Origin of the sequence: Bartonella sp. MM73XJBT (assembly GCF_028618465.1) — a bacterium.
Taxonomy (GTDB): domain Bacteria; phylum Pseudomonadota; class Alphaproteobacteria; order Rhizobiales; family Rhizobiaceae; genus Bartonella.
The window spans coordinates 1-47,119 of sequence record NZ_JAQISY010000014.1; the positions used below are offsets into that span (position 1 = coordinate 1).

The following is a 47,119-nucleotide window of genomic DNA, read 5'->3' on the forward strand; positions in this document are numbered from 1 at the left end:
GTGATAATGTTGCGATGGATGTTTCATTGATTGTTCCTATTGCTATGGAAGAGAAACTTCGCTTTGCTATTCGTGAAGGTGGTCGTACTGTTGGTGCCGGTATCGTTTCTAAGATCATTGAGTAAGTAATGGTTATTGAAAAACGCCTTTATTGTTAAAGGCGTTTTACGTGACAGGGAAATAAAAGAGCATGAACAGTCAAAATATCCGCATTCGCTTGAAAGCATTTGATCACAGAATTCTTGATGCATCGACACGTGAAATTGTGTCGACTGCTAAGCGTACTGGTGCGCATGTCCGTGGTCCTATTCCGCTTCCAACGCGGATTGAGAAGTTTACGGTCAATCGTGGGCCGCACATCGATAAGAAGAGCCGTGAGCAATTTGAAATGCGTACACATAAGCGTCTTCTTGATATTGTTGATCCAACGCCGCAAACAGTAGATGCTCTTATGAAGCTCGATCTTTCTGCTGGTGTGGATGTAGAGATTAAGCTCTGAGGTTTGAGGACAGAAGGAACAGACCCGATGCGTTCAGGTGTAATAGCACAGAAGCTGGGCATGACCCGTATTTATAATGAAGCTGGTGAACATGTGCCGGTAACAGTGCTTCGTTTGGAAAATTGTCAAGTTGTAGCTCAGCGTACAATTGAGAAGAATGGTTATACTGCTGTTCAATTAGGTGTAGGCTTTGCTAAGGTGAAAAATACTTCGCGGGCTCTTCGTGGGCATTTTGCTAAGGCTTCTGTTGAGCCAAAAGCTAAAATAGCGGAATTTCGTGTGAGCCCCGATAATCTTCTTGAGGTCGGTACTGAGATTACCGTGGAGCATTTTGTTCCAGGGCAAAGAGTTGATGTGACAGGTACGAGTATTGGTAAAGGCTTTGCTGGTGTTATGAAGCGTCATAATTTTGGTGGGCATCGTGCTTCGCATGGTAACTCAATTACGCATCGTGCACATGGTTCAACAGGACAGTGTCAGGATCCTGGTAAAGTGTTTAAAGGTAAAAAAATGGCTGGCCACATGGGTCAGGTCCGTGTAACAACGCAGAATATAGAAGTTGTTTCTACAGATATTGAGCGTGGTTTGATTTTAGTGCGTGGCGCTGTTTCTGGCTGTAAAGGTGCTTGGATTTTGGTTCGAGATGCTGTAAAGAGATCTCTTCCTGATAATGTACCAAAGCCTGCTGGTATTCGTCGTCTTGCGAAGGAGAAAACGGAAATGGTTACTCCGGTGGTGGAAACCTCTAAAGTTGAGGGAGCCGAATAATGGATCTTGTAATTAAAACCCTTGATGGGGATGAAGCTGGTAAGTTAAAAGTTTCTGATGCTATTTTTGGTCTTGTTCCACGCGAAGATATTTTACAGCGTGTTGTTCGTTGGCAACTTGCGCGTCGCCAACAGGGGACTCATCAAGCCCAGGGGCGCTCTGATGTGTCACGAACAGGGGCAAAGATGTTTAAACAAAAAGGAACTGGACGTGCTCGGCACTCTTCGGCTCGTGCGCCGCAGTTTCGTGGTGGTGGTAAAGCGCATGGTCCGGTGGTTCGTAGTCATGCGCATGATCTTCCTAAAAAAATTCGTGCGCTCGGATTGCGGCTTGCTCTTTCAGCAAAATTAAAAGCAAAAGATTTAATCGTTGTTGATGAGATGAGTGTTAAAGATGCTAAAACCAAGATGCTTGTTTCTCGTTTTTCCAAGCTTGGGTTTGATAATGCCCTTTTAATTGGCGGTAAAGAGATTGATATTCAGTTTTCTCGGGCAGCATCTAATATTCCTAATATTGATATTTTACCAATTCAGGGGATTAATGTTTACGATATTTTGCGTCGCAGCAAACTTGTTTTATCAAAAGCAGCCGTCGAGGCTCTTGAGGAGCGTTTTAAATGACAGATCTTCGTCATTATGATATAATTGTTAGTCCAGTTATTACTGAAAAGTCGACTATGATTTCTGAATATAATCAAGTTGCTTTTAATGTCGCGCCGAAAGCGACAAAGCCTGAGATTAAAGCTGCTGTTGAAGCACTTTTTAACGTAAAAGTGAAAGCAGTTAACACGATGGTCCGTAAGGGTAAAGTGAAGCGTTTTAAAGGCATTGTTGGTCGGCAGAGTGATGTCAAGAAAGCGATCGTGACACTGGCGAGTGGTCAGTCTATCGACGTTTCGACAGGTCTTTAAAGAGGCTCGGAGATAAAGATAATGGCACTTAAGCAGTTTAATCCAACTACGCCCGGGCAGCGTCAACTTGTTATTGTAGATCGTTCTTGTCTTTATAAGGGTAAGTCTGTAAAAACGCTAACTGAAGGTTTATCTTCAAAAGGTGGTCGTAATAATCGTGGTCGTGTTACGGCTCGTTTTCAGGGTGGTGGACATAAGCGTAGCTATCGGTTTGTTGATTTTAAGCGTCTTAAACGCGATATTTCTGCTAAAGTTGAGCGTTTAGAGTATGATCCAAATCGCACAGCTTTTATTGCGCTTATTCGCTATGAAGATGGGCAGTTAAGTTATATCCTTGCGCCACAGCGTCTTGGTGTTGGTGATTCTATTATTGCTGGTTCAAATGTTGATGTTAAGCCGGGTAATGCTATGCCGCTTGGTAATATGCCAGTGGGGACAATTATTCATAATGTTGAGATGAAACCGGGGAAAGGTGGTCAGATCGCACGTTCAGCAGGAACCTATGCGCAGCTTGTTGGGCGAGATCAAGGAATGGCTATTCTTCGTCTTAATTCTGGAGAGCAGCGTTTGGTATCTAGCAGTTGCTTTGCAACCGTTGGTGCTGTTTCTAATCCTGATCATGGGAATATTAATGATGGCAAGGCAGGTCGGTCACGTTGGCGTGGTAAACGTCCTCATGTTCGTGGTGTTGCTATGAACCCCGTTGATCATCCACATGGTGGTGGTGAAGGACGTACATCAGGGGGGCGTCATCCGGTGTCTCCTTGGGGTAAGCCTACAAAGGGTAAGCGTACGCGCTCCAATAAGTCCACCGATAAGTTTATTATGCGTACGCGTCATCAGCGTAAGAAATGAGAAAGGTAGTCTGAAGTGGTTCGTTCAGTTTGGAAAGGTCCGTTTGTTGACGGCTATCTTCTTGGAAAAGCAGAAAAGGTTCGTGCGAGTGGACGTAATGAAGTTATTAAAATATGGAGTCGTCGCTCTACTATTTTACCACAATTTGTTGGTTTAACTTTTGGTGTTTACAACGGCAATAAGCATATTCCTGTTTCTGTTTCTGAAGAGATGGTTGGGCATAAGTTTGGTGAATTCGCTCCCACCCGGACTTATTATGGGCATGGTGCAGATAAGAAAGCGAAGAGGAAATAGGTGATGGGAAAAGTTAAGGTTCCACGCCAGCTTAAAGAAAATGAAGCAAAAGCTGTTACTCGGACAATTCGTGTTAGTCCGCAAAAGCTTAATTTGGTTGCTGCGATGATTCGTGGTAAAAGAGTTAATGTAGCACTGGCTGATTTGACATTTTCACGTAAACGTATTGCTGGAACTGTGAAAAAAACTCTTGAATCAGCGATTGCAAATGCAGAAAATAACCATGATCTTGATATTGATTCGCTCATTGTTGCGGAAGCTTATGTCGGTAAGTCGATAGTGATGAAGCGTTTTCATGTTCGCGGTCGGGGGCGTGCTAGTCGGATTGAACGTCCGTTTTCGCATCTTACTATTATTGTTCGTGAAGTTACCGAGAAAGTGGAGGCCGCATAATGGGTCAGAAGATCAATCCAATAGGACTTCGTCTTGGAGTTAATCGGACTTGGGATTCCCGTTGGTATGCTGATAGTGGTGAATATGGTCGTCTTCTCCATGAGGATTTGAAGATCCGTTTATATGTGTTGGAAGAGTTGAAGCAAGCCGCTATTTCTAAGGTTGTTATTGAGCGTCCCCATAAGAAGTGTCGTGTAACGATTCATTCGGCTCGTCCTGGGCTCATTATTGGTAAAAAAGGTGCTGATATCGAGAAGCTTCGTCGTAAGCTTTCAGAGATGACAAATGCTGAGACTTCATTAAATATTGTGGAGATTCGTAAACCGGAAACTGATGCTACAATTATTGCGCAATCTATTGCTCAGCAGTTAGAACGCCGTGTTGCTTTTCGGCGCGCAATGAAACGTGCGGTTCAATCAGCTATGCGTCTTGGAGCAGAAGGGATTCGTATCAATTGTTCGGGTCGCCTTGGTGGTGCTGAAATTGCTCGTATGGAATGGTATCGTGAAGGGCGTGTTCCACTTCACACCTTGCGTTCTGATGTTGATTACGGTACAGCAGAAGCTAAGACTGCTTATGGTATTTGTGGTGTTAAAGTTTGGGTCTTTAAAGGTGAAATTCTTGAGCATGATCCAATGGCTTCGGAGCGTCGTGCTGCGGAAGCTGATCACTCTGGTTCTTCATCGAATCGTCGCCGCGAGAATGCTTAGTTTTTGTGATTGAACTAGAATTTGGAGTAGAGAACAATGTTGCAGCCAAAGCGCACAAAGTTCCGTAAACAGTTCAAAGGCCGTATTCACGGTGTTTCGAAGGGTGGTACGGATTTGAATTTCGGTGCTTACGGTCTGAAGGCGGTTGAGCCAGAGCGGATTACTGCGCGCCAAATTGAAGCGGCGCGTCGTGCGATTACACGTTATATGAAGCGTTCTGGTCGTGTGTGGATTCGTATTTTTCCGGATCTTCCAGTTACGTCTAAGCCTACAGAAGTTCGTATGGGTAAGGGTAAGGGAAGTGTAGATTATTGGGCTGTGCGTGTTGCGCCTGGGCGTGTCATGTTTGAGCTTGATGGGATTCCTGAAGATGTGGCACGTGAAGCACTAAGACTTGGTGCTGCAAAGTTGCCTATTAAAACGCGTTTCATCCAGCGTATTGCTGAATAAAGAGGTTAAGCGATGAGAGCCACAGAACTACGGGCGCAAACGCTCGACCAAATGAAAGACGAATTGGCTAAGTTAAAGAAAGAGCAGTTTAATTTGCGCTTTCAAAAAGCAACAGGTCAATTGGAAAAGACTGCACGCGTTAGACAGGTTCGCCGTAATATTGCGCGTGTTAAGACTTTTCTTCGTCAGAAGATAAACGAAAGTAAGGTTTAAGGAAATCAGAGATGCCTAAACGCATTTTGCAGGGTGTTGTCGTTAGTGACAAAAGTGATAAGACTGTGGTTGTGAAAGTGGAGCGTCGTTATTCTCATCCACTTCTCAAAAAGACCGTTCGGCAGTCTAAAAAATATAAGGCGCATGACGAGGACAACCAGTTTAAGATTGGGGATCAAATTTCTATTCAGGAATCTAGACCAATTTCGAAAGATAAACGTTGGATTGTTGTTAAAGGGAATGTAGCGTAGTGAGTTGAGTTCATTGTTTTAAAGTTTAACAGTGGTTTGGTTTCCATTGGTGGATTTAAGGCAATAACTTTATCGTTATTTGGCAGGCAAATCCGGATGTGTTAAAACACGACCGGATATAAATGTTAAGAGAAGGTGGCCAGTCATGATTCAGATGCAAACAAACCTCGACGTTGCCGATAATTCCGGTGCTCGTCGTGTCATGTGCATCAAGGTGTTAGGCGGTTCAAAGCGGAAATATGCTTCGGTCGGTGACATTATTGTTGTTTCGGTCAAGGATGCTATTCCTCGTGGCCGTGTTAAAAAAGGTGATGTGATGAAAGCTGTGGTGGTTCGCACTGCTAAGGATATTCGTCGCGCAGACGGTAGCGTCATTCGTTTTGACAGTAATGCTGCTGTTTTAGTGGATAATAAAAAAGAGCCGATCGGTACACGTATCTTTGGACCAGTTCCCCGCGAACTTCGTGGTAGGAATCATATGAAGATCATCTCGCTCGCTCCTGAAGTGTTATAAGGAGTGAATATTATGCAGAAGATTCGAAAAGGTGATAAAGTTGTTGTTTTATCCGGTAAGGATAAAGGATGTAGTGGTGAAGTCATTAAGGTGAATCCTAAGGAGAATAAAGCTTTTGTTCGTGGTGTTAATATGATTAAACGTCACCAACGACAGACACAAAAGCAAGAGGCAGGAATTATTTCTAAAGAAGCTCCGATTCATCTATCTAATTTGGCAATTGCTGATCCTAAGGATGGTAAGCCTACACGTGTAGGTTTTCGTATGAATGCAGATGGTAATAAGGTTCGTTTTGCCAAGCGTTCGGGAGAGTTGATTAATGGCTGAAGAAAAACAAACACCGCGCATGAAGGCTCATTATTTTGAAGTGGTTCGTAAAGCGCTTCAAGAGAAGTTTCATTACAAAAATGCGATGCAAATTCCGCGGGTTGATAAAATTGTAATTAATATGGGGATTGGTGAGGCTACTGCTGATTCCAAGAAACCATCTCTTGCTGCTGAGGATTTAGGGCTCATAACGGGTCAAAAGGCTGTTGTTACTCGTGCGCGTAATTCTATTGCGACCTTTAAGGTTCGTGAAGGTATGCCACTTGGGGCTAAAGTTACATTGCGTAAAGATCGTATGTTTGAGTTTTTAGATCGTCTTGTTACGATTGCGCTTCCGCGAGTTCGTGACTTTCGTGGTTTAAATCCAAAAAGCTTTGATGGACGTGGTAATTTTGCTATGGGTATTAAAGAGCACATTGTGTTTCCAGAAATCAACTATGATAAAGTTGATCAAATTTGGGGTATGGATATTATCGTTTGTACGACAGCGAAAACGGACGATGAGGCGCGTGAATTGCTGCGTGCTTTTAATTTTCCTTTTCGTTCGTAACGGCAAATGTAGCGAGGTAAGATTATGGCCAAAGTAAGTGCCGTTGAGAAAAATAAACGTCGTGAGGTGATGGTAAAGCGTTATGCTGCACGTCGTGCGCGTTTGAAAGCAATTGTTATGGATCAGAAGATTTCTCTTGAAGAGCGTTTTAAGGCTTCTGTTCAATTGGCAGGATTGCCACGTAATTCTGCAAAAGTTCGTGTTCGTAATCGCTGTGAGGTTTCAGGGCGTCCGCGAGCTTATTATCGTAAATTAAAAATGTCGCGGATTGCATTGCGAGAACTTGGTTCTATCGGGCAGATTCCTGGCATTGTTAAATCTAGTTGGTGAGAGGAGATTATTGAATGTCTATGTCGGATCCTCTTGGTGATATGTTAACGCGCATTCGTAATGCACTTGGTCGTAAAAAGGGCAAAGTTGTTACGCCTGCTTCCAAGCTTCGTGCACGTGTTCTCGATGTTCTTCAGTCGGAAGGCTATATTCGCGGATATAATCAGATCGACTCAAGTGATGGAAAATCTGAAATTGAGATCGAATTGAAATATTTTGAAGGCTTAGCGGCCATTCGTGAGATTTCACGTGTTTCAAAACCTGGTCGTCGTGTATATGTTTCTGCTAAGTCGCTTCCTCAAGTGGCAAATGGTCTTGGTATTTCTATTTTATCAACTCCTAAGGGGGTGATGGCTGATCATGAGGCACGTGAACAGAATGTCGGTGGAGAGCTCCTTTGTCGTGTTTTCTAAGTTATGTCCAAGAAAACAGAAAAAAAGTAGGTTAGAACAATGTCTCGTATTGGAAAAAAGCCCATTTCAGTTCCTTCTGGAGTTACCGCAACTGTTGAAGGTCAGCTAGTTAAAGCAAAAGGTCCGAAAGGTGAACTGAGTTACGTCGTGAATGATGAAGTCTTAGTGAAACTTGAGGATAATGTTATATCGGTTTCCCCACGGGATCAGTCAAAGGATGCGCGTTCTAAATGGGGGATGTCGCGTTCAATGATCGAGAATATTTTTTGTGGTGTGAAAGACGGTTTTGAAAAGAGATTGGAAATCAATGGTGTTGGTTATCGTGCTGCTTTGCAGGGTAAGGATGTTCAATTATCATTAGGCTTTTCACATGATGTGGTTTATAAAGTACCGTCGGGTGTTACTGTAACGGTTCCTAAGCCTACAGAAATTGTTATTTCTGGAATTGATAAACAGCAAGTTGGGCAAGTTGCAGCGGAAATTCGTGAGTATCGTAGACCTGAGCCTTATAAAGGTAAAGGTGTTAAGCATGCAGATGAGCGTATATTCCGTAAAGAAGGTAAAAAGAAGTAAGGATTTTGTATTATGGCGTCATCTAAGGATATTATCCAGCGTCGTGCGCAGCGTGTTCGTCGTAGAATAAAAATGGTTTCTAGCGATCGTCCACGGCTTAGTGTTTACCGTTCAAATCAGAATATCTATGTTCAAATTATCGACGATTTGCGTGGGTGCACACTTGTTTCGGCTTCTACCCTTGATAATGATTTAAAGAAATCATTGAAAAGTGGTGCTGATAAAGAAGCAGCTTTTGCTGTTGGTAAGTTAATTGCTGAACGAGCAAAGAAAGCTGGTGTTCATGAGGTGGTTTTTGATCGTGGGTCCTATGTTTACCATGGTAGAGTAAAAGCTTTGGCTGAGGCAGCACGTGAGGGTGGTTTGAGCTTTTGAGGTGTTTTGTTTGAAGGTTATGGTGAGAAAGTTTTAGGGTGTTTCGTGTGAGTTCCTCTCGTTTTGTGATGGAACTTTGTTAACGTGCTTCCGGAAAAGAAAAAGGAATGAGGAATGGCACAGAAAGAACGTGGTGAGCGCGATGAACGTGAGAATGAATTTGTCGATAGACTTGTTCATATCAATCGTGTCGCTAAAGTTGTAAAGGGTGGTCGGCGTTTTGGTTTTGCTGCTCTTGTTGTTGTTGGAGATCAGAAAGGGCGTGTAGGCTTTGGTCATGGTAAGGCACGTGAAGTGCCAGAAGCCGTTCGTAAAGCTACAGAAGCTGCAAAGCGGGGAATGATTTATGTCCCGCTTCGCTCTGGGCGTACATTGCATCATGATCTTGAAGGTCGTCATGGGGCTGGTCGTGTTTTATTACGTTCTGCTTCTGCTGGTACCGGTATTATTGCTGGTGGGCCGATGCGTGCGATTTTTGAAACTCTTGGTATGCAGGATGTTGTGGCAAAGTCACTGGGTTCATCTAATCCTTATAACATGGTTCGTGCAACGTTTGATGCGTTAAAACGTCAGATGCATCCTAGGGATATTGCAGCTCAACGTGGTATAAAATATTCAACTTTGCAAGCGCGTCGTCGGCATTTAGTTGATGCAGAAGGATAGTTTTCTGAGATTGTCAGAAGAGGAATTAGGAAATGGTTCAGAAAAAATCTCAGAGTGGTAAAACTGTGACGGTAGAACAAATTGGAAGTCCAATTCGGAATTCACAGATTCAGCGTGCAACCTTGAAAGGGCTTGGATTAAATAAAATGCGGCGTCGTCGTGTTTTAGAAGATACGCTTTGTGTACGGGGTATGATCGCTAAGGTTCGCCATCTTGTTCGTATTGTAGATGAAGGTTAATGGTTGCGGGAGTATGAAATATGAAACTCAATGAACTACGTGATCGTGAAGGCGCAACAAGAAATCATAAACGTGTTGGGCGTGGTATTGGTTCTGGTATTGGTAAAACTGGTGGTCGTGGTGTGAAAGGACAAAGATCACGTTCTGGTGTTTCGCTTAATGGTTTTGAAGGTGGGCAAATGCCTATTTATCGCCGTTTACCAAAGCGTGGATTTAGGAATTTTTTTTCCAAAACTTATAATGAAGTTTCGCTGGGGCGTATTCAGTTAGCGGTTGATGCGGGTAAGTTGAATACTGAAAAGCCTATTGATATTATTGCTCTGAGAGAGGCTGGTATTATTCGTCGTGTGAAGGATGGAGTGCGTCTTCTTTCTGGTGGTGAGTTAAAAGCTAAGATTGTCGTTCACGTTTCTGGTGCTTCTAAAGCGGCTTGTGTTAAAGTTGAAAAAGTAGGTGGTCAGGTTGTTTTTCCTGAGCCTGTCCGTTAATTTGGGGATATAAATGATAATTCTAAGGGGGGGATTCATTTAAGGATATCTTCGGTGGAGGGTTATTTAAGTTTTGCATTTATTTGTGCATAACGATATGAGTTTTTAGAGTTATGCTTCTGTGATTTTAAGAACTGGAGTGTGGATGGGAGACTTTTTATGGCATCAGCAGCAGAGCAATTTGCTTCCAATATGAACTTTGGTACTTTTTCACGTGCAACAGAATTGAAAAAACGCATTTGGTTTACTCTATCTGCGCTTCTTATCTATCGCTTTGGTACTTATATCTCTCTTCCTGGTATTAATATTGATGCTTTACGCCAGACATTTGAACATCATGCCTCTGGTGTTTTGGGGTTATTTAATATGTTTGCTGGGGGTGCTGTTGGGCGTATGGCAATTTTTGCCTTAGGAATTATGCCTTATATATCGGCGTCAATTATTGTGCAATTGCTTACCTCAGTTATTCCTTCTTTGGAGACTCTTAAAAAAGAGGGTGAAGTAGGTCGTAAGGTTATTAATCAATATACTCGATACGTAACAGTTATATTGGCGATTCTACAAGCGTTTGGTATCGCAGTTGCACTTGAAACTGGCATAGGGACAGGGTTGCAGATTGTTGTAGAGCCTGGGCTTATGTTCCGTATTTCTTCCGTTATTACCCTTGTTGGTGGGACGATGTTTCTCATGTGGCTTGGTGAGCAAATTACATCACGTGGTGTGGGTAATGGGGTCTCTCTCATTATTTTTACAGGTATTGTGGCTAATCTCCCTTCCACTTTCGCTCAACTTTTAACTGCGCATAGTCAAGCTGACTTATCAACTTTTTTGTTAATAGGAATCGTACTTATTGCGGTTTCCGTGATAGCTGTTATTGTTTTTATAGAGCGTGCGCAGCGGAGAATTCTTATTCAATATCCAAAACGTCAAGTTGGTAATCAGATTTTTCAAGGAGATATGTCACATCTTCCTTTAAAGTTGAATACTTCTGGTGTTATTCCACCAATTTTCGCTTCGTCTTTGTTGTTATTGCCTGCAACGATCAATAACTTTTCTGACAAAATGCCGCAATGGATGCAGACTATTTCTTATTCTCTTAGTCATGGACAGCCACTTTATATGATTGTTTATGCACTTTTGATGGCGTTTTTTTGCTTTTTTTATACGGCTATTGTGTTTAATCCAAGTGATACGGCAGATCAGTTGAAAAAACATTCTGGTTTTATTCCAGGAATTCGTCCTGGAGAACGTACGGCTGAATACATTGATTATGTTTTAACACGTATTACTGTTGTGGGGGCAATTTATATTATTTTGGTTTGTTTGCTCCCTGAATTTATGATATCCACTCTACAGGTTCCTTTCTATCTTGGGGGAACTTCTTTATTGATTGTTGTTACTGTTACGCTTGATACAGTTGCTCAAATTCAGGGACATCTTATTGCGCATCAATATGAAGGGTTGATTAAAAAGTCAAAACTTCGTGGAGGGAAAAAGAATCGATGAGAGTTATTCTTTTAGGTCCTCCTGGAGCTGGCAAAGGTACACAAGCTAAAATGCTGACTGAAATGTATAGTATCCCTCAGTTATCGACGGGTGATATGTTGCGTGAGGTTATTTCTAAAGAGACAGAAATTGGTAAAAAAGCTAAAGCTATCATGAGCTCTGGTGCTTTGGTTTCTGATGACATTGTTAATCAAATTGTCTCAGAGCGAATTGATGAAAGTGATTGTGTAAACGGTTTTGTTTTGGATGGGTACCCACGTACTGTGGGACAGGCAGAAGCGTTGAAACAGATTTTTCAGTCAAAAAATATGCAACTTGATGCTGTTATCGAGCTGCGTGTTGATGAAGATGCGTTGATTGAGCGAATGAAAAGACGCGTTGAAGAAACAATAGCTGCCGGTGGGCTGGTTCGTTCAGATGATAATCCTGTTGCTTTTGCGAAGCGATTAGTAGAGTATCGTGAAAAAACAATTCCTCTCTCGAAATTTTATTTAGAAAAGGGATTGTTGAGAGTGGTTGATGGAATGACGGATATTGCCGAGGTATCACGTATAATTAGAGGTTTTCTGCAATAAGGAGTTTTTTATGAGAAATAAATGAAAAGTGTTGACTTTTTTAGTGAAATCTATCAAAAACAGTTTTAATTTATTTCAAATAAAATAATGGGATTCGGGGTATATTTATGCCGGATCGTTTTTCTATAAGGTACTTCGAGTATTTTATGGTTAATTGTCAACATAATCAAGGAGAGTAGGCGTGGCTCGTATTGCTGGCGTCAATATCCCGACAAATAAGCGTGTCATTGTTGCGCTTCAGTATATCCACGGGATTGGACCAAAAATTGCTCAAGAAATTACTAAAAGGGTTGGTATTCCTGTTGGACGCCGTGTGCATGAGCTTTCGGATGCAGAAGTGTTGCAAATTCGTGAGGCGATAGATCAGGGGTATCAGGTTGAAGGTGATCTTCGTCGTGAGGTCGCCATGAATGTTAAACGTTTGATGGACCTTGCTTGTTACCGTGGTTTGCGTCATCGTCGTTCTTTGCCTGTTCGTGGGCAACGTACACATACAAATGCGCGTACGCGTAAGGGGCCGGCTAAGGCAATTGCTGGTAAGAAAAAGTAAAATTCTTTTTTTTAAGAGTTTAATTTTTTATATTCTGTTTTTTGTTAAGTTTTTTTAACAAGAGCAAGGTGGGTGGAGCTGCTGGTGTTACGGCAGTGAAGAGATCATTGAAAGGAAGACTATGGCCAAGGAAGCCACGCGTGTTCGCCGCCGCGAACGCAAAAATATTTCATCAGGTGTTGTGCATATCAATTCAACATTTAACAATACAATGATTACCATTACGGATGCTCAAGGAAATACAATTGCTTGGTCATCTGCTGGGGCTCAGGGGTTTAAGGGGTCACGAAAATCTACGCCTTTTGCTGCTCAGGTTGCCGCAGAAGATTGTGCTAGAAAAGCTCAAGAGCATGGTATGCGTTCGTTAGAAGTTGAGGTTTGTGGTCCTGGATCAGGTCGTGAATCCGCTTTGCGTGCGTTGCAGTCGGTTGGTTTTGTTATTACTTCCATTCGTGATGTAACACCAATTCCTCATAATGGATGTCGTCCGCGAAAGAGACGGCGTGTTTAATTGGGTGTTGTTTTTTTGTTGTCAGAGGCTTCTCTGATGTTCACATTGGCCGCTACGATTGAATGGTAGCGGAAGTAGAGAACGGGAATGAAAATATGATCCAGAAAAACTGGCAGGAACTGATTAAACCCAATAAGGTTGAGTTTTGTGCGCATGATACTCCGAATGTTTGGAGTTTGGTTGCGGAACCTCTTGAGCGTGGTTTTGGCTTAACGTTGGGGAATGCGCTTCGTCGCGTATTATTATCATCGCTTCGTGGTGCCGCAATTACTGCTGTACAGATCGACGGTGTGTTACACGAATTTTCATCAATTCCAGGTGTTCGTGAAGATGTTACAGATATTATTCTTAACATTAAAGAAATTGCGCTTCGTATGGAGGATGAAGGACCTAAAAGGGTTGTCATTTGTAAAGAGGGTCCTGGTATCGTAAGGGCTGGAGATATTAGCACAATTGGGGATATGGAAATTCTTAATCCGGAGCATGTTATTTGCACTCTTGATGAGGATGCTGAAATTCGTATGGAATTTATCGTCAATACAGGGAAGGGCTATGTTCCATCTGATCGCAATTGTGCTGATGATGGACGAATAGGTCTTATTCCAGTTGACAGTCTTTATTCACCAATTCGTAAAGTCTCTTATAAGGTAGAGAATACACGTGAGGGGCAAGTTCTGGATTATGATAAATTAACACTTACAATTGAAACAAATGGTGCTGTTAATGGGGAGGATGCTGTTGCTTTTGCAGCGCGTATTCTTCAGGATCAATTATCATTGTTTGTTAATTTTGAAGAGCCGCAAAAGGAAACTGTTGAAGAGTCTGATTCAGAGCTTGCTTTTAATCCCGCCCTTCTCAAAAAGGTGGATGAGTTAGAGCTTTCAGTTCGTTCGGCAAATTGTCTTAAGAATGATAATATTGTCTATATTGGTGATCTTATCCAGAAGACGGAAGCTGAAATGCTTCGGACACCGAACTTTGGACGCAAGTCGTTAAATGAAATTAAAGAAGTTTTGGCATGTATGGGGTTGCATCTTGGTATGGAAGTTTCTGCATGGCCGCCTGAAAACATTGATGATCTTGCAAAACGCTATGAAGATCAATATTAGAATTTAAGGAGAAGGTTCATGCGCCATAGTAAGTCAGGCCGTAAGTTGAATCGGACGGCTAGTCACCGTAAAGCGATGTTTGCTAATATGGCGGTTTCGCTGATCGAGCATGAGCAAATTGTGACAACGCTTCCAAAGGCTAAAGAAATTCGTCCTATCGTTGAGAAATTAGTGACGCTTGGTAAGCGTGGAGGTTTGCACGCACGTAGACAAGCAATTTCTGCACTTCGTGATGCGGGGAAAGTTGCGAAGTTGTTTGATACGCTTGCACCACGTTATGCAGCACGTAACGGTGGATATTTGCGCATTATGAAAGCGGGTTTTCGTACCGGCGATAATGCTCCCATGGCTGTTATAGAGTTTGTTGATCGTGATATTGATGCCAAGGGGGCTGTAGATCGTATGCGTACAGAGGATACTGTAAATCAAAAAGAAACTTCTTCATAAAGATAGAGTATTTTGTTTTTGTTGAATTTTGGAAAGACCGCCCTTCTAGGCGGTTTTTTTATGAGCATTTGGACGTTAACTTCGTTTAATAGATAAATATGAGAGAAAGTTACAACATATTGAATTGGTTGTTTTTTATAATATTTATGACTTAAATAGTTGTTTTTCTTTTTCATTATAAATATTAATAAAGAAATCTCGAGTTTAGAAAGGATGAGAAAGTGTCTTATCCTCTTAATATTTAAAGAGTGAATTATTTTTTAGGAGTGAATAATGAGATATTCTCTTTTAGCGTGGCTTTTTTTTGCTATTATAACACAATTATCATTTCATTGTGCTTATGCTCAAATTCCACAAACACAAAAAGAAATTACACTTTCATTTGCTCCTTTAGTGAAAAGAACTATTCCATCTGTTGTCAATATTTATGCAGCTCGACAAATCAGAGCACGTTCACCTTTTGCGGGTGATCCATTTTTTGAGCAGTTTTTTAGTCGTTTTCAAAATAATCTGCCTGTGCGCAAGCAATCTTCGTTAGGGTCTGGAGTGATTGTTGATGCACGTGGTTTGATCGTTACGAATTACCATGTCATTAAGGATGCAAGCGAAATTAAAGTTGCTCTTTCTGATGGACGGGAATTTGAAAGTAAGGTTATGTTAAAAGATGAAGCAACGGATATTGCGGTGCTTGAAATTAATGCAAAGGATGCACAATTTCCTGTTCTTTCTTTGGGAGATTCTGATGCAGTTGAAGTTGGCGATCTTGTTTTAGCAATTGGTAATCCTTTTGGTGTTGGTCAGACGGTTACAAGTGGTATTGTTTCAGCGCAAGCACGTACGCGTGTTGGTATTTCTGATTTTGACTTTTTTATTCAAACGGATGCTGCCATTAATCCAGGGAATTCTGGTGGAGCGTTGATTGATATGAAAGGACAGTTAATTGGAATTAATACAGCTATTTATTCGCGTTCAGGTGGTTCTGTGGGGATTGGTTTTGCTATTCCAGCAAATCTTGTAAAAGTGATGCTTGAAACTGTTAAACGTGGCGGAAAGTATTTTGTTCCTCCTTATATTGGTGCATCTTTTCAAAATGTTACAGCTGATATTGCTGGTGGTTTAGGTTTAGAACGTCCCTATGGTGCTCTTGTTATCGAAGTTTTCAAAGATAGTCCTGCTGCAAAAGCTGGTTTGAAAGTCGGTGATGTTATTTTGAATGTGCAAGGGATGCGCGTTGAAAGTCCAGATGCTCTTGGATATCGTTTGATGACATCTGGTATTGGGCATAGCCTTGGTTTAGAATATTTGCGAAGTGGAAAAGTCTTAAAGACACAAATAACTGTTTCATCAATACCGGAAACGGCATTTTCAAAATCTGAAAAAATTACAGGAGATAGTCCTCTTTCGGGTGCTGAAGTCTTAGATTTAACACCGCAAAATAGTCGACATTTTCGTGTTCCTCTCTCTGCAAAAGGTGTTGTGATTACCAATCTTGATGAGGCGAGTAATGCTGCTGGAATTTTTCGTCCAGGAGATATCTTACGTACTGTTAATGGCTATAAAATTCAAACGGTTAGTCAGTTGAAAAAGATTCTTATGCAAAGTCACGCCAATATGTGGCAATTGGAATATGAACGTGATGGTATGTATATTCGCCAATTTATTCGCTGAGGTTTTTTTTGAATAAAGATTTTTTTACTTCATCTTCTCATCTCCAGGTTCATAAAAATCGGCCGCTTGCAGAAAAAATGCGTCCTCGTTCTCTTAATGATGTCGTAGGACAAAATCATTTACTTGGAGAGAAGGGAGTACTGTCACGCATGTTGGCAGCCGGTTCCATGAGTTCGATGATTTTTTGGGGACCTCCAGGAACTGGGAAGACAACGGTTGCACGCTTGTTGGCACTTGAAACAAATTTCGTTTTTGAGCAAGTTTCTGCTATTTTTACTGGAGTTTCAGAGCTTAAGAAAATTTTTGAAGTTGCACAGACGCGTTTTATGTCCGGATGTCAAACACTTCTTTTTGTTGATGAGATTCATCGGTTTAATCGTGCGCAGCAGGATAGTTTTCTTCCTGTTATGGAAGATGGTACTGTCATTCTTATAGGGGCAACCACACAGAATCCTTCCTTTGAACTTAATGCTGCTCTTCTTTCCCGTGCTCGTGTTTTGACATTTCTTGCACATGATCATGAAGCTTTGGGCATGCTTTTAAAACGTGCTGAAGAGGTGGAAGGAAAGATTCTTCCTGTGAGCGATGATGCTAGGGATATTTTGATAAGGATGTCTGATGGTGATGCACGATCAGTGTTAACATTGGCAGAGGAGATTTGGTCTGTTGCACGAGAGGGGGAGATATTTGATGCTATCGCTTTGCAAGAAGTTATTCAGCGTCGTGCACCGATTTATGATAAAGGGCAGGAGGGACATTATAATCTCATTTCAGCATTGCATAAATCTGTTCGGGGATCTGATCCTGACGCTGCGCTTTATTATTTAGCACGTATGTTTGATGCCGGTGAAGATCCTCTCTATATTGGGCGCAGATTGGTGCGTATGGCTGTTGAAGATGTTGGTTTGGCAGATCCACAGGCTCTTGTCATTTGTAATGCAGCAAAAGATGCTTATGATTATCTAGGCTCGCCAGAGGGAGAATTAGCTTTAGCGCAAGCATGTCTTTATGTTGCAACTGCACCAAAATCAAATGCAACATACCTCGCCTATAAAGCAGCTATGCAGTGTGCTCGCCAAAATGGTTCTTTGCCTCCTCCTAAACATATCCTAAATGCGCCTACAAAATTTATGAAAGAAGAAGGATATGGGCGTGATTATCGTTATGACCATGATGAACCAGATGCGTTTTCAGGACAGGAATATTTTCCTGAAAAACTTGGGCGGCAGAGCTATTATCAACCCGTTGAGCGTGGTTTTGAGCGTGAGATTGCTAAGCGTCTTGAATGGTGGAAGAAATTGCGCCAAAAACGAGCCGATCAAAAATGAAATTTCCATTGAGATAAGGTCTTTATGACAACAGAGCTTATTTTACATCCGTGATGTGATGGTCATTCTATTAACAGTTTAGGTTATGCTTTAAACAGGTATCATTTTTTCGAAAGAGAGTAAAAAACTTTCTTTTTTTGTATAAAAATTTATATACGCTTAAAACTTAAGTTTAAGAAATATTTTATCTCGCTTTCATTCATGAGCTGCTTTGTATAAGAAGCATGAGAGTGGCTGTGTATAACGCACTGTCTTTAATTTTTTTTCTTTTTTCGCAGAGAAGATATAAATCTACTGAGTTTTGCTCCTTTATGGGAGGTATTTTATTGGAGAGTATTTTGTGTCATAAGATTAAGGAATGGCAAATTCTTTTAGTGTTGGTCATGGGATGTTGTCGACACAATGTGGGGAGTGGAATGAAATAGTCTGTGAACATCTAAACTCAAGACTTTAGTTAAGTTAAAATAACAGTGTACACTTTGTGTTTGGTTATTATGAATCGTCAAGGATATAATCGTGGATAAAACAAAAGCTCTCGATGCTGCTCTCGCTCAAATTGAACGTTCTTTCGGTAAAGGCTCCATTATGCGTCTTGGGCAAAAGGAGCAGGTTGTTGAAATTGAAACAATCCCAACGGGATCTTTGTCCTTGGATATTGCTTTAGGGGTTGGTGGATTACCGAAAGGGCGTATTGTTGAGATTTATGGACCAGAAAGTTCTGGAAAAACAACATTAGCTCTTCATGCAATTGCTGAAGCACAGAAAATTGGTGGAATTTGTGCTTTTATTGATGCGGAGCACGCTCTTGATCCTATTTATGCACGCAAGCTTGGTGTTGATTTAGAAAACTTATTTATTTCTCAGCCAGATACGGGTGAACAGGCGTTGGAAATTACAGAAACATTGGTACGTTCTGGTGCTGTTGATGTGCTTGTTGTTGATTCTGTAGCAGCTTTAACACCACGTGCAGAAATTGATGGTGAAATGGGTGATGCTTTACCTGGATTGCAAGCTCGCTTGATGAGTAAAGCTTTGCGGAAACTTACAGCGTCCATTTTCCGCTCTAACTGTATGGTGATCTTTATTAATCAAATTCGCATGAAAATTGGTGTGATGTTTGGTTCTCCTGAAACAACAACAGGTGGAAATGCCTTAAAGTTTTATGCCTCTGTTCGTTTAGATATTCGCCGTATTGGCTCCATTAAAGATAGAGATATGATTGTTGGCAATCAGACCCGTGTTAAAGTGGTCAAAAATAAATTGGCACCTCCATTCAAACAAGTTGAGTTTGATATTATTTATGGTGAAGGTATTTCTAAATTAGGTGAGTTGATTGATTTGGGAGTTAAAGTTGGTATTGTGGAAAAATCTGGATCTTGGTTCTCTTATAATTCTCAGCGTTTAGGACAGGGGAGAGAAAATGCGAAGCAGTTTTTACGTGAGAACGCGGAAATCGCTGCAGAAATCGAGACAGCTTTGCGTCAAAATGCTGGTTTGATTGCCATTGAATTGCTAGAAAATGCAGGGGCAGATACAACAGAAAGCGATGAAGTCATTTGATGGGACGTTTTTTTAGTGTCATTGCTTCATTTTAAATTTTTCTATTTTTATTTGTTCAAGTTTTTAACTATAAGATCGTTTATTTCTCATTTTTTAAGCAAATATTCCACTCTTTGATTAAATTGACTCCAAGCTTGGCAAAGAGGATATTTAATAAGGGTGGTTTTTGCTTTTAGTATTTTGTGCTGTATTTTGCAGGTGTTGATATGAATAGCGTTAAGAACATACGATCAACTTTCTTAGATTATTTTCGTCTTCATGGGCATGTGGTTCTTTCTTCTAGCCCACTTGTTCCACGGAATGATCCCACACTTATGTTTACAAATGCAGGAATGGTACAGTTTAAGAATGTTTTTACTGGACTTGAACAGCGTTCTTATAAAAAAGCAGCAACGGCGCAAAAATGTGTTCGTGCGGGTGGAAAGCATAATGATCTTGATAATGTTGGCTATACAGCACGCCATCATACATTTTTTGAGATGCTGGGCAATTTTTCTTTTGGTGATTATTTCAAAGAAGAGGCCATTTTTTTATCATGGAATCTTTTAACAAAAGAATTTTGTCTTCCCAAAGATAAATTGTTGGTGACGGTTTATCAGAGTGATGATGTTGCGACACAGTTATGGCGTAAAATCTCCGGTCTTCCAGACAAAAAAATTATCCGTATTGCAACGGCAGATAATTTTTGGTCGATGGGCGAAACTGGTCCCTGTGGTCCTTGTTCAGAGATTTTTTATGATCATGGTGATGAAATTTGGGGAGGTCCTCCTGGAAGTGTAAATGAAGAGGGCGATCGCTTTATTGAAATTTGGAATCTTGTCTTTATGCAATATGAACAGCTTGACAAGGAACAGCGTATTGAATTGCCTCATCCTTCTATTGATACAGGTATGGGATTAGAACGTATCGCTGCTGTTTTACAGGGGGTGCATGATAATTATGATATTGATCTTTTTCGTGCGTTGATTGCTGCATCAGTGGAAATTACAGGAGTTGAGGCAACTGCTGATTTTATGGTGAGCCACCGTGTCATTGCGGATCATCTGCGTTCAACGGCATTTTTGATTGCCGATGGTGTTCTTCCTTCCAATGAGGGAAGGGGATATGTTTTACGGCGTATTATGCGTCGTGCTATGCGTCATGCTCATCTTCTTGGTGCTAAAGAGCCCTTAATGTGGCGTCTTTTGCCTGCTTTAATTCGTGAAATGGGACAAGCTTATCCTGAGTTGGTGCGCGCTGAATCTTTGATTTCGGAAACTTTGAAATTAGAAGAAATGCGCTTTCGCAAGACTCTTGAACGAGGACTTGGGTTGTTAAATGAAGCAAGTACTCATCTTAAAGAAGGGGATGATTTAAATGGTGAAGTTGCTTTCAAACTTTATGATACCTATGGTTTTCCACTAGATTTGACGCAAGATGTTCTTCGGCGTCGTGGAATATCTGTTGATGTTGATACCTTTGATAAAGCGATGGAACGCCAGAAAGAGGAAGCGCGTGCCAATTGGTCTGGTTCTGGTGAAGCTCAAACAGAGGCAATTTGGTTTTCTGTTCGTGATCAGGTAGGAGCGACAGAATTTTTGGGTTATGAAACAGAAAAAGCCAAAGGTATTCTTACGGCTCTTGTGCGTGATGGTAAGATTGTTTATGATATTTCTTCAGGACAGAAGGCTATTCTTGTTGTGAATCAGACACCTTTTTATGGTGAATCTGGTGGGCAGATCGGTGATAGTGGTATCATTGCTGGTGAGAACTTTGTTTTTGAAGTGCATGATACACAGAAAAAGGCTGATGGGGTTGTTATCCATATTGGAGAGGTTCAAACTGGTCAGGCGGTGCTGTCTGATTGTGTAGATTTAACCGTTGATGGTGTTCGGCGTAAGAAAATCCGCGCTAACCATTCTGCTACTCATTTATTGCACGAAGCTTTACGTCAAGTATTGGGATCTCATGTGACCCAGAAGGGCTCTCTTGTCTCGCCGGAGCGGTTGCGTTTTGATTTTTCTCATCCAAAATCTGTTTCTGCAGAAGAATTGAAAAAAATAGAAGATTTAGCAAATGACATTGTTTTGCAAAATAGCGAGGTAACAACCCGCCTCATGCTGATGGATGATGCAATTTCTGAAGGAGCAATGGCTCTGTTTGGTGAGAAATATGGTGATGAAGTGCGTGTTGTTGCTATGGGAAACCAGTTGGAGCAGGGAGAATTAAAAAAGAATTGGTCCATTGAACTTTGTGGAGGGACACATGTGGAGAGAACGGGGGATATTGGTGTAATTCATATTGTTTCTGAGAGTTCTGTAGCTGCTGGAGTGCGTCGTATTGAAGCTTTAACAGGTACAACAGCGCGTCTTTATCTTAGCCACCAAGATGCGCGTCTCCATGAAATAGCGGATCTTTTAAAAACTTCTGCTACGGGTGTGGAAGAGCGGATTCAAATCTTGCTTGAAGATCGACGTAAACTTGAAAAAGAGTTGAATGATGTGCGCAAAAAAATGCTTTTGAATGATGGGAAGATACAAGGTGGTCAAGAAGATATTACCGTCATCAATGGTATTTCTTTTATGGGACGTGTTGTGAATAATATTTCACCACGGGATCTTAAGGCGTTCGTCGATGCTGGTAAAAAACAGATTGGATCAGGGGTTGTTGCTTTTATTGCTGTTTCAGAGGATGGCAAGGGAAGTGCTGTTGTTGGCGTTACGGATGACTTGACGGATAAGTTGAATGCTGTTGATTTGGTGCGTGTTCTTTCAGCTGTTCTTGGTGGTAAAGGTGGTGGTGGACGTCCTGATATGGCGCAAGCTGGCGGTTCTGAGGGAAGCAAGGCTGATGAGGCACTTGCGGCATTAAAAGCTGCGTTGGAAGCATAACTTCTTCTCTGTGTTGTTTTGTGTTGCAATCTCTGAAACGGGTAAACAGCCTAGTTTTGGCAGAATGTGTAGTTTTAAAGGTGAAAACCAGTTCCCATCTTTACCATCATTTTTTAATACAGCTTTACGGCTTTCAAAAGCATCTAGTGCAATATCATTTTAATAATGAGGATTACGCATTGCTTCATGCTTTTGTTTGTTGCGTTCTTTAATGGGGTCACGCCCTTCACGTAAAACAGAGCGCCACCCAGTTGCCAATTCACGAGCTTGTTTTAAAGAAACATCTCGCAACGCTCTCAAGCCCATTTCACGGCGCTGACCATGAATAGTATAACGATAAAGTCATTGAGCACCACCATTATATTTGCCAGCTCCCAATGTTGCGACAGCCCTTGCATTAAAACGATTCATTAAGAGGCATTTTTAGTCCTTTCTTATATAGTTTTACCCACACGCTAGCCCCGCTTGTGGTGTGCAAGCAGATGATTTTGATTGATGCAACATAAACAGATTTGAAATGAGAGAATCTTATGTTATTCGGGGTTCTCATTCAATATGAATAACGCTAAATTATCATTATAAATCAATATGTTGTAATCTGTTAGAAGGATTTTGTGTTTTCGATACTCTTCTTCTTTAAAGTTGGAGAGGTTATTTTATGATGCCATAGCTTCGGGCAAGGGAAAAGGGTTTTCATTCTTTTCTTCTGTTTCTGGTTGATTGATTGACAAACCACTGGCTTTTAAGAGTTTATAGAAGCGGCCGCCTTTATCAATCAATTCTTGAAAACTTCCTTTTTCAATTAAATGCCCTTGTTCTAGAAAAAGCACAACATCCGCATTGCGTATTGTTGAAAGACGGTGGGCTATAATAAAAGTGGTGCGATTGTGGCTTATGCAATCAAGAGCATCCTTTACGCGCGCTTCCGTTTCAACATCAAGAGCACTGGTTGCTTCGTCTAGTATGAGAATGGGAGCATTTTTTAAAACAGCGCGTGCAATTGCTAAACGTTGTTTTTCGCCACCTGATAATTGAGAACCTTGCTCACCAACCATTGTGTTGTAACAATCCGCTTTTTTGAGAATAAAATCATGGGCAGCTGCTATTTTTGCTGCTTCATACAGTTCCTCATCTGTTGCAGTTTCTTTTCCTATCGAGATATTGTCGTGAATAGTACGGTTGAAAAGACCGGCATCTTGAAATACTGTTGCTAGAGATTTTCGTAAGGATTCACGATTAACAGAGCGTATATTTATTCCATCAATGGAGATATGCCCAAATGTAGGCTCATATATCCGTTGCAAGAGATTCATTAATGTTGTCTTACCAGCACCTGTTGGTCCTACAATCGCAACGGTTTGTCCTTTTTTAATTTTAAAAGAAATATTAAAAACACCTTGAGAAGAGTTGGGGAATTTATAGGTTACCTGATGAAATTGTATCGCACCCTTAACATTTTGCAGAGAGGGGAGATTTTCAGGCTCTTTGCTGTGAAAGGTTGAGTCTTCCATTGCAAAAAAATCCTGTAGTTTTGCTTGTGAGGATACGGTTAAATTAATAAAACCGCTCATTTGATCAAGACGGCTAATCATTAATTGTGCGAATCCGACAAAAGCAACAACTTCACCTACACGTAATTGACCTGTTGTGACAAACAAAGCTCCAAGCAAAAGGACACAAACTATTGAAATGGTTGAAGCCATTCGATTTAAGCCACTGGCAAGAGCCCACCAATTGAGAACAGGATTTTGCACTTTAAGCAGATCGCTTGTATGCTGATGCAATATGGAAGTTTCTTCCTTTATTCGGTTATAGCTTTGTACAATGGAAACGTTAGAGATTGAATCCGTGACATGTTGAAAAAGGTTATGATGATAATATTCTACCGCGGCTTGCCCATCTTTTGTTTTTCGCATCACTAAACGTGCAATCAATACATAAATGATAGCAAGCACAACCAAGACTGTTGAAAGACGCCAATTCATGTTAAAAGCTATCGGAATAAGAACGAATAATGCAACAAGAGTTGAGAGATGTTGACGCATAAAATCAAGCCATATGGTTGACATGGAGTCTACAGCACGCAAGAGCGTATGAAGAGCGTTAGAGGTTCCACGCTGTTGATGCCAGATCAAAGGCATAGCGATAATACGTTCGAAAGATTCTGTTAAAACAGCTAAACGGCATCTGTGTGCTAAGCGGTCCGCACTTCGTGCAACAAGCACATAAGCAATAATATGAAAAAGACCAAAGCATACCCAAATTGTAAGGGTAAGAGCAATAGCTGATTTTTCTGTGATAGCGTCAATGACGCGTCCAAATAAAATAGGTTCTGCAATGGTGATAAGAGCCAACATAACATTAGCACTACAGATTAAAAAAGATGAATTTTTTTCTCTGTTTAGATAAGTGAGGACACGCACATAGGTTTTGAATAATGACATAGGTGATGATCTCCACTAGCTATCGCAAGCATAAAGCTTATCAATTTTGTAATCGCTAAATCTTGAGCTAATAAAATTTGCACGTGAAGAAAAGGCAATTTTAGATACTTATTGTAATATGGTGTGATAAAGTAGGTTTTATGGGGGTATCAATTTTTGCGTTTATACAAGGCGAGGCGTAGAACAGGCCAATAAAATTATTGGGCAAAATTATTTGGTAAGGGAACTTTCATGGCAGGCATAGAAATAAAAAAGGTTGAAGCAGATGAAAACGGAATGCGCTTGGATCGTTGGTTTAAGGTGCATTATCCAGGACTTGGATTTGGGCATTTACAAAAATTGTTGCGTTCTGGCCAAATACGCATTGATGGTGGGCGTGTGAAAACCGATACGCGCCTTCTCATGGGACAATCTGTTCGTGTGCCGCCTTTGCCCGTTGATAACAAGGAAAGCCTTTCTGTAACGGATAAAACAATTCGGGGACAGGATGATAGAGCTGTGTTGAAAAAAATGTTGCTTTATGAAGATCCAAAGATTTTTGTTTTTAACAAACCTGCTGGTCTAGCCGTACAGGGTGGTTCTGGTTTGACACGTCATGTGGATAGTATGCTTGAGGTATGGCGCAATAAAAAAGGTGAAAAACCGCGGTTGGTTCATCGTCTTGATCGTGAGACGTCAGGTGTGCTTATCGTTGCACGGTCAAGAGGGGCTGCTCAGGCTTTAACGGCTGCTTTCCGAACACGCGAAACGAAAAAAACTTATTGGGCATTGGTTCGTGGTGTGCCTAAAAAAAAGCAAGATAAAATTTCAACATGGATGGTTAAAGATAGTGCTTCTCAAGGGGATAAAATGCGCGTTTGTGAACATGGGGAACCAGATTCTTATCACGCGGTTTCCTATTATCGCGTTTTAGATACGCGAGGGCGTACTCTTTCATGGCTTGAAATGGAACCTTATACGGGGAGAACACATCAGTTGCGTGTCCATGCTGCTCATATGGATCATCCTATTATCGGTGATGCAAAATATTTTTTTTCCGATAGTAATTGGGAGTTGCCAGGGGGAATACAAAATCGCCTTCATCTTCATGCACGCCGGATTCGCATTCCTCATCCTTCAGGGGGGATATTAGATATCGTAGCACCCTTACCACCTCATATGGTACAAAGTTTTAATCTTTTGGCTTTTAATGAGAATGATGGTGATATAGAATAGGTAAAATGAAGGAAGAGTTTTTGTTGTTTGTTTTTTTGAGTTGTGCAGTTTTTTGCAGATTTGATATGACCTCTCTTACTTATTCTGAAGAAAATTCTTGAGAAGTAATCATTATGAAATAATTGGTTTTTAGTACTGAATTTGTCAATATTATTTACGGATTTTTGCCTACAGTTTTGCTTATGTTATCCTATTGTGCCGTAAAATATCGTCGTTTAGGGCGGTGATATAAGGCAAGGAAAACTTTACGTAAGGGGGATATGAGTTGGATATGTGAGACGAATGGATGAGGGCTGCTGTTAAGCAAGAGGATGAAAAGTAAAACGCACTGCTCTCTATTTGCGACAATGCGCGTTTTTCTGCTTTAAAGCTTTGTGAGAAGCATTTTAAAAAGCTGTAATGTAGATACCATTCTTATAAGTGAATAAATTGCAAGGTGATGAATGCATTTTTACTGGCAAATTCAGCGCGTTTAAGCTTTTAAATCAAGATAAATTCTTTTTGAAAATGGTTCTAACAGTTGCGGCTGAAAGTGATAAGACACCATCGTTATCTTGTTTATAAAAGAGATATGAAATATAGTTTTTAATCAGATTAGTGTTGGTAAGATCTTTCTCCTTCTTTAAAGAGAGGAGGGAGGTAGCCTCAAACCTTCATCAAGGGAATCTTGAAAAACCAGTTGATTTTTTGAAAATATCAGAGGTGAAACAATATGCGCGAAATTTTGAATCATTTTGATAGACCATTGAATGAAAATAATTCTGTTCCGAAAATTCAAAATCTTTTATGCCAATCACTACCAAAACGATTTTATAGGGAAGTAAAGGTTTCTTGTGAGGAAGGAGGGTTTTCTCTGTTGTTGGATGGACGTCCAGTTAAAACACCGGCAAAGCGCCATTTCCTTGTACCAACAGAAGTGTTTGCCACATTTGTGGCGAAGGAGTTTGAAAACCAAAAGCAAGTTATTAATCCAGCTCAAATGCCGATGACGCGTCTTGTGAATACTGTGATTGATGGCATTGCTGATGATATGCAGGTTGTTTTTGAAGATTTCTTACGTTTTGTTGCATGTGATATGATCTTTTATCGTGCACAAACACCAAAGGAACTCGTACAGCGGCAATGTGAACAGTGGGATTCTTTATTAGATTGGGCCGAAGAAAAACTTGGTGCCCGTTTTTATATAACAGAAGGGCTTATGCATGTGGAACAATCACGCGAAGCTGTTCAAGCGGTAAGTAATTATCTGCGTAAAGTTGAATCTCCTTATATGCTTGCTGCACTGCATATGATGACAACTTTAACAGGGTCAGCACTTATTGCTCTTGTTGTTGCGGAGAGGAAAATGGATGCAGATCATGCTTGGAATATCGCCCATTTAGATGAAGATTGGATGATAGAACAATGGGGGACTGATGAAGAAGCAATGATGCGCCGCGCTCATAAAAAAATTGAATTTGATGCTGCTGCTACGGTCATCACAACTTGTTTATAAGGAAAAATTTTAATTATACCTCCTTTATAGTATTTTTGTGATTTTCTGAGGATTGACTTTTATTTTTTCAAGACCAGGAAATGCTTCACTGGTGATGTTTAAGATTGCTTCATCATTCCCACGGATAAAATACCACTTGTCATTATCAAAAATGGCAATAAGCTCGGTTTGAATAGAGCATTTTTTTCCAGTATTTGTTATGGTGACAAATTCTACCGGTATAACAAAATAAGGGATACCATTATCAAGTTTGCCTTCACGTTTTTGTTTTTGGTCAATGTGGATACTCTCAATTTTATAATTTTCCGCCAACCGTTCTATTTGGCTTTTCATGATTTGTTGGAATTGTGATTTACTGAATTTTTTCTTAGCAGTGAAGCTGTCGATAATCTGGGGGGGAATAGCGTTTAAGATAGTATTCGCATCGGCATTTTGAATTGCTTTGCTGTAGGCAAATGCTGCTTGTTCAAGGTCTATAAGTTTTTGATTTGTAATTGTAAAAGATTGAGTTGTCGATATCGTAAAGGCAATGCATAAAAGAATGAGAAATAAAGAACGAATTCGTAGCATTAGAAACCTTATTAATTGATTTGAATGGATTCCATTAAATTATAAAGGAAAAGCATATTGGCAAAAAGCCACTTGTGCTTTGTAATGAGAAGAATATCCACAAAAATGGAGATTTTAATCTCCATTTTAAAATTAAAAGGAATGACTGATTATGCTTTAAACAGAATAGTACATATCAAACTCAACAGGATGGGGCGTTGTTTCATAACGTAAAATTTCTTGCATTTTTATTTGAATAAAAGAATTAATTTGATCATCATCAAAAACGTCTCCAGCTTTAAGAAAGTTACGATCTTTATCAAGTGCTTCAAGTGCTTCGCGCAGACTTGCTGAGACTGTAGGGATTTCTTTCAGTTCTTTTAAAGGAAGATCATAAAGATCTTTATCCATGGCTTGCCCAGGATGAATTTTATTTTTTATGCCATCAAGACCAGCCATTAAAAGTGCAGAAAAGGCTAAGTAAGGATTTGCTGCGGGATCTGGGAAACGTATTTCTACGCGTTTTGAATTTGGTGAACGACTCATTGGAATACGGCAAGATGCAGAACGATTGCGTGCGGAATAAGCAAGAAGGACAGGCGCTTCATAACCAGGCACTAGACGCTTATAAGAGTTTGTCGAGGGATTGGTGAAGGCGTTTATTGCTTTTGCGTGCTTAATGATACCACCGATAAAGAACAAGCAAGTTTCTGATAATCCAGCATAATCATTACCAGCAAAGATGGGTTTGCTATCTTTCCAAATGGACATGTGAACATGCATGCCTGAGCCATTGTCACCAAACACTGGTTTTGGCATAAAAGTTGCTGTTTTCCCGTAGCTATTGGCTATTTGGTGCACGACATATTTAAAAATTTGCATCTTGTCAGCTTCGCGAACGAGCGTATCAAAGCGAATACCCAATTCATGCTGTCCGGCTGCTACTTCATGATGATGTTTCTCTACACGGACTCCCATATCTTTGAGTGCCGTGAGCATTTCAGAGCGCATATCTTGGCAGGAATCAATCGGGGGAACGGGAAGATAACCACCCTTCATTCGTGGGCGATGGCCAAGATTGCCCGTTTCATATTCTGTATCATCATTGGATGGTAGTTCACTTGAATCGAGTTGAAACCCTGTATTATAAGGGGTCGTTTTATAGCGTACATCATCAAAGATAAAAAATTCTGCTTCTGGACCTATATTGATTGTATCACCTATGCCTAAATATTTCATATAAGCTTCAGCTCTTTTGGCGATAGAACGAGGATCTCTACGATAAAATTCTTCCGAAACAGGATCGAGTACGTCACAGAATATAGCTAAAGTTGATTGCGCAAAAAAAGGATCAATATGTGCTGTTTCTGGGTCTGGTATCAAAATCATGTCAGATTCATTAATTGTTTTCCACCCAGCGATTGAAGAACCATCAAACATAACGCCATCGCTAAATGCATCTTCATTGATTTCTGAAATATCCATTGTGACATGATGTAATTTTCCTTGCGGATCAGTAAAACGTAAATCGACAAAACGGATCTCGTTGTCTGCAATCTGTTTGATAATATCTGAAGCGGTTGTCATATTGAAATTCCTTATATGAGATTGAGATGGATAAAAGTTTTGTCATTATTTGTCAAAGGGCATCTATACTAGAATCGCTAGTGCCTATATGAACGGCATCATCAATGGAAAAAAACAATATTTTTCCATCTCCTCTATGTTTTGTTGGGGCTGCTTTACGTATTGTATTAACGGTTTGTTTCAGCTTTTCATTGGCAACAACAATTCCAATCTTTATTTTAGGTAGAAAATCAACAACAGATTCAGCATTGTGGTAGAGCTCTGTATGTTCTTTTTTTTTCATGCTGAAATTATCTCCAACTTTATTTGGTTTTTATTAAACTGCTTCACATGTTGCATTGACAACTATCAGATGTCCAACAGATAGCTTGTACATAATTTGTACACAATTTGCACATAAAAAGTTGCAAATTATATTGCTTAAGATGTTTTTTAGAGAGCGTTTTACTTGTAGCATAAAGTTGAAGTGCTCTTATCTTTTCTAAGAAAATATATTTCCAAGGTTTATAAAGAATAAAAATAATACAATGGGAAGATATACCTTTCTTCATTGTGGTACATCTTTATCTTATAATAGATAACCGCTTCAAGGGTTGGCATTCTATAAAGGCCGGCGCAGCAAAATTTCTTTCAGAAATTTTCCCGTATAGGAAGCAGGAACATGAATAATATCTTCAGGATGTCCAACGGCAACGATTTCACCTCCACGATCTCCACCTTCTGGTCCTAGATCTATAATCCAGTCAGCTGTTTTTATAACTTCAAGATTATGTTCAATGACGAGAACTGTATTGCCTTGCTCGACGAGTTCATGTAGCACTTCAAGGAGCTTAGAAATATCATGGAAATGTAGACCTGTTGTTGGTTCATCCAAAATGTAGAGTGTACGTCCTGTTGTTTTGCGTGAAAGTTCTTTAGCAAGTTTTACACGTTGGGCTTCACCACCTGAAAGCGTTGTGGCTTGTTGCCCCACTTTTATATAACCAAGACCTACTTTAATGAGTGTTTTTAGTTTATTATGAATACTAGGAACAGCCTGAAAAAATTCCTCAGCTTTTTCGATTGTCATATCCAAAATATCAGCGATAGACTGCCCTTTAAATTTTACTTCTAGCGTTTCTCGATTATAGCGTTTTCCTTGGCAAACATCGCAAGTAACATAAACATCAGGTAAAAAATGCATTTCAATTTTGATAACACCATCGCCTTGACATGCTTCACAGCGTCCTCCCTTAACATTGAATGAAAAACGCCCTGCTTGATAACCGCGCGCTTTTGATTCTGGAAGTTCGGCAAACCACTCACGAATCGGGGTAAATGCACCCGTATAGGTTGCAGGATTAGAGCGTGGAGTACGCCCAATAGGTGATTGGTTGATATCAATAACCTTATCGAGAAATTCTAAGCCCTCAATTTTGTCATAGATTGCGGGGCTTTGATGAGAGCCCATGATCTGATGCGATGCTGCTTTGAAAAGCGTTTCAATGAGAAATGTTGATTTCCCTCCACCTGAAACACCCGTTATGCATGTGAAGGTGCTAAGAGGGATATCCGTGCTGATATTTTTAAGATTATTTCCACGTGCTCCAATGATTTTAAGTGTTTTTGATTTTGATATTTTGCGTCGTTTGGTAGGGATTCTAACAGCCATTTTCCCTGAAAGATATTGCCCTGTCAGAGAGGATGGATTTTCTATAATTTCTTGTGGTGTACCTTGTGCTATGATTTCCCCACCATGAACACCAGCAGCAGGGCCCATATCAACCACATGGTCTGCTGTGCGAATGGCATCTTCATCATGTTCCACAACAATAACTGTATTGCCAAGATCACGCAGATGGTGCAGCATTGTCAAAAGGCGTTCATTATCGCGTTGGTGTAAACCGATGGATGGTTCGTCTAAAATATAAAGAACCCCTGTAAGACCAGAGCCAATCTGGGAAGCTAACCGAATTCGTTGGCTTTCTCCTCCTGAAAGGGTACCAGAACTTCGAGAGAGGGTGAGATATTCAAGCCCTACATGGTTTAAAAAAGCGAGTCGTTCACGAATTTCTTTTAAAATACGGATTGCAATACTTCGTTGTTTTTCAGTGAGGTATTGGTGGATATTGGAAAACCAATCATCCGCTTTTAGGATCGAAAGTTCTGATATTTGCCCAATATGCATGCCGTGGATTTTGACAGCTAGCGCTTCTGGTTTCAAGCGGTAACCATGACAAGCTGGGCAGGGGGAAGAAGACATATAACGCTCGATTTCTTCACGTGAAAACGCTGAATCGGTTTCTTTCCAGCGCCGCTCCATATTGGGGATGATTCCTTCAAAATATTGAGTCATTTTATGCGAGCTTGAATTATTGCTATAAATAAAGGAGATTTCTTTGCCTTTTGTACCATAAAGGATAGCTTGTTGTGCTTCATCTGAGAGGACACACCATTTGTCGGTAAGTTTAAATCCATAAACTTTTCCTAATGCTTCTAAGGTTTGGTTGTAGTATAGTGAAGATGATTTCGACCAAGGAGCAATTGCTCCATTCTTTAAGGTAAGATTTTTGTTTGGTACAATTTTTTGGGGATCCATGGCCTTTTTAATGCCAAGTCCGTCACAAAGAGGGCAAGCGCCAAAAGGATTATTGAATGAAAAAAGACGTGGCTCAATTTCAGGAATAGAAAATCCAGAGATTGGGCAAGAAAATTTTTCTGAAAAAATAAGTCGTTTGTGTGTTTCATTTTTTGACTTATTTGCCGATTCCTTTGTGGTTTCTTTTTGTGCTAAAGGTTGGTCTGCCATTTCAGCAACGGCAATGCCATTTGCTAGCTTTAAACAGGTTTCAATACTATCTGCTAAGCGAGAGGCAATGTCATTGTTTACAACAATACGATCTACCACCACATCTATGTCATGTTTATACTTTTTATCAAGAGGAGGAATATCAGGAATTTCATAGAATTTTCCGTCAACTTTAGCACGTTGAAAGCCTTTTTTTAAAAGCTCGGCTAGCTCTCTTTTGTATTCTCCTTTTCGTCCTCGTACTAAAGGGGCCATAATAAAAATTCGTGTCCCTTCTGGTAAGTCCATAATTTGATCAATCATTTGGCTTACCGTCTGGCTTTCAATAGGAAGTCCTGTCGCTGGTGAATGAGGAATACCAATGCGTGCAAAGAGAAGTCGCATATAGTCATAGATTTCAGTGACAGTTCCAACCGTTGAACGAGGGTTACGGCTGGTTGTTTTTTGTTCAATAGAGATGGCGGGAGAGAGACCATCTATGCGATCAACATCGGGTTTTTGCATCACTTCGAGAAATTGGCGCGCGTAAGCTGAAAGGCTTTCAACATAACGGCGTTGACCTTCGGCGTAAATTGTATCAAAAGCTAAAGATGATTTGCCTGATCCAGAAAGTCCTGTGATAACGATGAGTTTATCACGAGGAAGGTCGAGATCAATATTTTTAAGATTATGTTCACGTGCGCCGCGAATGGAGATGTATTTTTGGTGAACCATATTCTGTCCTTGGCATATATAACAAAAATCGAGCATCACAACTAGGATAAAACTGTTTTTTAGAATTACAACGCGTTCAATTGCTCTAAAGGGGATAAAGAATGTAACTTCTGTGGAAAGAAAAACCTAGAAAACAGCTTTTTATTCTGTGGTGATCGAATAAAACTATGCGTTGTTATCATCTTTTGTTATAATTACACGATACGATATTTTAGAAAGGGTAACAAAATCCACATTGAAGGTCAATTGCAGATATGCAGATGACAAGGTCAAGATGGTAATGACCGCTCTATAAAAAAGATTATTTGCAAATTAAAATTTTGGAGTTTATGCGATGGCTGGTAGCCTTAATAAAGTTATTTTGATTGGTAATCTTGGTGCAGATCCTGAAATCCGCCGTTTGACCTCTGGTGATCAAGTAGCAAATTTACGGATTGCTACGTCAGAGAGTTGGCGTGATCGTAATACAAATGAACGAAAAGAGCGAACCGAGTGGCATAATATCGTTATTTTTAACGAAAATCTTATCAAAGTTGTAGAGCAATATTTAAAAAAAGGCAGCAAAATTTACATTGAAGGTCAGTTGCAAACACGAAAGTGGCAAGATCAAAATGGGAATGACCGTTATACAACAGAGATCGTTTTGCAAAAATACCGTGGTGAATTGCAAATGCTTGATGGACGTGGGAGCTCTGGTGGGGAGCAAATGCAAGGGGCAAATCAAGCGAGTTACGGCAGTGGTGGTTTTGCTGATAGTAGTTCAAATCAGAAAAATGCTTTTGGTCATCACAACAACCAACCAGAAGAAAGTTTTTCACATAAATTAGACGATGATGTACCTTTTTAATCATTGTTAGAATGCGGTATTATTATTGTTTTTTGTTGTTTGTTTTAAGATTTTTAAAGTCTGGGGAGATTTAAGTCTTGTGTATTTTATCTATGATTTTAAATACAAATAAATAACATGTTGAAAATTATTGTTAAATTTCCTTTCTTTCAAGGGAGAGAAATTAGCATTTTTTTGCATTTTTCGATATAAACTAAAGCGAAATGATTCTTTTTTGAAAGTCTTGAAGCTGTGAGCGATCTTACTCCATACCCAGAACGTGATGTGCTGAATGGTATTGAACCAATCAGTATTATTGATGAAATGCAACGCTCTTATCTCGATTATGCTATGAGTGTGATTGTTTCGCGTGCACTTCCGGATGTACGTGACGGTCTCAAACCTGTTCATCGGCGTATTCTTCATGCCATGAATGAAATGGGACTTTCTTTTAATAAGTCTTATCGTAAGTCTGCAGGGGTTGTTGGTGAGGTTATGGGGAAGTTCCATCCCCATGGTGATGCTTCAATTTATGATGCTTTGGTGCGTATGGCACAGGACTTCTCTTTGAGAAATCCCTTGATTGATGGTCAAGGAAATTTTGGTTCTGTTGATGGTGATCCGCCGGCAGCAATGCGTTATACAGAATGTCGCTTAGAAAAAGTTTCACAAGAGCTATTAGCAGATATTGATAAAGAAACGGTTGATTTTCAGGATAATTATGATGGGCGAGAACGTGAACCGATCGTTTTACCAGCACGTTTCCCTAATCTTTTGGTTAACGGATCAGGTGGTATTGCTGTGGGAATGGCAACCAATATTCCTCCCCATAATCTTGGTGAAGTCGTGGATGGTTGTATTGCTTTGATTGATGATCCCAGTATCACACTTGATAAAATTATTGAAATTATTCCAGGTCCTGATTTCCCTACTGGTGGTATTATTCTTGGCCATTCTGGTGTTCGTGCGGCTTATGAAACAGGACGTGGTTCCATTATTATGCGCGCTAAAGTTGATATCGAAGAAATTCGCAGTGGTCGGCAGGCAATTATTGTGAGTGAAATTCCTTATCAAGTTAATAAAGCAACGATGATTGAGAAAATGGCTGAATTGGTGCGTGATAAACGCATCGAAGGAATTGCTGATTTGCGTGATGAATCTGACCGTGATGGATATCGCGTTGTTATTGAACTCAAAAAAGATGCTGTTGCAGAAATTGTTTTGAATCAATTGTATCGTTATACGCCACTGCAAACTTCTTTTGGTTGTAATATGGTGGCTTTAAACGGGGGAAAACCTGAACAGATGACGTTGCTTGATATGCTTCGTGCATTCGTTTCTTTCCGTGAAGAGGTTGTCAGCCGGCGGACAAAATATCTTTTGCGTAAAGCACGCGAGCGGGCCCATGTTTTGGTTGGTCTTGCTCTTGCTGTTGCCAATATTGATGAAATTATAGCGCTTATTCGTAAAGCTCCTGATCCACAGACAGCGCGTGCGCAATTAATGGAACGACGCTGGCCGGCTGCTGATGTCGCGCCTTTGATTAAACTTATTGACGATCCCCGTCATATTATCCATGGGGACAATACTTATAATCTTTCTGAAGAGCAGTCGCGCGCTATTTTAGAATTACGTTTGCAAAGATTGACAGCACTGGGGCGGGATGAAATTGCTGATGAATTAAATAAGATCGGTGTGGATATTGCTGATTACTTAGGTATTTTGGCATCGCGTTCACGCATCATGGGCATTGTGAAAGATGAATTGAATGCTCTTCGTGAAGAATTCGCTACGCCTCGACGTACTGTGTTTGGTTTTGGTAGCGCTGAGATGGAGAGCGAAGATCTGATCGCGCCAGAGGATATGGTGGTTACTGTGAGCCATAGTGGTTATATTAAGCGCGTTCCTCTCAATACATACCGTGCGCAACGCCGTGGTGGAAAGGGGCGTTCTGGTATGTCTACAAAGGATGAGGATTTTGTTACACGATTATTTGTGGCGAATACACATACACCGGTTCTTTTCTTTTCATCACGTGGGATTGTTTATAAAGAAAAAGTTTGGCGTTTGCCACTTGGTACGCCGCAGTCGCGCGGACGGGCTTTGATTAATCTGCTTCCCTTACAGCAAGGTGAGCGCATCACAACGATTATGCCTTTACCAGGGGATGAGTCGCATTGGAGTGAATTGGATGTTATGTTCGCAACGACGCGTGGAACGGTGCGCCGTAATAAATTATCAGATTTTGTTCAGGTGAATCGTAATGGCAAAATTGCCATGAAACTTGATGAAGAAGGAGATGAAATTCTTTCTGTTGAAACTTGTACGGAACATGATGATGTCGTGCTTATAACGGCTAATGGACAGTGTATTCGTTTTCCTGTCGTTGAGGTTCGTGTTTTTGCAGGGCGTAATTCAGTTGGAGTGCGTGGTATTAATTTAGCTAATGGTGATAAAGTCATTTCGATGACACTCTTAGAACATGTTGAAGCCACATCGGTTGAGCGTTCTGCTTACGTCAAACGTATGATTAATGAGCGCCGTGCTGTGGGGGCTGAAGCCGAGACGGATGATATTGTCACTTTTGATGAAGAAGAGGGAGAGGCAGAAACAGAGTTGACAGAGGAACGCTATGCAGAACTTCATGCACGCGAACAGATGCTTTTAACAGTAAGTGAGTTTGGTTATGGGAAACGATCTTCCTCTTATGAATTCCGTATTTCGGGACGTGGCGGGAAAGGAATTCGTGCAACGGATCCATCTAAAACGGCTGAAATTGGCAAATTAGTGGCGGCTTTTCCGGTGAATGCGCAAGATCAAATTATGTTGGTATCAGATGGAGGGCAGCTTATTCGTGTTCCTGTTGAGGGTATTCGTATAGCGGGGCGTTCGACTAAGGGCGTGACGATTTTCAATACAGCGGAAGGCGAAAAAGTTGTATCAGTTGAGCGTATTTCTGAAGCCGAGGATGATGATAACCAATTAGATGGTGAGGCAGGGGAACCTTCTAATACGGTTGATGTGAGCGAGAAGAAATAATTTTGAAAAGTGTAGAGTGAAATGGAGAAAATTGCTCTTTATGCGGGTTCCTTTGATCCTTTTACAAATGGTCATCTTGATATTTTACAAGGCAGTTTTGCTTTAGCTGATAAGGTCGTTGTGGCTATAGGGGTACAGGCTAAAAAAGAACCACTTTTTAGTTTTGAAGAGCGTGTTGCTTTAATTACTGGGGCAGGAAAAGAGTTGTTAGATATAGGTCCTGAACGGTTGCAGGTTATTTCATTTGATACTCTTTTGATTGATAAGGCGCGTGAAATTGGTGCTTCCTTTCTTATTCGCGGGTTGCGTGATGGCACTGATTTTGATTATGAAATGCAAATGGCGGGGATGAACAATATCATGGCTCCTGAATTGCAAACGGTTTTTTTGCCAGCGAGTGTTTCTGGGCGGGTAATAACTTCCACATTGGTACGTCAGATCGCTTCTATGGGAGGTGATGTAACGCCCTTTGTGCCTGCAAATATTGCGAGAGCTTTGTGCTTAAAATTTCAATTTTCAGGAGAGAATGATTATGTATCTTAGGTTTTTTGCTGTTTTGACATGTCTTTTTTGTTTTTTTTCATTAAGCGCTGTGGCAAATGATTCTAATGCCACTGATAACTCGAATGTGCTTGTTTTATCCCTCAAAAAGGGTGATGTGGTGATACGTCTTCGTCCTGATCTAGCGCCAAAGCATGTTGCACAAATCAAAAAATTAACAAAAGAAGGTGCTTACAACAATGTTGTCTTTCACCGTGTTATTCCAGACTTTATGGCACAGACTGGTGATGTAAAGTTTGGAAAAAAGGACAGTGTAGAATTTGATCTTAGGCGCGTTGGTATGGGAGGCTCACATTATCCTAATATACCGGCGGAGTTTTCAAAGCAGCCATTTAAGCGTGGTACTGTTGGTATGGCACGTTCACAAGATCAAAATTCTGCTAATTCTCAATTCTTCATTTGTTTTGCTGATGCTGCTTTTTTAAATGGTCAATATACGGTTATTGGAGAAGTCATAAAGGGAATGGATGTTGTTGATAAAATTAAAAAAGGGTCCACAAGTAATAATGGATCTGTAACAAATCCTGATGTTATTAATGCTGCTGTTTTGCAAGCTGAGAGATGAATTAAAGGAGACTAGCCCTATGGCCGAAATGAGAGATTTAGAAAATACCTTAATTCTTGAAACAACCAAGGGTAAGGTGACTATTGAACTTTTTGCTGACTTAGCTCCTAGTCATGTTGCACGTATTAAAGAGCTTGCGCGCGAAGGGGCTTATGATAACGTTATTTTTCACCGTGTTATCGATGGTTTTATGGCGCAAACTGGTGATGTGCAATTTGGCAAAAAGGACGGCGAAAAATTTAATTTATCACGTGCGGGTATGGGTGGTTCAGAGAAACCTAATTTAACAGCAGAGTTTTCGAAACTTTCTCATAAGCGTGGTACAGTTTCTATGGCACGCAGCCAGAATCCAAATTCTGCTAATTCACAATTTTTTATTTGCTTTGCCGATGCTCCTTGGCTTGATCGTCAATATTCCATATGGGGACAGGTTATTGAGGGCATGGAGAATATTGATCAAATTAAGCGTGGTGAACCTGTTGTAGATCCTGATGCAATCATTAGAGCTATAATTGCTGCGGATATAGAATAGGATTATCCATTTCAGCTGTAAAAGCACTAAGTGAAGATATTTTCCGTCTGATTGTTATCTTGTGTGTTGTGAAAAATAATTGTCGTGATTTTAATCCATAAAAGGATATGGTGTATCTTTTCACGCATTAAACTTCGTTCCTTTTAGAGCTAATGAGCTTACGGCGTATTGTTTTGCCATTGTTGGCAAATACCGCACTATAAGAGAGAAAGTATAAGATTTAATGTTGACGTGATACCGCTTGCTTGTAATTTTGATAAGATTAATCTGTTTAACAATAAATATTTAGAACTTATTGTTTTTATAGCCACTTTTGTATTTCAGGTGAGTTGGTTGAAACTTATTTTTTATGTAAATGCAATTTGCTAAGCAATTATCGCGTGTAATAGTTTGCATTCGGTGTATTTGTTTGGATAAAATGATGATTTTGCTTTGCTTTTTTGCGCTTTTGGCAATTCTTTTTCTGAAACCAAGTATTCATCATAACTGATATATGGTAATTTGAGTATAGATATGAGATATAATTTTGATATAAGCAATAATGTGCTTTTTCGATGTAATATATTATTTTATTCATATAGTAATCAAGGTGTGGTGAGATATAGAAAGCAAAATATGGAGCTTTTTTATTTGTAAAAAAAGTGACAAGCTATTCTTTACGAATTTGCATTTTATGAGGAGATGAAGGAGAAGCTTTAGGCTGTTTACGTTTATCTATAGACGTCATTTTTTCTATGAAAGTAAAATCTATTTGAAACTCTAGGCAAGATCTTAGAGATTTCTTCTATCAATATAAAATTCTCTAAGTATGATCGCTAGTGAAAGTATGTGAAAATAAGAATATTGTTGTTAAAAAAAATCTCATAACTCTCTAAAATTTATAGTGGGGGAGCATGGATATCTTGGCGTGTAATGTTGTTAGATCCTTCTGAGAAATGGAAATTATTACGTTGATTGTGATCATGGTTTGGTCGTGAAGATTTCTTTATCTCGTTTCATTTTTTATGCTAGTGACATTGTTTAGCAAATCGAGAATCAATCCATAAAGTTTATGATGCTACCTCTGAAGAGAGGTATAGCTTTTCTTTTCTATGGCAGTATGAAACTATGGAAGTAAAAAGACGAGAGTGATGATAAAAACATTTCATTATAGAAAGATTGCTCAAGATGGTTATGCCCGTCGTGGTGAAATTATAACGGGTCGTGGGGCTATTCGTACACCTGCATTCATGCCAGTTGGGACGGCAGGAACTGTTAAAGCTATGTATATGGACCAGATACGTACTCTTGGAGCAGATATCATTTTGGGCAATACTTATCATTTAATGTTGCGTCCAGGAGCCGAGCGTGTTGCGCGTTTAGGAGGCTTACATGAATTTTCACGCTGGTTTGGACCTATTTTAACCGATTCTGGTGGGTTTCAGGTTATGTCATTGGAGGGAATACGCAAAATTACTGAACAAGGTGTGATATTTCGCTCTTATATTAATGGAGCGTATTATGAAATGAGTCCAGAGCGTTCGATTGAAATTCAGGGGCTTCTTGATGCGGATATCCAGATGCAATTGGATCAATGTATTGCATTACCTGCAAGTGAAAAAGAAATAGAAGCTGCTATGGAACTTTCATTGCGGTGGGCACAGCGTTGTAAAACAGCTTTTGGTGAGCAGACAGAAAAAGCATTGTTTGGTATTGTTCAAGGTGGTGATAATATGAAATTGCGTGAACGTTCTGCTCAAGCATTAAAAGAGATGGACTTGAAAGGCTATGCTATTGGAGGGCTAGCTGTTGGTGAACCGCAGAGTGTTATGACTGCTGTATTGGATGTTACTTGTCCGATTTTGCCAGAAGATAAGCCACGTTATCTCATGGGAGTTGGAACACCTGATGATATTTTACAAAGCGTTGCTCGTGGTATTGATATGTTTGATTGTGTGATGCCAACACGTGCGGGGCGCCATGGTTTGGCTTTTACACGTTTTGGAAGAATTAATTTGCGTAATGCGCGTTATGCGGAAGATCCACATCCTCTTGACCCACAGTCTCTTTGTCCTGCGGCAAATGATTATAGTTGTGCTTATTTGCATCATTTGATTAAATCTGGTGAATCTCTTGGTGGTATGTTGTTAACTTGGAATAATCTTTTTTACTATCAACAACTTATGCAAGGAATTCGTGATGCTATTGAGGAGGGGTGTTATGCCGATTTTTGTGCTGAAACCCGTGCTTTATGGGCGCAAGGACGCTAAAGAGTTAATCCTCATGCATTGGTATCTGCTTTTTCATATTGTTCAATTTGTTTTGTATTAAAAGTTTTACTAAAGAAAAAGTGGAAGATGCTTTTTAAAAGCACAAAACTGTCTTGGAATAAAACATGATTGCACAGCTTTATCGAGGTTATTCTTTTTGCAATTGTGATAGTGAACAGAAACTGTTACTCCGGTACGCGCTACCTGATCCGGAGAAAAACAGTTTGTTTCTGTTTCTAATAATTGTTTAGAGCAACAATGTTAATGAGGGGTTAGCGAACCCTTAAAGAAGTATGAAAATTGCGCTTTTATAGACTAATTTTTGTATTTTTTTCATGAGAAAATGAAGTTTTAAAAAAGTTCTCTCATTTAGGGGGTGGCTATGAAGCTGATTTCATTTAAATTGTAAGTGAGAAAATTTTAAATAATGAATATTTTTAAGTTCTTAGCTTATTTTTATAAGAATATTTGCATAATTGAAGTTCTGTATTCATTACGAAATGATTGTAGTTGCTCTATCGTTTAAAAACAAATTCTATTTATAAATACGCATTTTAAAGCTAACGCTGTTGTTTTTTTCGTTGTGGACGATGTTTTAATGATACGTTGAAATTTTTAGATGTAGATGTAAGACAGGCTCTGAGTTTATTTGTGCCACGTTACAGATATTTATAATTGAAATATCACGATACAGAAATGATGACAGTGAAAAATTCTCATAAACAAAACATTCTTGCATCAGGGGTTGATTCTCATACACGGTGTTTGGCAATTTTCGCTCTTGCGGTGGGAAGTTTTGCGATTGGTACGGCAGAGTTTGTGGCAATGGGGCTACAGCCAGAGATGGCGCAAAGCTCATCTGTTGATATTCCGACAGCAGGTCAGTATATTTCTGTTTATGCACTGGGTGTTGTGATTGGAGCTCCTCTTTTAGCTGTTGTAACAGCTCCTTTCTCACGTAAAACTGTTTTGGCAGGATTGATGTTTTTTTATGCGCTGGCAAATATTGTTAGTGCTCTTTTTTCTGATTTTAGCATATTGATAACGTTACGCTTTATCAGTGGACTTCCCCATGGCATTTATTTTGGTCTTGCGACTCTATTTGCAGCTTCAATGGTGGAAATGAATGAGCGTTCCAAAGCTGTTGGCTATGTTATGCTTGGTTTGACAATTGCGACCGTTTTAGGAGCACCAAGTGCAACTTGGATTGGTCAGCTTGTTGGTTGGCAGATTGCTTTTATCCTTGTTGGCGCTCTTGCTTTATTATGTTGTTTACTTATTTGCAAGTTTTTGCCCTCTGATTTGCATCTCTCAAAAACAACCCCTCTACGCGAACTTTCTGCATTAAAGCAAAAACAAGTATGGTTTCTTTTAATGATGGTTTCGATTGGAGCCTCAGGATTATTTTCTGTTTTTACTTATATTAAGTCAACATTAATGCATATTTCTGGTGTTCCGCTTGAGTGGGTACCATTTATTATGCCGTTAGTTGGATTTGGAATGGTGGTAGGAAATCTTTTAGGACCTAAATTTGCAGTTAAAGTTGGTCTTTCACCAATGATATTTTTTTCTATGCTTTGGAGTACATTTGTTTTTTTTCTGTTTTTCTTTTTATCCCATGCTTCGTTAACGGCAGCATTAGGATGTTTTTTTGTTGGTACTTCTTTTGCCGCTATGCCTTCTATACAAACAAAAATCATGGATATTGCTCTTCATGGACAGATTTTGGCAGGAGCATTAATGCAATCTGCTTTTAATATCGCCAATGCTCTTGGTGCAGAATCTGGAGGATTGGTTTTAAAGTTGGGCTATAGTTACGAATATACCGCCCTTGTTGGAAGTGTTTTAACCTTCTGTGGATTAGTGATTTTTTGCATTTCATGGTCTATGGAAAAGCGTGTTTAATATTTTTGATTTATTCAGCTTTTTGATTGTCCTGTTGGATTTTTTAATATGCTATAGGAAACACGTAGAGCAAATGGAATACCAAGAAAAAATAAAAGACTAATCAGTGCCACAAGCAGGGTTTTTGCGGCTGAAATCATCCCTACTACTCCTCCAGGATTAAAGAGACCAGCAAGATTGGTAATTGTTCCTGCAAGTGCTGCGCTTAATGCAGCTGAAAAAAGTTGTACAGAGGTAAGGGATTCACTAGCACGTAAAGCATCTTCATCATTTGCACATTGTAATATTCGTTTTAGCAAATGCGGCCATGCTATGCCAGCACTCATCCCGATAGTAAATAATGAACATAAAATGATAAAAATATATTCAGATGGAGAAGTGTCTGTTGGAACGAGCCATAAAAGAATGCTTATGCCCAAAAGACTTAATAGAGGGGAATATATAATGAGGCTGTGAACTTTTTTTGTGGATATACCAGCGCTTGATAGAGAACCACATGTCCAACCAAAACTCATGAGGGATGCTATATAACCGGCAATAAGTGGAGGCTGACCATGAAGCTCTTGAAGAAAAAGTGGAAAATAAAGCTCTATACTATATACGACTATAGTTATAATAAGTATCAATGCATAGACAGGAAAAAACTCAGAAGAGAAAGAAAAAGAGTTGCGCGGTAACATAGGATGAAGTGTAAACGTTTCGATCTTTGCTAGAACAAAGAGAAGGCTCAATCCGATTACTAACCCACAGATTTTTGCAACTGTAGCATTCATAGCTCCCCCAATAGAAATGATAAAAATCAACAAAGTGAGTGTGAGGAGTTGTGCGAGAGGGAGTGGGGATTTTGGAATATCATTTTTATTTTCTTTTGGTAAAACCTTAAAGGCTATGATCCAGAAGATTATTGCTAATGCCCCAATGATCCAAAAGGATGCCCTCCATACACCATAATGTATGCAAATGCCACCGATAGCTGGTCCTAATAGGATTGATACTCCCCACATTCCGGAGATAACACTTAATGCATGTGACCATACAGATGGATTGCAGACAATACGTATCATAGAATAGGATAGAGATAGTAAAGAGCCGCTTCCAAATCCTTGAATAAAGCGCCCTATCAAAAATAAGAGCATAGTAGACGCAAGACTACATATAAAGGTTCCTACGATAAAGATCAATCCAGAGATAATATAAGCTTTGCGAGGGCCGATTTCCCCTAATATTTTTGTTGCAAGTGAAGTCCCAAGAAGTGATGCTATAATAAAAACAGTTGCTACCCAAGAATAATAAAGATCACCGTTCATCTCACTCATAAGAGAGGGTAAAATGGTGACAACAATATAGATATTGGTGGCGTGTAACATAACACCACCTGTAAACGTCAAAAAGCGAATACCATTCTTCCCCCATAAGAGTACAGACCAGCCTTGTTTTTTCACTGTTATTACTATTAGTAAAAAGTTAACTTCCCTTACTTTATAAGACAGCTCTTTGAATTTGCCAAGAGAGATTCAAAGCTCTTCTTGCGCAGAGCTTTGAAATTTAAATGAGATTATAATTTAATACTCCATTACGTTTTTAAGATTTTCATTAATTTTATCAAGGAATCCTGTTGTAGAGAGCCATTTTTGTTTAGGTCCAACCAAAAGGGCAAGATCTTTAGTCATAAAACCTTCTTCAACGGTTTTAATACAAACTTTTTCCAATGCTGTGGCAAAGTTTTTTAATTTTTCATTTTTATCCAATTTGGCACGATGCGCTAGCCCACGTGTCCATGCGAAAATAGATGCAATAGAATTTGTTGATGTTTCTTCATTTCTTTGATACTGGCGGTAATGGCGTGTTACTGTACCATGTGCAGCTTCTGCTTCAACAATTTTACCATCTGGCGTCATGAGAACAGAAGTCATGAGTCCAAGCGAGCCAAAGCCTTGAGCAACGATATCTGATTGCACATCACCATCATAGTTTTTACATGCCCAGACATATCCACCTGACCATTTAAGTGCAGAAGCAACCATGTCATCAATGAGGCGATGTTCGTAATATAACTTACGATTTTCAAATTCGGTTTTAAATTCTGTCTCAAATATTTCTTGAAAGATGTCTTTAAAACGACCATCGTAAGCTTTTAGTATAGTGTTTTTTGTTGAAAGATAAACTGGAAGATTCCGCTGTAGGCCGTAATTAAAAGATGCGCGCGCAAAGTCGCGGATGGATTCATCAAGGTTATACATAGCCATAGCAACCCCTGCGCTTGGAGCGTCAAAGACATCATGTTCGATAACTTGATTGTCATCACCAACAAATTTAATACTTAATTTTCCTTTACTAGGAAATTTAAAATCTGTTGCTTTATACTGATCACCAAAGGCATGACGCCCTATAATAATTGGTTTTGTCCAGTTAGGTACGAGACGTGGGACATTCTTACAGATAATAGGTTCGCGAAAAATAACTCCCCCTAAAATATTACGAATCGTACCATTGGGTGATTTCCACATTTTTTTTAAGTTGAACTCTTTAACACGTGCTTCATCTGGTGTGATGGTTGCACACTTTATGCCAACTCCATATTTTTTGATAGCATTGGCAGAATCGATCGTTACCTGATCATTGGTTGCATCTCGATTTTCGATAGAAAGATCATAATATTTGAGATCAATGTCGAGATAAGGATGGATCAATTTATCTTTGATATATTGCCAAATGATCCGGGTCATTTCATCCCCATCAAGTTCAACAACGGGGTTTTCTACTTTGATCTTTGCCATTAGAAGTCCTTTTTTGTTTAAGTAATATTATATTTTATAACACTTTCAGACTTGTTATGAAAAGTAAAAACAAGAATGATGAAGAACTCTTCAAATATGATATCAATTAAAGATATGTCTTTCTAGCAAGTAAAAATTTTATTGGGGAGTTCATGTGTTAGGTGGATCTTACTGATGGTATAGGGTTTATTCATTTTATTGACAGTTTTTTCAATTATTATATGAGCTTAGTAAAGTCATGATTTGTTGGTGTAAAAATCCACTGTGATAAAGAGGGGATAATGAGCAATTGATTATATAAACTCATTTTTTGCTAATCTTTCAGGATGTTCCGGAAATGATTAAAGTCACTTTGAGTAAAAAAACTTATAAAGGCTAGAGCTAAGCTTTAATCAAAAACTTACACTATATATTTTATGTTCGTACAGCTTATAAATTCTTTCTTAATACGAGATGGAATTATCAAAAGATTCTCTTGTTGATTGAGTTCTCACTTTTGATTATCGGTGTGTAAAGTACTATCTTTATCTTATTCTTTAACTTTAAAAGAGTATATAAAATCAATATCTTATTTAATAAAAGAGGCGGGGTAAGTCTAAAGAGAGTTTAGAAGCATCCAAATCATTTTTATAAATAATTTACCAAGAAAATACTCTGTAGAGGCATATTGGAAAATTCTATTCCCTCATTTTCGTTCTAGTATCCCATACTTTCATTTTATATAAATAAAATCAATACGTTATTTTATAAAAAAGAGAGTATGGTACGCCCAAGGGGCAAAAAGAAAGCAAATAAAATCAAAAATTTATATTGAATATAAGGGGATTGATAGATTCTGATTCTATAATGTTTTATTTGCTTCTACCCCTAACTTTTTTGGAGCTTTTTTATCGCTTCTATTGCTAGTCTTTTACGGTCTGCGCTCTTTGTATAAAGAGATGCCATTTGGTCTTCTGTCCAGCCAAAAATTGCTTTGAGTTGTGAAACTGTTGCACCGGAATTAGCGGCGCGTGTTGCTGCTAATTTTCTCAATCCGTGTGCTGATTTTTTAATTCCAGCTGCATTACAAGCGTCTCTAAATGCATTTCCAAAGCTTTCTTTGATAAATTTTTGATTCGTTTTACTACAGATGAATGTTTCTTCTCCAACAGGACCAATTTTAAGTGTCTTTGCTAATTCTGGTAAAATGGGAAGAAAAACATCTGTTTGGAATTTACTTTTTTCTGTTTTGAGATGAATGATATTATCTTTTACATCTTTCCAACCAATACGAACGACATCACCACGACGTAAACCCGTATACAAAAGAACATCAATCCAAACACGTTCATGGGTACCATGCGACCAGTGTTGGTAATATTTTTCAACATCTTCTTCTGTCCAAACAGCAAAGCCATCTTTATTGTTAAGAGCTGGTCTTTTTACTCCTACAGTTGGATTAGTCTCCAAAAGACCTTGTTCAATTGCCCAATTAAAAAGTCCATTAAGGGCTTTCAGAAAGTTTCTAGCCATTGCTGGTGTTTCTTTACGCCGTTCAACACCAGCTATGATATGTTTTTTTTCAATTGCTTTGTATGGAATGTTTCCTATGCTATCACATACCTTCATAAGTATAGTTTCTTTTTGTCTTTTCGTAGCTTTAGCGTAGCTATGCCAATCAGAGCTGTTAAAATACTGTTTCAGCAGCCATGCAAATGAACCTTCAGTGAGTTTACCGGTTTTAGATTTTGGGAGTATAAGTCCTTGTAATTCGGCAATTGCCATTTTGTAGTTGTCAACAAATTCTTGTGTTCCATAGGTTCCACGGATTCTAATACGTTTCCCATGACCAATGCGTACATACCATATGATTTTGCCATGGCGTGTGATTTCTTTGAGAAGATAAGGAGGGCGTGGTTTTGGCATGGTGACAGCCTATAAGACGATATCATAAT

47 protein-coding genes and 3 pseudogenes are annotated in these 47,119 nt (G+C 39.6%); 41 read left to right on the top strand and 9 right to left on the bottom strand.

Annotation, left to right across the window (positions count from 1 at the left end; genetic code table 11):
- The 32 genes and pseudogenes from tuf to alaS form a co-directional block, all read left to right on the top strand.
- Positions 1-125: pseudogene (gene tuf / locus PVV69_RS05800) on the top strand (elongation factor Tu); the annotation flags it as partial.
- Positions 126-190: 65 nt separating this feature from the next.
- Positions 191-499 carry a 30S ribosomal protein S10 gene (gene rpsJ, locus PVV69_RS05805; protein WP_273720851.1) on the top strand — a complete coding sequence of 103 codons (309 nt, stop codon included), beginning with the start codon at positions 191-193 and terminating at the stop codon, positions 497-499.
- 27 nt (positions 500-526) lie between these two features.
- Positions 527-1,267, top strand: a complete 741-nt coding sequence (rplC, locus tag PVV69_RS05810) for a 50S ribosomal protein L3 (protein ID WP_273720852.1) — start codon at positions 527-529, stop codon at positions 1,265-1,267.
- Positions 1,267-1,887, top strand: coding sequence for a 50S ribosomal protein L4 (rplD, locus tag PVV69_RS05815; protein WP_273756808.1), 621 nt, complete (start codon positions 1,267-1,269; stop codon positions 1,885-1,887). The genes rplC and rplD overlap by 1 nt, the downstream gene beginning before the upstream one ends.
- Positions 1,884-2,177: a 50S ribosomal protein L23 gene (locus tag PVV69_RS05820; RefSeq protein WP_273720854.1), complete on the top strand. Its 294-nt coding sequence runs from the start codon at positions 1,884-1,886 to the stop codon at positions 2,175-2,177. Before rplD ends, PVV69_RS05820 begins: the two co-directional genes overlap by 4 nt.
- 21 nt (positions 2,178-2,198) lie before the next feature.
- Entirely contained in the window at positions 2,199-3,032 is an 834-nt protein-coding gene (gene rplB, locus PVV69_RS05825) for a 50S ribosomal protein L2 (protein ID WP_273756809.1), read from the top strand.
- 15 nt (positions 3,033-3,047) lie between these two features.
- Positions 3,048-3,326, top strand: coding sequence for a 30S ribosomal protein S19 (gene rpsS / locus PVV69_RS05830; RefSeq protein WP_004855734.1), 279 nt, complete (start codon positions 3,048-3,050; stop codon positions 3,324-3,326).
- A gap of 3 nt (positions 3,327-3,329) precedes the next feature.
- On the top strand, positions 3,330-3,719 hold the full coding sequence (gene rplV / locus PVV69_RS05835) for a 50S ribosomal protein L22 (protein ID WP_273720856.1): 390 nt from the start codon (positions 3,330-3,332) through the stop codon (positions 3,717-3,719).
- Positions 3,719-4,429 carry a 30S ribosomal protein S3 gene (rpsC, locus tag PVV69_RS05840; RefSeq protein ID WP_273756810.1) on the top strand — a complete coding sequence of 237 codons (711 nt, stop codon included), beginning with the start codon at positions 3,719-3,721 and terminating at the stop codon, positions 4,427-4,429. The genes rplV and rpsC overlap by 1 nt, the downstream gene beginning before the upstream one ends.
- 36 nt (positions 4,430-4,465) lie before the next feature.
- A complete protein-coding gene (gene rplP, locus PVV69_RS05845; RefSeq protein ID WP_208441846.1) occupies positions 4,466-4,879 on the top strand; it encodes a 50S ribosomal protein L16 in 414 nt (137 codons plus the stop codon).
- A 12-nt stretch (positions 4,880-4,891) separates the two neighbouring features.
- Positions 4,892-5,092 (top strand): 50S ribosomal protein L29, encoded by a 201-nt coding sequence (gene rpmC, locus PVV69_RS05850; RefSeq protein WP_273720857.1) that lies wholly within the window; start codon positions 4,892-4,894, stop codon positions 5,090-5,092.
- Between the two features lie 11 nt (positions 5,093-5,103).
- Complete coding sequence (gene rpsQ, locus PVV69_RS05855; RefSeq protein ID WP_273720858.1) at positions 5,104-5,343, top strand: 30S ribosomal protein S17; 240 nt, start codon at positions 5,104-5,106, stop codon at positions 5,341-5,343.
- 145 nt (positions 5,344-5,488) lie between these two features.
- On the top strand, positions 5,489-5,857 hold the full coding sequence (gene rplN / locus PVV69_RS05860; RefSeq protein ID WP_004855715.1) for a 50S ribosomal protein L14: 369 nt from the start codon (positions 5,489-5,491) through the stop codon (positions 5,855-5,857).
- A 12-nt stretch (positions 5,858-5,869) separates the two neighbouring features.
- Positions 5,870-6,184 carry a 50S ribosomal protein L24 gene (gene rplX / locus PVV69_RS05865; RefSeq protein ID WP_273720859.1) on the top strand — a complete coding sequence of 105 codons (315 nt, stop codon included), beginning with the start codon at positions 5,870-5,872 and terminating at the stop codon, positions 6,182-6,184.
- On the top strand, positions 6,177-6,734 hold the full coding sequence (rplE, locus tag PVV69_RS05870) for a 50S ribosomal protein L5 (protein ID WP_273720860.1): 558 nt from the start codon (positions 6,177-6,179) through the stop codon (positions 6,732-6,734). The genes rplX and rplE overlap by 8 nt, the downstream gene beginning before the upstream one ends.
- A 24-nt stretch (positions 6,735-6,758) precedes the next feature.
- Positions 6,759-7,064 carry a 30S ribosomal protein S14 gene (rpsN, locus tag PVV69_RS05875; protein WP_273756811.1) on the top strand — a complete coding sequence of 102 codons (306 nt, stop codon included), beginning with the start codon at positions 6,759-6,761 and terminating at the stop codon, positions 7,062-7,064.
- 14 nt (positions 7,065-7,078) lie between these two features.
- Positions 7,079-7,477 carry a 30S ribosomal protein S8 gene (gene rpsH / locus PVV69_RS05880; protein WP_273756812.1) on the top strand — a complete coding sequence of 133 codons (399 nt, stop codon included), beginning with the start codon at positions 7,079-7,081 and terminating at the stop codon, positions 7,475-7,477.
- A 39-nt stretch (positions 7,478-7,516) separates the two neighbouring features.
- Entirely contained in the window at positions 7,517-8,050 is a 534-nt protein-coding gene (gene rplF / locus PVV69_RS05885) for a 50S ribosomal protein L6 (RefSeq protein ID WP_273756813.1), read from the top strand.
- 12 nt (positions 8,051-8,062) lie between these two features.
- Positions 8,063-8,425 carry a 50S ribosomal protein L18 gene (gene rplR, locus PVV69_RS05890; RefSeq protein ID WP_273720864.1) on the top strand — a complete coding sequence of 121 codons (363 nt, stop codon included), beginning with the start codon at positions 8,063-8,065 and terminating at the stop codon, positions 8,423-8,425.
- Between the two features lie 114 nt (positions 8,426-8,539).
- Positions 8,540-9,088, top strand: a complete 549-nt coding sequence (gene rpsE / locus PVV69_RS05895) for a 30S ribosomal protein S5 (RefSeq protein ID WP_273756814.1) — start codon at positions 8,540-8,542, stop codon at positions 9,086-9,088.
- Between the two features lie 32 nt (positions 9,089-9,120).
- Positions 9,121-9,327, top strand: a complete 207-nt coding sequence (gene rpmD, locus PVV69_RS05900; RefSeq protein WP_208441836.1) for a 50S ribosomal protein L30 — start codon at positions 9,121-9,123, stop codon at positions 9,325-9,327.
- A gap of 20 nt (positions 9,328-9,347) precedes the next feature.
- Positions 9,348-9,815, top strand: coding sequence for a 50S ribosomal protein L15 (gene rplO / locus PVV69_RS05905; protein ID WP_273756815.1), 468 nt, complete (start codon positions 9,348-9,350; stop codon positions 9,813-9,815).
- A 159-nt stretch (positions 9,816-9,974) separates the two neighbouring features.
- Entirely contained in the window at positions 9,975-11,321 is a 1,347-nt protein-coding gene (gene secY, locus PVV69_RS05910) for a preprotein translocase subunit SecY (protein WP_273720867.1), read from the top strand.
- Complete coding sequence (locus tag PVV69_RS05915; RefSeq protein ID WP_273756816.1) at positions 11,318-11,896, top strand: adenylate kinase; 579 nt, start codon at positions 11,318-11,320, stop codon at positions 11,894-11,896. Before secY ends, PVV69_RS05915 begins: the two co-directional genes overlap by 4 nt.
- 181 nt (positions 11,897-12,077) lie before the next feature.
- Positions 12,078-12,446 carry a 30S ribosomal protein S13 gene (rpsM, locus tag PVV69_RS05920; protein ID WP_273756817.1) on the top strand — a complete coding sequence of 123 codons (369 nt, stop codon included), beginning with the start codon at positions 12,078-12,080 and terminating at the stop codon, positions 12,444-12,446.
- 121 nt (positions 12,447-12,567) lie between these two features.
- Positions 12,568-12,957, top strand: a complete 390-nt coding sequence (gene rpsK, locus PVV69_RS05925; protein ID WP_005865097.1) for a 30S ribosomal protein S11 — start codon at positions 12,568-12,570, stop codon at positions 12,955-12,957.
- A gap of 95 nt (positions 12,958-13,052) precedes the next feature.
- Positions 13,053-14,066: a DNA-directed RNA polymerase subunit alpha gene (locus tag PVV69_RS05930; protein ID WP_273720870.1), complete on the top strand. Its 1,014-nt coding sequence runs from the start codon at positions 13,053-13,055 to the stop codon at positions 14,064-14,066.
- Positions 14,067-14,084: 18 nt separating this feature from the next.
- Entirely contained in the window at positions 14,085-14,513 is a 429-nt protein-coding gene (rplQ, locus tag PVV69_RS05935; protein WP_273756818.1) for a 50S ribosomal protein L17, read from the top strand.
- A 273-nt stretch (positions 14,514-14,786) separates the two neighbouring features.
- Entirely contained in the window at positions 14,787-16,181 is a 1,395-nt protein-coding gene (locus PVV69_RS05940) for a DegQ family serine endoprotease (protein WP_273756819.1), read from the top strand.
- An 8-nt stretch (positions 16,182-16,189) separates the two neighbouring features.
- Positions 16,190-17,509 (top strand): replication-associated recombination protein A, encoded by a 1,320-nt coding sequence (locus PVV69_RS05945; RefSeq protein ID WP_273756820.1) that lies wholly within the window; start codon positions 16,190-16,192, stop codon positions 17,507-17,509.
- Positions 17,510-18,025: 516 nt separating this feature from the next.
- On the top strand, positions 18,026-19,069 hold the full coding sequence (gene recA, locus PVV69_RS05950; RefSeq protein ID WP_273720874.1) for a recombinase RecA: 1,044 nt from the start codon (positions 18,026-18,028) through the stop codon (positions 19,067-19,069).
- A gap of 206 nt (positions 19,070-19,275) precedes the next feature.
- Complete coding sequence (gene alaS, locus PVV69_RS05955; RefSeq protein WP_273756821.1) at positions 19,276-21,939, top strand: alanine--tRNA ligase; 2,664 nt, start codon at positions 19,276-19,278, stop codon at positions 21,937-21,939.
- Between the two features lie 27 nt (positions 21,940-21,966).
- Here alaS and PVV69_RS05960 read toward each other — a convergent pair.
- Positions 21,967-22,350, bottom strand: a pseudogene (locus PVV69_RS05960) (integrase arm-type DNA-binding domain-containing protein); the annotation flags it as partial.
- Positions 22,351-22,595: 245 nt separating this feature from the next.
- A complete protein-coding gene (locus tag PVV69_RS05965) occupies positions 22,596-24,383 on the bottom strand; it encodes a glucan ABC transporter ATP-binding protein/ permease (protein WP_273756822.1) in 1,788 nt (595 codons plus the stop codon).
- Between the two features lie 231 nt (positions 24,384-24,614).
- Here PVV69_RS05965 and PVV69_RS05970 point away from each other — a divergent pair, with 231 nt between their 5' ends.
- Positions 24,615-25,598: an RluA family pseudouridine synthase gene (locus PVV69_RS05970; protein WP_273756823.1), complete on the top strand. Its 984-nt coding sequence runs from the start codon at positions 24,615-24,617 to the stop codon at positions 25,596-25,598.
- A gap of 712 nt (positions 25,599-26,310) precedes the next feature.
- On the top strand, positions 26,311-27,093 hold the full coding sequence (locus PVV69_RS05975; protein WP_273756824.1) for an ATP12 family chaperone protein: 783 nt from the start codon (positions 26,311-26,313) through the stop codon (positions 27,091-27,093).
- 24 nt (positions 27,094-27,117) lie between these two features.
- Here the strand turns inward: PVV69_RS05975 and PVV69_RS05980 are convergent, their stop codons facing one another.
- The 4 genes and pseudogenes from PVV69_RS05980 to uvrA all read right to left on the bottom strand — a co-directional run bounded on the left by PVV69_RS05980 (position 27,118) and on the right by uvrA (position 32,731).
- Positions 27,118-27,663: a hypothetical protein gene (locus PVV69_RS05980; protein WP_273720879.1), complete on the bottom strand. Its 546-nt coding sequence runs from the start codon at positions 27,661-27,663 to the stop codon at positions 27,118-27,120.
- A gap of 156 nt (positions 27,664-27,819) precedes the next feature.
- Entirely contained in the window at positions 27,820-29,229 is a 1,410-nt protein-coding gene (gene glnA / locus PVV69_RS05985; protein ID WP_273756825.1) for a type I glutamate--ammonia ligase, read from the bottom strand.
- 52 nt (positions 29,230-29,281) lie between these two features.
- Positions 29,282-29,509: pseudogene (locus PVV69_RS05990) on the bottom strand (P-II family nitrogen regulator); the annotation flags it as partial.
- A gap of 321 nt (positions 29,510-29,830) precedes the next feature.
- Positions 29,831-32,731: an excinuclease ABC subunit UvrA gene (uvrA, locus tag PVV69_RS05995; RefSeq protein ID WP_273756826.1), complete on the bottom strand. Its 2,901-nt coding sequence runs from the start codon at positions 32,729-32,731 to the stop codon at positions 29,831-29,833.
- Positions 32,732-33,065: 334 nt separating this feature from the next.
- Here uvrA and ssb point away from each other — a divergent pair, with 334 nt between their 5' ends.
- From ssb to PVV69_RS06030, 7 genes are all read left to right on the top strand, one after another.
- A complete protein-coding gene (ssb, locus tag PVV69_RS06000; RefSeq protein ID WP_273720882.1) occupies positions 33,066-33,578 on the top strand; it encodes a single-stranded DNA-binding protein in 513 nt (170 codons plus the stop codon).
- A gap of 231 nt (positions 33,579-33,809) precedes the next feature.
- Complete coding sequence (gene gyrA / locus PVV69_RS06005; RefSeq protein WP_273756827.1) at positions 33,810-36,596, top strand: DNA gyrase subunit A; 2,787 nt, start codon at positions 33,810-33,812, stop codon at positions 36,594-36,596.
- A 21-nt stretch (positions 36,597-36,617) separates the two neighbouring features.
- On the top strand, positions 36,618-37,139 hold the full coding sequence (gene coaD, locus PVV69_RS06010) for a pantetheine-phosphate adenylyltransferase (protein ID WP_273756828.1): 522 nt from the start codon (positions 36,618-36,620) through the stop codon (positions 37,137-37,139).
- Entirely contained in the window at positions 37,129-37,722 is a 594-nt protein-coding gene (locus tag PVV69_RS06015) for a peptidylprolyl isomerase (RefSeq protein ID WP_273756829.1), read from the top strand. The genes coaD and PVV69_RS06015 overlap by 11 nt, the downstream gene beginning before the upstream one ends.
- Before the next feature lie 19 nt (positions 37,723-37,741).
- Positions 37,742-38,254, top strand: a complete 513-nt coding sequence (locus tag PVV69_RS06020) for a peptidylprolyl isomerase (RefSeq protein WP_273720886.1) — start codon at positions 37,742-37,744, stop codon at positions 38,252-38,254.
- 1,130 nt (positions 38,255-39,384) lie between these two features.
- Positions 39,385-40,503, top strand: a complete 1,119-nt coding sequence (gene tgt / locus PVV69_RS06025) for a tRNA guanosine(34) transglycosylase Tgt (protein ID WP_273756830.1) — start codon at positions 39,385-39,387, stop codon at positions 40,501-40,503.
- Positions 40,504-41,199: 696 nt separating this feature from the next.
- Positions 41,200-42,408, top strand: a complete 1,209-nt coding sequence (locus PVV69_RS06030) for an MFS transporter (RefSeq protein WP_273756834.1) — start codon at positions 41,200-41,202, stop codon at positions 42,406-42,408.
- 14 nt (positions 42,409-42,422) lie between these two features.
- Here the strand turns inward: PVV69_RS06030 and PVV69_RS06035 are convergent, their stop codons facing one another.
- The 3 genes from PVV69_RS06035 to PVV69_RS06045 form a co-directional block, all read right to left on the bottom strand.
- A complete protein-coding gene (locus tag PVV69_RS06035) occupies positions 42,423-43,850 on the bottom strand; it encodes an MFS transporter (protein ID WP_273756831.1) in 1,428 nt (475 codons plus the stop codon).
- 120 nt (positions 43,851-43,970) lie between these two features.
- A complete protein-coding gene (locus PVV69_RS06040) occupies positions 43,971-45,185 on the bottom strand; it encodes an NADP-dependent isocitrate dehydrogenase (RefSeq protein WP_273756832.1) in 1,215 nt (404 codons plus the stop codon).
- An 867-nt stretch (positions 45,186-46,052) separates the two neighbouring features.
- The gene (locus tag PVV69_RS06045; RefSeq protein ID WP_273756833.1) at positions 46,053-47,090 is read right to left on the bottom strand and encodes a tyrosine-type recombinase/integrase; all 1,038 of its coding nucleotides are present in this window, start codon (positions 47,088-47,090) and stop codon (positions 46,053-46,055) included.
- Positions 47,091-47,119 lie beyond the last annotated feature (29 nt).

Excerpts from the sequence above, each read along its gene's own strand:
- rpsC (WP_273756810.1), top strand. The coding sequence starts at position 3,719 with ATGGGTCAGAAGATCAATCCAATAGGACTTCGTCTTGGAGTTAATCGG.
- uvrA (WP_273756826.1), bottom strand. The coding sequence starts at position 32,731 with ATGGTTCACCAAAAATACATCTCCATTCGCGGCGCACGTGAACATAAT.
- coaD (WP_273756828.1), top strand. The coding sequence starts at position 36,618 with ATGGAGAAAATTGCTCTTTATGCGGGTTCCTTTGATCCTTTTACAAAT.
- PVV69_RS05930 (WP_273720870.1), top strand. The coding sequence starts at position 13,053 with ATGATCCAGAAAAACTGGCAGGAACTGATTAAACCCAATAAGGTTGAG.
- PVV69_RS05975 (WP_273756824.1), top strand. The coding sequence starts at position 26,311 with ATGCGCGAAATTTTGAATCATTTTGATAGACCATTGAATGAAAATAAT.
- PVV69_RS06045 (WP_273756833.1), bottom strand. The coding sequence starts at position 47,090 with ATGCCAAAACCACGCCCTCCTTATCTTCTCAAAGAAATCACACGCCAT.
- secY (WP_273720867.1), top strand. The coding sequence starts at position 9,975 with ATGGCATCAGCAGCAGAGCAATTTGCTTCCAATATGAACTTTGGTACT.
- ssb (WP_273720882.1), top strand. The coding sequence starts at position 33,066 with ATGGCTGGTAGCCTTAATAAAGTTATTTTGATTGGTAATCTTGGTGCA.
- rplO (WP_273756815.1), top strand. The coding sequence starts at position 9,348 with ATGAAACTCAATGAACTACGTGATCGTGAAGGCGCAACAAGAAATCAT.
- PVV69_RS06040 (WP_273756832.1), bottom strand. The coding sequence starts at position 45,185 with ATGGCAAAGATCAAAGTAGAAAACCCCGTTGTTGAACTTGATGGGGAT.
- rplD (WP_273756808.1), top strand. The coding sequence starts at position 1,267 with ATGGATCTTGTAATTAAAACCCTTGATGGGGATGAAGCTGGTAAGTTA.
- PVV69_RS05970 (WP_273756823.1), top strand. The coding sequence starts at position 24,615 with ATGGCAGGCATAGAAATAAAAAAGGTTGAAGCAGATGAAAACGGAATG.
- rplF (WP_273756813.1), top strand. The coding sequence starts at position 7,517 with ATGTCTCGTATTGGAAAAAAGCCCATTTCAGTTCCTTCTGGAGTTACC.
- rpsQ (WP_273720858.1), top strand. The coding sequence starts at position 5,104 with ATGCCTAAACGCATTTTGCAGGGTGTTGTCGTTAGTGACAAAAGTGAT.
- rplV (WP_273720856.1), top strand. The coding sequence starts at position 3,330 with ATGGGAAAAGTTAAGGTTCCACGCCAGCTTAAAGAAAATGAAGCAAAA.
- rpsJ (WP_273720851.1), top strand. The coding sequence starts at position 191 with ATGAACAGTCAAAATATCCGCATTCGCTTGAAAGCATTTGATCACAGA.
- rplX (WP_273720859.1), top strand. The coding sequence starts at position 5,870 with ATGCAGAAGATTCGAAAAGGTGATAAAGTTGTTGTTTTATCCGGTAAG.
- rpsK (WP_005865097.1), top strand. The coding sequence starts at position 12,568 with ATGGCCAAGGAAGCCACGCGTGTTCGCCGCCGCGAACGCAAAAATATT.
- PVV69_RS05965 (WP_273756822.1), bottom strand. The coding sequence starts at position 24,383 with ATGTCATTATTCAAAACCTATGTGCGTGTCCTCACTTATCTAAACAGA.
- PVV69_RS05820 (WP_273720854.1), top strand. The coding sequence starts at position 1,884 with ATGACAGATCTTCGTCATTATGATATAATTGTTAGTCCAGTTATTACT.
- rpsE (WP_273756814.1), top strand. The coding sequence starts at position 8,540 with ATGGCACAGAAAGAACGTGGTGAGCGCGATGAACGTGAGAATGAATTT.
- glnA (WP_273756825.1), bottom strand. The coding sequence starts at position 29,229 with ATGACAACCGCTTCAGATATTATCAAACAGATTGCAGACAACGAGATC.
- rplB (WP_273756809.1), top strand. The coding sequence starts at position 2,199 with ATGGCACTTAAGCAGTTTAATCCAACTACGCCCGGGCAGCGTCAACTT.
- rplN (WP_004855715.1), top strand. The coding sequence starts at position 5,489 with ATGATTCAGATGCAAACAAACCTCGACGTTGCCGATAATTCCGGTGCT.
- PVV69_RS05980 (WP_273720879.1), bottom strand. The coding sequence starts at position 27,663 with ATGCTACGAATTCGTTCTTTATTTCTCATTCTTTTATGCATTGCCTTT.
- tgt (WP_273756830.1), top strand. The coding sequence starts at position 39,385 with ATGATAAAAACATTTCATTATAGAAAGATTGCTCAAGATGGTTATGCC.
- rplE (WP_273720860.1), top strand. The coding sequence starts at position 6,177 with ATGGCTGAAGAAAAACAAACACCGCGCATGAAGGCTCATTATTTTGAA.
- PVV69_RS06015 (WP_273756829.1), top strand. The coding sequence starts at position 37,129 with ATGTATCTTAGGTTTTTTGCTGTTTTGACATGTCTTTTTTGTTTTTTT.
- PVV69_RS05915 (WP_273756816.1), top strand. The coding sequence starts at position 11,318 with ATGAGAGTTATTCTTTTAGGTCCTCCTGGAGCTGGCAAAGGTACACAA.
- rplR (WP_273720864.1), top strand. The coding sequence starts at position 8,063 with ATGGCGTCATCTAAGGATATTATCCAGCGTCGTGCGCAGCGTGTTCGT.
- alaS (WP_273756821.1), top strand. The coding sequence starts at position 19,276 with ATGAATAGCGTTAAGAACATACGATCAACTTTCTTAGATTATTTTCGT.
- PVV69_RS05940 (WP_273756819.1), top strand. The coding sequence starts at position 14,787 with ATGAGATATTCTCTTTTAGCGTGGCTTTTTTTTGCTATTATAACACAA.
- rpsH (WP_273756812.1), top strand. The coding sequence starts at position 7,079 with ATGTCTATGTCGGATCCTCTTGGTGATATGTTAACGCGCATTCGTAAT.
- rplC (WP_273720852.1), top strand. The coding sequence starts at position 527 with ATGCGTTCAGGTGTAATAGCACAGAAGCTGGGCATGACCCGTATTTAT.
- rplQ (WP_273756818.1), top strand. The coding sequence starts at position 14,085 with ATGCGCCATAGTAAGTCAGGCCGTAAGTTGAATCGGACGGCTAGTCAC.
- PVV69_RS06030 (WP_273756834.1), top strand. The coding sequence starts at position 41,200 with ATGATGACAGTGAAAAATTCTCATAAACAAAACATTCTTGCATCAGGG.
- rpmD (WP_208441836.1), top strand. The coding sequence starts at position 9,121 with ATGGTTCAGAAAAAATCTCAGAGTGGTAAAACTGTGACGGTAGAACAA.
- rplP (WP_208441846.1), top strand. The coding sequence starts at position 4,466 with ATGTTGCAGCCAAAGCGCACAAAGTTCCGTAAACAGTTCAAAGGCCGT.
- rpmC (WP_273720857.1), top strand. The coding sequence starts at position 4,892 with ATGAGAGCCACAGAACTACGGGCGCAAACGCTCGACCAAATGAAAGAC.
- PVV69_RS06020 (WP_273720886.1), top strand. The coding sequence starts at position 37,742 with ATGGCCGAAATGAGAGATTTAGAAAATACCTTAATTCTTGAAACAACC.
- rpsN (WP_273756811.1), top strand. The coding sequence starts at position 6,759 with ATGGCCAAAGTAAGTGCCGTTGAGAAAAATAAACGTCGTGAGGTGATG.